General features: G+C 68.2%; 59 protein-coding genes and 1 pseudogene (1 of these 60 cut by a window edge). 25 read left to right on the top strand and 35 right to left on the bottom strand.

Going from position 1 to position 55,237, the window contains the following annotated elements:
- On the bottom strand, positions 1-1,730 hold the beginning of the coding sequence (locus NGB36_RS26410; RefSeq protein WP_255923031.1) for an SGNH/GDSL hydrolase family protein. It extends 1,954 nt beyond the left edge of the window; only the first 1,730 of its 3,684 coding nucleotides appear in the window; it begins with the start codon at positions 1,728-1,730; its stop codon lies off the left edge, out of view.
- On the opposite strand from NGB36_RS26410, the gene NGB36_RS26405 reads away from it, so the two are divergent.
- From NGB36_RS26405 to NGB36_RS26385, 5 genes are all read left to right on the top strand, one after another.
- On the top strand, positions 1,702-2,046 hold the full coding sequence (locus NGB36_RS26405; protein ID WP_255923030.1) for a hypothetical protein: 345 nt from the start codon (positions 1,702-1,704) through the stop codon (positions 2,044-2,046). The genes NGB36_RS26410 and NGB36_RS26405 overlap by 29 nt on opposite strands.
- 491 nt (positions 2,047-2,537) lie before the next feature.
- Complete coding sequence (locus NGB36_RS26400; protein WP_255923029.1) at positions 2,538-2,996, top strand: hypothetical protein; 459 nt, start codon at positions 2,538-2,540, stop codon at positions 2,994-2,996.
- A 159-nt stretch (positions 2,997-3,155) separates the two neighbouring features.
- On the top strand, positions 3,156-3,551 hold the full coding sequence (locus NGB36_RS26395) for a hypothetical protein (RefSeq protein ID WP_255923028.1): 396 nt from the start codon (positions 3,156-3,158) through the stop codon (positions 3,549-3,551).
- Between the two features lie 359 nt (positions 3,552-3,910).
- Positions 3,911-4,996: an aspartate--tRNA(Asn) ligase gene (gene aspS / locus NGB36_RS26390; protein ID WP_255923027.1), complete on the top strand. Its 1,086-nt coding sequence runs from the start codon at positions 3,911-3,913 to the stop codon at positions 4,994-4,996.
- Between the two features lie 46 nt (positions 4,997-5,042).
- Positions 5,043-5,183 (top strand): amino acid--tRNA ligase-related protein, encoded by a 141-nt coding sequence (locus NGB36_RS26385; protein WP_255923026.1) that lies wholly within the window; start codon positions 5,043-5,045, stop codon positions 5,181-5,183.
- A 52-nt stretch (positions 5,184-5,235) separates the two neighbouring features.
- Here NGB36_RS26385 and NGB36_RS26380 read toward each other — a convergent pair whose 3' ends face one another.
- The 3 genes from NGB36_RS26380 to NGB36_RS26370 all read right to left on the bottom strand — a co-directional run bounded on the left by NGB36_RS26380 (position 5,236) and on the right by NGB36_RS26370 (position 7,519).
- Positions 5,236-6,417 (bottom strand): damage-control phosphatase ARMT1 family protein, encoded by a 1,182-nt coding sequence (locus NGB36_RS26380; protein WP_255923025.1) that lies wholly within the window; start codon positions 6,415-6,417, stop codon positions 5,236-5,238.
- A gap of 3 nt (positions 6,418-6,420) precedes the next feature.
- Positions 6,421-6,714 carry a hypothetical protein gene (locus tag NGB36_RS26375; RefSeq protein WP_255923024.1) on the bottom strand — a complete coding sequence of 98 codons (294 nt, stop codon included), beginning with the start codon at positions 6,712-6,714 and terminating at the stop codon, positions 6,421-6,423.
- Positions 6,715-7,120: 406 nt separating this feature from the next.
- Positions 7,121-7,519 (bottom strand): hypothetical protein, encoded by a 399-nt coding sequence (locus tag NGB36_RS26370; RefSeq protein WP_255923023.1) that lies wholly within the window; start codon positions 7,517-7,519, stop codon positions 7,121-7,123.
- Positions 7,520-7,865: 346 nt separating this feature from the next.
- Between NGB36_RS26370 and NGB36_RS26365 the strand changes: the two genes are divergently transcribed.
- Complete coding sequence (locus tag NGB36_RS26365) at positions 7,866-9,269, top strand: CBS domain-containing anti-phage protein (protein WP_255923022.1); 1,404 nt, start codon at positions 7,866-7,868, stop codon at positions 9,267-9,269.
- Positions 9,270-11,100: 1,831 nt separating this feature from the next.
- Complete coding sequence (locus tag NGB36_RS26360) at positions 11,101-11,526, top strand: hypothetical protein (protein WP_255923060.1); 426 nt, start codon at positions 11,101-11,103, stop codon at positions 11,524-11,526.
- Between the two features lie 256 nt (positions 11,527-11,782).
- On the opposite strand, the gene NGB36_RS26355 is transcribed toward NGB36_RS26360, so the two are convergent.
- From NGB36_RS26355 to NGB36_RS26335, 5 genes are all read right to left on the bottom strand, one after another.
- Positions 11,783-12,307, bottom strand: coding sequence for a GNAT family N-acetyltransferase (locus NGB36_RS26355; RefSeq protein WP_255923021.1), 525 nt, complete (start codon positions 12,305-12,307; stop codon positions 11,783-11,785).
- Between the two features lie 482 nt (positions 12,308-12,789).
- The gene (locus NGB36_RS26350; protein ID WP_255923020.1) at positions 12,790-14,001 is read right to left on the bottom strand and encodes a PP2C family protein-serine/threonine phosphatase; all 1,212 of its coding nucleotides are present in this window, start codon (positions 13,999-14,001) and stop codon (positions 12,790-12,792) included.
- Positions 14,002-14,006: 5 nt separating this feature from the next.
- The gene (locus NGB36_RS26345) at positions 14,007-14,162 is read right to left on the bottom strand and encodes a DUF6131 family protein (RefSeq protein ID WP_255923018.1); all 156 of its coding nucleotides are present in this window, start codon (positions 14,160-14,162) and stop codon (positions 14,007-14,009) included.
- Between the two features lie 120 nt (positions 14,163-14,282).
- Positions 14,283-14,744: a hypothetical protein gene (locus NGB36_RS26340; protein WP_255923017.1), complete on the bottom strand. Its 462-nt coding sequence runs from the start codon at positions 14,742-14,744 to the stop codon at positions 14,283-14,285.
- A 70-nt stretch (positions 14,745-14,814) separates the two neighbouring features.
- The gene (locus NGB36_RS26335) at positions 14,815-15,372 is read right to left on the bottom strand and encodes a hypothetical protein (protein WP_255923016.1); all 558 of its coding nucleotides are present in this window, start codon (positions 15,370-15,372) and stop codon (positions 14,815-14,817) included.
- A gap of 161 nt (positions 15,373-15,533) precedes the next feature.
- On the opposite strand from NGB36_RS26335, the gene NGB36_RS26330 reads away from it, so the two are divergent.
- The 3 genes from NGB36_RS26330 (at position 15,534) to NGB36_RS26315 (ending at position 18,188) form a co-directional block, all read left to right on the top strand.
- Positions 15,534-15,707 (top strand): CsbD family protein, encoded by a 174-nt coding sequence (locus tag NGB36_RS26330; protein ID WP_255923015.1) that lies wholly within the window; start codon positions 15,534-15,536, stop codon positions 15,705-15,707.
- A 357-nt stretch (positions 15,708-16,064) separates the two neighbouring features.
- Positions 16,065-17,174, top strand: coding sequence for an AI-2E family transporter (locus tag NGB36_RS26325; RefSeq protein WP_255923014.1), 1,110 nt, complete (start codon positions 16,065-16,067; stop codon positions 17,172-17,174).
- A gap of 864 nt (positions 17,175-18,038) precedes the next feature.
- Positions 18,039-18,188: a hypothetical protein gene (locus NGB36_RS26315; RefSeq protein ID WP_255923013.1), complete on the top strand. Its 150-nt coding sequence runs from the start codon at positions 18,039-18,041 to the stop codon at positions 18,186-18,188.
- Here NGB36_RS26315 and NGB36_RS26310 read toward each other — a convergent pair whose 3' ends face one another.
- Together NGB36_RS26310 and NGB36_RS26305 are read right to left on the bottom strand one after the other, a co-directional pair.
- The gene (locus NGB36_RS26310; RefSeq protein ID WP_255923012.1) at positions 18,189-18,422 is read right to left on the bottom strand and encodes a hypothetical protein; all 234 of its coding nucleotides are present in this window, start codon (positions 18,420-18,422) and stop codon (positions 18,189-18,191) included.
- A 31-nt stretch (positions 18,423-18,453) separates the two neighbouring features.
- On the bottom strand, positions 18,454-18,954 hold the full coding sequence (locus NGB36_RS26305; protein ID WP_255923011.1) for an ATP-binding cassette domain-containing protein: 501 nt from the start codon (positions 18,952-18,954) through the stop codon (positions 18,454-18,456).
- On the opposite strand from NGB36_RS26305, the gene NGB36_RS26300 reads away from it, so the two are divergent.
- Both NGB36_RS26300 and NGB36_RS26295 read left to right on the top strand, forming a co-directional pair.
- Positions 18,953-19,093 (top strand): hypothetical protein, encoded by a 141-nt coding sequence (locus NGB36_RS26300; RefSeq protein WP_255923010.1) that lies wholly within the window; start codon positions 18,953-18,955, stop codon positions 19,091-19,093. The two genes, NGB36_RS26305 and NGB36_RS26300, sit on opposite strands and share 2 nt — an antisense overlap.
- A 38-nt stretch (positions 19,094-19,131) precedes the next feature.
- Complete coding sequence (locus NGB36_RS26295; RefSeq protein WP_255923009.1) at positions 19,132-19,668, top strand: GNAT family N-acetyltransferase; 537 nt, start codon at positions 19,132-19,134, stop codon at positions 19,666-19,668.
- 76 nt (positions 19,669-19,744) lie between these two features.
- On the opposite strand, the gene NGB36_RS26290 is transcribed toward NGB36_RS26295, so the two are convergent.
- Entirely contained in the window at positions 19,745-20,491 is a 747-nt protein-coding gene (locus NGB36_RS26290; RefSeq protein WP_255923008.1) for a BPL-N domain-containing protein, read from the bottom strand.
- A gap of 363 nt (positions 20,492-20,854) precedes the next feature.
- On the opposite strand from NGB36_RS26290, the gene NGB36_RS26285 reads away from it, so the two are divergent.
- Together NGB36_RS26285 and NGB36_RS26280 are read left to right on the top strand one after the other, a co-directional pair.
- Positions 20,855-21,178: a hypothetical protein gene (locus NGB36_RS26285; RefSeq protein WP_255923007.1), complete on the top strand. Its 324-nt coding sequence runs from the start codon at positions 20,855-20,857 to the stop codon at positions 21,176-21,178.
- Between the two features lie 65 nt (positions 21,179-21,243).
- Positions 21,244-25,146 (top strand): Pls/PosA family non-ribosomal peptide synthetase, encoded by a 3,903-nt coding sequence (locus NGB36_RS26280; RefSeq protein WP_372509535.1) that lies wholly within the window; start codon positions 21,244-21,246, stop codon positions 25,144-25,146.
- A 119-nt stretch (positions 25,147-25,265) separates the two neighbouring features.
- Here the strand turns inward: NGB36_RS26280 and NGB36_RS26275 are convergent, their stop codons facing one another.
- Together NGB36_RS26275 and NGB36_RS33915 are read right to left on the bottom strand one after the other, a co-directional pair.
- Positions 25,266-27,596 carry an ArnT family glycosyltransferase gene (locus tag NGB36_RS26275; RefSeq protein WP_255923006.1) on the bottom strand — a complete coding sequence of 777 codons (2,331 nt, stop codon included), beginning with the start codon at positions 27,594-27,596 and terminating at the stop codon, positions 25,266-25,268.
- Positions 27,597-27,728: 132 nt separating this feature from the next.
- Entirely contained in the window at positions 27,729-27,938 is a 210-nt protein-coding gene (locus tag NGB36_RS33915) for a hypothetical protein (protein ID WP_372509536.1), read from the bottom strand.
- Between the two features lie 262 nt (positions 27,939-28,200).
- Here NGB36_RS33915 and NGB36_RS26270 point away from each other — a divergent pair, with 262 nt between their 5' ends.
- Positions 28,201-28,917 (top strand): polysaccharide deacetylase family protein, encoded by a 717-nt coding sequence (locus NGB36_RS26270; protein ID WP_255923005.1) that lies wholly within the window; start codon positions 28,201-28,203, stop codon positions 28,915-28,917.
- 402 nt (positions 28,918-29,319) lie between these two features.
- On the opposite strand, the gene NGB36_RS26265 is transcribed toward NGB36_RS26270, so the two are convergent.
- Both NGB36_RS26265 and NGB36_RS26260 read right to left on the bottom strand, forming a co-directional pair.
- Entirely contained in the window at positions 29,320-30,129 is an 810-nt protein-coding gene (locus NGB36_RS26265; RefSeq protein WP_255923004.1) for a rhomboid family intramembrane serine protease, read from the bottom strand.
- Between the two features lie 1,011 nt (positions 30,130-31,140).
- The gene (locus NGB36_RS26260) at positions 31,141-31,437 is read right to left on the bottom strand and encodes a GYD domain-containing protein (RefSeq protein WP_255923003.1); all 297 of its coding nucleotides are present in this window, start codon (positions 31,435-31,437) and stop codon (positions 31,141-31,143) included.
- A 557-nt stretch (positions 31,438-31,994) separates the two neighbouring features.
- On the opposite strand from NGB36_RS26260, the gene thrS reads away from it, so the two are divergent.
- Positions 31,995-33,224 (top strand): threonine--tRNA ligase, encoded by a 1,230-nt coding sequence (gene thrS / locus NGB36_RS26255; RefSeq protein WP_255923002.1) that lies wholly within the window; start codon positions 31,995-31,997, stop codon positions 33,222-33,224.
- 16 nt (positions 33,225-33,240) lie between these two features.
- Here the strand turns inward: thrS and NGB36_RS26250 are convergent, their stop codons facing one another.
- Complete coding sequence (locus tag NGB36_RS26250) at positions 33,241-33,693, bottom strand: DUF2267 domain-containing protein (RefSeq protein ID WP_255923001.1); 453 nt, start codon at positions 33,691-33,693, stop codon at positions 33,241-33,243.
- A gap of 333 nt (positions 33,694-34,026) precedes the next feature.
- On the opposite strand from NGB36_RS26250, the gene NGB36_RS26245 reads away from it, so the two are divergent.
- Positions 34,027-35,370 (top strand): alpha/beta hydrolase family protein, encoded by a 1,344-nt coding sequence (locus tag NGB36_RS26245; protein WP_255923000.1) that lies wholly within the window; start codon positions 34,027-34,029, stop codon positions 35,368-35,370.
- Positions 35,371-35,645: 275 nt separating this feature from the next.
- Here NGB36_RS26245 and NGB36_RS26240 read toward each other — a convergent pair whose 3' ends face one another.
- The 3 genes from NGB36_RS26240 to NGB36_RS26230 all read right to left on the bottom strand — a co-directional run bounded on the left by NGB36_RS26240 (position 35,646) and on the right by NGB36_RS26230 (position 37,234).
- Positions 35,646-36,086: a VOC family protein gene (locus NGB36_RS26240; protein WP_255922999.1), complete on the bottom strand. Its 441-nt coding sequence runs from the start codon at positions 36,084-36,086 to the stop codon at positions 35,646-35,648.
- An 81-nt stretch (positions 36,087-36,167) separates the two neighbouring features.
- A complete protein-coding gene (locus NGB36_RS26235; RefSeq protein ID WP_255922998.1) occupies positions 36,168-36,608 on the bottom strand; it encodes a hypothetical protein in 441 nt (146 codons plus the stop codon).
- A gap of 35 nt (positions 36,609-36,643) precedes the next feature.
- Complete coding sequence (locus NGB36_RS26230; RefSeq protein ID WP_255922997.1) at positions 36,644-37,234, bottom strand: hypothetical protein; 591 nt, start codon at positions 37,232-37,234, stop codon at positions 36,644-36,646.
- A gap of 375 nt (positions 37,235-37,609) precedes the next feature.
- Between NGB36_RS26230 and NGB36_RS26225 the strand changes: the two genes are divergently transcribed.
- Positions 37,610-38,368 carry a sulfite exporter TauE/SafE family protein gene (locus NGB36_RS26225; protein ID WP_255922996.1) on the top strand — a complete coding sequence of 253 codons (759 nt, stop codon included), beginning with the start codon at positions 37,610-37,612 and terminating at the stop codon, positions 38,366-38,368.
- A 649-nt stretch (positions 38,369-39,017) separates the two neighbouring features.
- Entirely contained in the window at positions 39,018-39,377 is a 360-nt protein-coding gene (locus NGB36_RS26220; protein ID WP_255922995.1) for a hypothetical protein, read from the top strand.
- Between the two features lie 90 nt (positions 39,378-39,467).
- On the opposite strand, the gene NGB36_RS26215 is transcribed toward NGB36_RS26220, so the two are convergent.
- The 8 genes from NGB36_RS26215 to NGB36_RS26180 all read right to left on the bottom strand — a co-directional run bounded on the left by NGB36_RS26215 (position 39,468) and on the right by NGB36_RS26180 (position 43,889).
- The gene (locus NGB36_RS26215; protein WP_255922994.1) at positions 39,468-39,818 is read right to left on the bottom strand and encodes a PLD nuclease N-terminal domain-containing protein; all 351 of its coding nucleotides are present in this window, start codon (positions 39,816-39,818) and stop codon (positions 39,468-39,470) included.
- A gap of 212 nt (positions 39,819-40,030) precedes the next feature.
- Positions 40,031-41,206 (bottom strand): acyltransferase family protein, encoded by a 1,176-nt coding sequence (locus NGB36_RS26210; RefSeq protein ID WP_255922993.1) that lies wholly within the window; start codon positions 41,204-41,206, stop codon positions 40,031-40,033.
- 220 nt (positions 41,207-41,426) lie between these two features.
- Entirely contained in the window at positions 41,427-41,963 is a 537-nt protein-coding gene (locus tag NGB36_RS33510; RefSeq protein ID WP_308288929.1) for a Clp protease N-terminal domain-containing protein, read from the bottom strand.
- 14 nt (positions 41,964-41,977) lie between these two features.
- A complete protein-coding gene (locus tag NGB36_RS26200; RefSeq protein WP_255922991.1) occupies positions 41,978-42,259 on the bottom strand; it encodes a SpoIIE family protein phosphatase in 282 nt (93 codons plus the stop codon).
- Positions 42,240-42,395: a SpoIIE family protein phosphatase gene (locus NGB36_RS33505; protein ID WP_255922990.1), complete on the bottom strand. Its 156-nt coding sequence runs from the start codon at positions 42,393-42,395 to the stop codon at positions 42,240-42,242. Before NGB36_RS33505 ends, NGB36_RS26200 begins: the two co-directional genes overlap by 20 nt.
- 320 nt (positions 42,396-42,715) lie before the next feature.
- Positions 42,716-43,066, bottom strand: coding sequence for a thioredoxin (gene trxA / locus NGB36_RS26190; protein ID WP_372509534.1), 351 nt, complete (start codon positions 43,064-43,066; stop codon positions 42,716-42,718).
- 34 nt (positions 43,067-43,100) lie between these two features.
- Entirely contained in the window at positions 43,101-43,514 is a 414-nt protein-coding gene (locus tag NGB36_RS26185) for a MerR family transcriptional regulator (RefSeq protein WP_255922989.1), read from the bottom strand.
- A gap of 90 nt (positions 43,515-43,604) precedes the next feature.
- Positions 43,605-43,889, bottom strand: a complete 285-nt coding sequence (locus tag NGB36_RS26180) for a hypothetical protein (protein WP_255922988.1) — start codon at positions 43,887-43,889, stop codon at positions 43,605-43,607.
- A 128-nt stretch (positions 43,890-44,017) separates the two neighbouring features.
- On the opposite strand from NGB36_RS26180, the pseudogene NGB36_RS26175 reads away from it, so the two are divergent.
- Positions 44,018-45,206: pseudogene (locus NGB36_RS26175) on the top strand (Tm-1-like ATP-binding domain-containing protein).
- Between the two features lie 241 nt (positions 45,207-45,447).
- Positions 45,448-46,239: a VOC family protein gene (locus NGB36_RS26170; protein WP_255922987.1), complete on the top strand. Its 792-nt coding sequence runs from the start codon at positions 45,448-45,450 to the stop codon at positions 46,237-46,239.
- A 50-nt stretch (positions 46,240-46,289) separates the two neighbouring features.
- On the opposite strand, the gene NGB36_RS26165 is transcribed toward NGB36_RS26170, so the two are convergent.
- The 4 genes from NGB36_RS26165 to NGB36_RS26150 form a co-directional block, all read right to left on the bottom strand.
- Complete coding sequence (locus NGB36_RS26165) at positions 46,290-46,535, bottom strand: hypothetical protein (protein WP_255923057.1); 246 nt, start codon at positions 46,533-46,535, stop codon at positions 46,290-46,292.
- A 165-nt stretch (positions 46,536-46,700) separates the two neighbouring features.
- Entirely contained in the window at positions 46,701-46,979 is a 279-nt protein-coding gene (locus tag NGB36_RS26160) for a galactose oxidase early set domain-containing protein (protein ID WP_255922986.1), read from the bottom strand.
- The gene (locus NGB36_RS26155; RefSeq protein WP_255922984.1) at positions 46,954-47,244 is read right to left on the bottom strand and encodes a hypothetical protein; all 291 of its coding nucleotides are present in this window, start codon (positions 47,242-47,244) and stop codon (positions 46,954-46,956) included. Before NGB36_RS26155 ends, NGB36_RS26160 begins: the two co-directional genes overlap by 26 nt.
- Before the next feature lie 402 nt (positions 47,245-47,646).
- Complete coding sequence (locus NGB36_RS26150) at positions 47,647-48,672, bottom strand: rod shape-determining protein (RefSeq protein WP_255922982.1); 1,026 nt, start codon at positions 48,670-48,672, stop codon at positions 47,647-47,649.
- Between the two features lie 187 nt (positions 48,673-48,859).
- Here NGB36_RS26150 and NGB36_RS26145 point away from each other — a divergent pair, with 187 nt between their 5' ends.
- The gene (locus tag NGB36_RS26145) at positions 48,860-49,852 is read left to right on the top strand and encodes an alpha/beta hydrolase (protein ID WP_255922981.1); all 993 of its coding nucleotides are present in this window, start codon (positions 48,860-48,862) and stop codon (positions 49,850-49,852) included.
- A gap of 22 nt (positions 49,853-49,874) precedes the next feature.
- On the opposite strand, the gene NGB36_RS26140 is transcribed toward NGB36_RS26145, so the two are convergent.
- Positions 49,875-50,435: a lytic transglycosylase domain-containing protein gene (locus NGB36_RS26140; protein ID WP_255922980.1), complete on the bottom strand. Its 561-nt coding sequence runs from the start codon at positions 50,433-50,435 to the stop codon at positions 49,875-49,877.
- A gap of 106 nt (positions 50,436-50,541) precedes the next feature.
- Positions 50,542-51,030 (bottom strand): hypothetical protein, encoded by a 489-nt coding sequence (locus NGB36_RS26135; RefSeq protein WP_255922979.1) that lies wholly within the window; start codon positions 51,028-51,030, stop codon positions 50,542-50,544.
- 87 nt (positions 51,031-51,117) lie between these two features.
- Here NGB36_RS26135 and arfB point away from each other — a divergent pair, with 87 nt between their 5' ends.
- Positions 51,118-51,555 carry an alternative ribosome rescue aminoacyl-tRNA hydrolase ArfB gene (arfB, locus tag NGB36_RS26130; RefSeq protein ID WP_255923056.1) on the top strand — a complete coding sequence of 146 codons (438 nt, stop codon included), beginning with the start codon at positions 51,118-51,120 and terminating at the stop codon, positions 51,553-51,555.
- 9 nt (positions 51,556-51,564) lie between these two features.
- Here arfB and NGB36_RS26125 read toward each other — a convergent pair whose 3' ends face one another.
- Positions 51,565-52,038, bottom strand: a complete 474-nt coding sequence (locus NGB36_RS26125) for a flavin reductase family protein (protein ID WP_255923055.1) — start codon at positions 52,036-52,038, stop codon at positions 51,565-51,567.
- A 444-nt stretch (positions 52,039-52,482) separates the two neighbouring features.
- Here NGB36_RS26125 and cdgB point away from each other — a divergent pair, with 444 nt between their 5' ends.
- Together cdgB and NGB36_RS26115 are read left to right on the top strand one after the other, a co-directional pair.
- Positions 52,483-54,126, top strand: coding sequence for a diguanylate cyclase CdgB (gene cdgB, locus NGB36_RS26120; RefSeq protein WP_255922978.1), 1,644 nt, complete (start codon positions 52,483-52,485; stop codon positions 54,124-54,126).
- A 123-nt stretch (positions 54,127-54,249) separates the two neighbouring features.
- Entirely contained in the window at positions 54,250-55,155 is a 906-nt protein-coding gene (locus NGB36_RS26115) for a CBM35 domain-containing protein (RefSeq protein WP_255922977.1), read from the top strand.
- Positions 55,156-55,237: the final 82 nt, after the last annotated feature.

Here is a 55,237-nt window from a genome sequence, read left to right as displayed (position 1 = left end):
TGGTTGGCGTTGGGATCCACCGAGGTGTCCATGAACGGGTTGCGGTTTGCCGGGTAGATCGGGTTGGCAGGGTTGCCGTACCAGCCCAATCCCCAGTTCCCGGACGGGTCGGAACCTGGAGCGTTGAAGCCCTCGTTGTAGTTCCACACCGCAGCGAACCAGTTCTCGATCTTCGACGGGTCATCGTTGTTGATCTTGATAGTCTGCCCGGAAGTGTGAATCTCGTTCCACTTGTCCGAGATCAGCTCGACCGCCTTGGCGATGTTGACCGTGTAGTCGAGCGCAATCGCGAGCTGTTGATTGTAGGGAAGCTCGGTCTCACCTGGCTTCGGGTGCGCGGGAACGCGCATGCCGTCGGTGATCTGCCCGATGCCGTACCCGCAGTCGGACTTCGTCCAGTCGATCTGCCAGTACGCGGTACCCGTGGCGCTCGGGTGGCCGTAGAAGCCGTTCTGGCTGGTCAACGGCGATGAGGTCTGTCCGGGGATCGCTCCGCCCTCGGCCTGCCACAGGTTCGACTCCTGCGCCAGGATCCCAAGGACGACCTGAGCGGGGACACGGCCGCCTCCGGTCAGCGCGGGCTGCGGGAACATGCCCTGCGGGTCGACCGCCCCCGACCCTTCCTGGCTACGCCAGTCGCCCTGGGTGAGGTAACCGGAGTGCAAGTCGCCGCGCACCGCCATGTCGACGGCCCACTCGACCTGGTTGGAGGTCGGCTGCAATGCCTGGATGTTCGGGTCGTTGCGGGCAACGGCGCACCAGCGGTCCGGGTCGGTGGTGTCGTGGGAGGTGCTGCCCGGAGAGTCGTTCGGATTCATCCGGCTGCTGCCGGCCGAGGCGAGGGAGGGTGAGGCAGCGTTCCCGATCCCCCTGCCAGCCGTGTCCGTCTGTTGGGCCGCGAACTGAGCGGTCTTCCCTGTGGCCGGGACGGTGGCGGTGATCTCCACCGGGGTGGTGGCGGTGTCCTCCGGGCGGAGGGTGCCGATGGGCTGCTTGACACGGGCAGCGACGCCGGGTGCGGTGACGGTGTTGACCGCGAGCATCCCGGTGCTGGACAGCACTGCGTCGGGCGAGACGCCCGCCTTGGCCATGCCCTTGGGCAGTGCCGTACTGCTCATCGGTGATCCGGTCAGGAAGACCGTGCCGTTTGCGCTCTGCTGAAGCGCGATCTTGTTCAGCGGCGAGGTGGCGAAGGCGGTGACCTTGCCTGCGGCGTAGCGCTTCGCGGCCTGCTGGTTGCGTCCCTGGTCCACGAAGTCGATGCCGCCGGAAAGGTCGGCGTGGATGTCGTACGGCGTCCACGTCCCCTTGGCCAGCGTCGACAGTTGTCCGTCGTCGCTAATCGACACGAGCTGATTGCCCGTCGCCCCGACCAGCTTTCCCCCAGCGGTGGTAGCGCTGGTGATCTCCGCGTTCACCGCGACCTTCGAGGTCTGCTTGCCGGAGTCATCAACGGTGGTAAGCCGCGTCTTGTCGCCGTCGAGCTGCGTGAACGTCGCGGAGTGCGCTGTGGTGTCGCAGGTTGGGTCGAAGTAGGCGAGGGATGCGTTCAACGGCAGTTTCTTCACGCTGCCGTCGTCGAGGTTGACGATGGCGGTGAACGCTCCGCGCTCCATGAGCTGTTCGGAGTTGGTGAAGTCCCGCGGCGCGTAAGCGACCGCAAGGTGGCCGGGGTCAGTCTGGCAGGAGTTCCCGATCCACATGTCCGTGCTGAAGCCGGGCTCCGACAAGGTTGTCAGAGTGTGCCAGGCGTACGCCTCCTTGGCGCTCGCCGTCATGACGTGGATGCCGTCACTGTCAGGTGCGAGGACCGCTACGCGGTCGCTAGATGACCTCCACCCCTTCGGCAAGGTGGCATCCGGGTTGCTGATGCGGGCGCTCGTGGCCGCCGGTTTCGCGGACTGCGGCGATGGAGATGGTTTGGCGGCAGCGAAGGCCGCCGGTGTTGCCAGCAGCGAGAGGAACGTCGCCGCAGTGGCCACGCCCGCTATCGCTTGTGTGGGCACTCTTCTCGGTCTTCCCACAGGTGTCCTTCCCGTTAACTGATCCCCGTGGCGGATGCCATGCGCATGACACCTCGTCAGGCGTTCAGCTTGGCAACGGTCGTTCGCCACAGGGATCTCAAGGTATGAGCGCGGTAAAGAGTCTCACAAGATGTTTTCTGGCGCTGCACTCGCCCCTAACCGGACGACGCAGGCAAGGTGGTGACGACCATCACATGTCAACTTTCCGTGACATGTGGAGGCTTATCCTCCGCCGAACATCGTGTAAAGCTGCGGGACCTGCAGGGAATTCCGTCACTGAGCGTTGCGAGTTGCGCGCATCCGGAATGCTAAATTCCAATTTTGATCAGATAATCTCTTTTGCTGATACGGACAGTCCTTTACTGTCCGTTGGCATCACCTCTCGCCGAACGCCCTTCCGCTCCACGGAAAGTTGGTCTACGCGGGAAGACATGTCTTTAAGGGGGAACCATGCACTCCGTACGCACTGGAGCGCGCATCGCTGTCGCCTGCGCCACTACCGCCATCTCTGCCATGGCTTTCGCAACTCCTCCGGCCCAGGCGGCCACCACCGCGTCTACGGCCGTCCACTCCGTGACCGTCCGGCCCAACGCCCAGCTGGAAGCCGCTGGATCGACCGTCTGCGGATCCGGCTACACCACCATCGAAGAAGCCAGGCGCTGGACCGACTCCAGGGGCAACCCGCTCGGCGACGTGTACACCTACACCAACGGCCAGACAACCGGCCCGAACTACCAGGACAAGCCCGTCTGCGCCGCCTTCTTCAACGACATCGGCGCCAGCCGCTACATGAAGATCACCCTCTGCGACAACTACACCGGCGACCCGTGCACCAGCGACGCCGGCAACTACTCCAGCTACGCCGGGCCGGTGTACCAGAGGCGGGGCTTCTGCGGAACTGTCACCGTTCTGATGAAGAACGGCGGTACAACCATCGTGAGCGGCACCATCGGTACGAGCCCCTGCGACTGACGCCCCGCTGAAGAAAGAGGAACCCTCATGGCACCCCGACACGCTCGACTGCCGCTGGCTATAGCCGTCGCCTCAATCGTGACGTTGTCGGGGTGCTCCGCACATCACACGCACCTCAACAAGACGGCTGCGCGTCCAAGCTTCACGACCTCCCCTTCGGTGTCGGCCGCGCAGCCGTCTCCAACCGCATCCCCCACCTCGAGCAACCCGAACGACGGGGAAGCCTTCGCCGAGGTAACCGCAACCCCCTACGTCACGCCGCCTCCCATAGCCACCTCCGGCGACGTGACCGTTCTGCAACCCACCTTCGATGCCCCCTCCGTGATCGTCCCGGTGCGCATCACCAACCACGGTCATGACGCTGGCGACTACCGCGTCACCGTCCGCGTCGCAGGGGACGTTCCCGGAACCGGCAAGACCCTCACCATCGACAGCGGACTCCTCCAGCCGGGAACCTCTGCCTTCTCCTCCGAGAGGCTGGACGATCCCAACGGACTGATCGGCAACGATCCCCACGTAACGATCACACAGGTAACCCGCACCCCCACGAACTGACCAAGGCCGGTCACGCGGAGGCAGCTCGATATCAGCCACCGCAAGGATTTCGTTGGCGGGGTGGTGAGGTGGCCTTTACCCTGGCACGTAACGCGTCGACGGAGACGAGTAGCCGCGGGCTCACGCGAGCCGAGAGAGCTGCCGGGAGCTGTGAAGGCAGCCTCGCGCCCCGAGGCGAAGACCCTCCCGAGCGCGGGGAGGAACGACCCGTACGGTCCAATGCCCCGCCGGCCAGCCCCCGTCATCAGGCCCGAACGAGGCCGTCGCCCAGCTGCGGCGGCGAAGGTGCGGTGGCACAGCGAGTTGCCCTTCTCGCCCGCACCCCCAAGGGATCACCACGACGCCCTTGGAGGGCCGCGATGATCCACCCTACGACCCGCGTGCTGGCCGCCCAGTTGCCAGAACACGTCGGCCAAACCGTTGAAGTCTCCGGTTGGCTGCACCGCCGCCGCGAGCTGAAATCCGTCACCTTCCTGATCCTGCGTGACCGCTCCGGACTCGCCCAGATCGTCCTGACCGAGCCGGGCGGCGACTTCCCTGAGGAGACCGTGCTGCGCGTGCGCGGCACCGTGACCGCCAACGCCCAAGCCCCGGGCGGCGTCGAGCTGACCTCGCCCGAGATCGAGCCGCTGTCGAGCCTGGCGGAGGCGCCGCCGTTCGACCTGTACCGGCCCACCGTGCCTGCGGTCTTGCCGACGATCCTGGACCACGCCCCGGTCACCCTGCGGCACCCGCAGCTGCGCGCCCCGTACCAGATCTCCGCCGCCTCCGTCGCGGGCTTCCGCGCAGCCCTCGACGCACTGGACTTCACCGAGATCCACACCCCGAAGGTCGTCTCCTCGGCCACCGAGTCCGGCGCCAACGTCTTCACCCTCGACTGGTTCGGCCGCACCGCGTACCTGGCCCAGTCGCCGCAGTTCTTCAAGCAGGCCATGGTCGGGGTCTTCGAGCGGGTGTACGAGACCGGGCCGGTCTTCCGCGCCGAGCCGCACGACACCGCCAGGCACCTGGCGCAGTACACCAGCCTCGACGCCGAACTCGGGTTCATCACAGACCACCGCGACGTCATGGCCGTGGTGCGGGAGGCCGTCGCCGGGCTGGTCGAAGCCGTCCCGTCGCGTGCCGCCGAGGCCGTCCAGCTGCTCGGCGTGAAGCTGCCGGAGGTGCCGGCCGAGATCCCGCAGATCCACTTCGGCGACGCCATGGCCATGCTCGGCGCGGACGAGCCGGACCTCGCCCCGGCGCACGAGCGGTACCTGAGCGAGTGGGCGCTACGCGAGCACGGCAGCGAGTTCCTGTTCGTCACCGGCTACCCGATGGCCAAGCGCCCCTTCTACACCCACCCCGAGCCGGGCCACCCGCAGTACTCCAACAGCTTCGACCTGCTCTTCCGCGGGCTGGAACTGGTCACCGGCGGCCAGCGGCTGCACCGGCACGAGGAGTAAGGCCCTCGCCGCACGCGGTGAATCCACCGGGCCGTACGAGAGCTACTTGTCCGCCTTCGCCCACGGCATGCCGCCGCACGGCGGGTTCGCCCTGAGCCTGGAGCGGTGGACTGCCCGCCTCACCGGGGCCGACAACATCCGCCGCACCACGCTGTTCCCGCGTGACCTGCACCGGCTGACACCCTGACAGCAGCACCATTGTCCGGGCGGCGCCATGCCGCCCGGACAACAAGCTCCGCCTACGGCCGACCCTGGATGACGGCATGCGTCCCGCTCGTGCGCCACGCCTCTCCTGTCGCTTCCAGCGCGGCGAGGGTCTGAGCGTCGAGGCCGACGATCACGTCGGACTTCAGCGTACGCAGCGCAATCACCGGGCCGGGGAAGTAGACGGTGCGGTCGGTGAATGAGGTGGTCGCGGGCCACAGCTGGTCCCCGACGAGGCGGCGGTAGTTCAGGTCGCCCTTGAAGATGGTGAGGGTGGCTTGTTCGAAGTCGGCCCGCAGATCCACGGGCATCTTGGCGTAGGGCAGCGGTGCGCAGGAGAATGAGTGCGCCCGCACATCCAGTCGGCCGCTGCCCATGGCGTCCCGCAATCGGCCGCCGATCTGACGTGCGCGGCCCGGCGCCTCGGCGATGCGGCGCAGGCAGTCGATCACGTCGGCCGTGGTGGCGTCGGAGACGTAGTACGGGTACGGCTTGATGTGCAGCACGGCGTGGGTGGCGCGGCCGGTCTGCAGGAGATGGTCGATGAGGATCAGGTCGGGGATCAGTTCGCTACCGGAGTTGTCCGCGACCAGGCACACCGTGGCAAGCGACGACGAGCCCAGGCGGTCCCAGAGCTGGGCGCTGTCGTCCACGACGAGGTTGCCGGCGTTCTCCTCGACCTCTCCGGAGGAGATGCGGAATCCGAGGTCGGCGCGGTTGCCCCACAATGCGCCGAGGAGCACGGCGCGGTCCTGGTCGTCCGGCGGCAGATCGGCCAGATCGTCGAGGGCGGCGAGTTCCTCTGCGACAGCCGAGCCGCGCAGCTCGGCGCGTTTGAACGGGGCGAAGGGATCGATGCCCTGCCATGGTCCCGGCTCGAAGTAGCCCACGGCCTGGAGGAGCTTGCGGTAGAAGTAGCTCTCCGCCCACAAGAACGGCACCTCGAACCAGGACCGGCCGAAGTACCCCTTCCCCCACTCGGCCCACTCCCTCTCGCCGTGCGCACCGACGGGCAGCGGCTCGATCACTCCGTCCGTGATCTCCTCAAGCAGGGCGTCAAGCGCCTGGTGCTGCTCCGGCGTGTACGGGAAGGCGTCGCGCACCTGCTGGATCAGGGCCGGGTGCCGCTTGTCGAGGACGCTCCAGGCGAAGGAGCCCGGCGTCTCGCTCGTGATCACGGGTGCGCCGTGTTCGGGCGCGTTCGCTGCTTCGGGCATCGTCTACCGAGTTCCTCCGTCTGGGGTTGCTTGGTCGTTGATGGTCAGAGCGACGACGCCGGCCGCGCTGCCGACGAGAACCTGCCCCGTCGCGCGCTCGAACCCGGCGCAATGGAGCGAGGCATCGACACGCACCTCCGCAGTCTGCCGCTGCTCGCTGAGCGACCACAGTCGTACCGTTCCATCGGCAGCCGCCGACACCAGTCCATCACCATCCTCAGCGAAACCGAGCATGAGGATGCGTCCGGTGTGCCCCGCCAGATGCGCAATGAACCTGTCGCTGCCGATGTCCCGCACGGAGATCTCCCCGGTACCGGAGCCGACCGCCGCCCGTGCACCTGCCGCGTCGACGGTGACTGCGCGAGCCCACCCGTTCGCGTTGCTGAACCTGCTGACGTGCTCGCCGCGCGCGCCCCGGCTCACCGCCGGGGCCGACGCTCATGTCTCCGCCCCGCTCCGGCCCCGGCCGCCGGCCGCGCGCGAGCGCAACAGCCGACTTACCTGAAAGGGTTGCACCGTGGCTGGGGCGGTCGACTCCGCGGCTTTACCCACCTCCCTGGTCAGGGACCCGCGTCGAGCAAGACCAGGGGGCCAATCGGCCGGATTCACCGGGCAGGGCTCCGCCCCGCCCGATTCGCTGAGCAAGCGTACGGCCCCCTGATCATGCCCGACCCCAGCCCAGGCAGGCCACCGGCCAAACCCGCTACGCCGCCCGCTCGGTCTCCGCACCCCGGTCGACCATGCTCCGGACTATCAGGCCAAGCGCGTCGGCCTGCTCTGGGGTGAGCTGATCAACTAGCGGCGCAAGGTTCATCACCCTCGGAGAAACGCCGCCGTGCGGCTCTTGCCCGTACCAATCGGCGGCGACCATCGCAGCAACCTGCTCCACTGTCGTTCCGAACAGCTTGGCGATGCCGGGAAACTCATCGGGCGTAGGAGGCCCCACGCGTGCGCCACTGGGAGTCACTCCCCAAGCTCCGCACTCCACCATGTTCTTCCACCACGAGTGCGAGCGGGCTCGATCGCACTCCACCGACATGGAGATGTAGTCCTTGTTGCGCGCACTGCTGCGCGCGGTGTCCCTGAACGGAGTACTAACCATGATGAGACTATGTCAGATGCGCGCGAGTCTCACACGGGTTTTCAACAAGGTTTGAGATGTGGCCACTTCGCCGAGCAGAGTTTGATCACAGCCCACGGCCGGGGCGAACAGGCAGCAAGGACGCCGCCAACTCACCGGGCATGGACTATCTGTGGACGAGCGGCACCACATGGACGATCCACAGCCGCCCTGACCTGCTGGAACAGGCAGGAGGCAAGCCCCCTCCGGAGCCGGGTGCGTAGTTTTGAATCCTGTCGGGGACCCTGAATGAGATGCTGCACTAGCACGAGTCCACCCGCCTGAGTGCCGGATTCCGGCCTCCAGTCACAGAGCGAAGGCAGGTTTCATGAGCGATTCGGCAGCCGAGCCGACCGAAAGACGTTCCCGGGCCCGGTACCTCCTGGACGGGCGGCGGGTGAGACTCGCCGACCTGCTGAGCAACGGGCTGCTCAAGGAAGGTGAGCGGCTGACGTTCGTACGGCCCCTCGTCGGAGATACCCATCATGCCACCGTCACCGCCAAGGGCTGGATTCGCCTGGACGACGGGGAAGAGTTCCGCTCGCCGTCCAAGGCCGCCGCTGTCGCCGTTGGCAGGGGATCGTTCGACGGGTGGACTGCATGGGCGGTGACCGACGGCAGACCTCTCGCCACCTTGCGCCAGCAACTGCTGGACCAGGCTGCCGAGGAAGCCGATCCGGACACGGCGGAAGAGCAGCAAACTTCGGTTGCGCCTAGTGAAAGGCACGCTCGGCTGAAGAGGGCCCGTGAGCTGGCCGAGGCTGGCCAGCCGCAGTCTCTTTCGGTAGAGGAACTCCTGACCTGGTGGGGCGCCACGGGGCGCGGTCTCGTCAATGAGCAGATCGAGGCCGAGCTCGCTAACCACAGCCTGGTTACCGCGCCGGGATTCGACAAGGTCCCGCTGGCCTCGACCATCCAGCTCGTCAAGGCTGCGGAAGGGAATTCGGCAGAAGGGCTCGTCGCCGGTGCACCGGCGTTCACGACCGCTTCAGACGAGGATGAATCTCGCGAGACTGGATTGACGGTGGGCACGCTGCCTTCCGCCCTTGGTGGAGTGATCAGTGTCAAGCCGACTGCGACCTTCGAGGAGGCAATCACGCTGATGGCGCTCCATGACTTCTCTCAACTCCCCGTCCTCGCTGGTCCGCACAACCTGCGGGGTGCCCTCTCCTGGAAGTCCATAGCCCGTGCCCGGCATGCCGATCCGGATGCTTCCCTCTCCCAGGCCATCGTGGATGCCCGCGACGTTCGTTACGATCATGATCTGATCGATATCCTGCCCGCGCTTGCGGAGTTGGACTTCGTACTTGTAAAGGACCATCACAACGCAATCGCCGGTATCGTCACCGCCGCCGACGTAGCGCAGGCGTACGGCGACCTGGCCAGCCACTTCCTTCTGATCGGAGAGATGGATCGCAGGCTGCGGCAGGTCATCGCAGGGACCTTCACCTTGTCCGAGGTGACCGGCCTGTGCGACCCAGCGGGCGAGCGCGTCACGTCTTTCGGTGACATGACCGTCGGAGACTATCTCCGGCTCCTTGAGAACCCTGACCGGTGGCAACAACTGGGGTGGCCGTTGGACCGTAAGGTGTTCATCGGGCGGCTCGAGGAGATCCGCAGGATCCGCAACAACGTCATGCATTTCAACAGCAGCGATCCCTTGCCGAGAGCGGACGTGGATAAGATTCGAAACCTCAACAAGTTGCTGAGGGAGTACGGCGGTAGCTCCTGAGCTTCCAGTGACCAGCCGTGCGACCTCCCGGGAGGAGGTGGTGGGGTCATCCCGGGATGGCGGGAACAGCAGAGGGGCCCTGGCGGACTCGTGCCACGGGCGTGCCTTGCCCCGGTCGCTTGGGGACCATCTGGGGACCACGCGCTATGCGGCGAGCACACAACGACAGCTCAAGAGAACGACAGCGCGTGCATCAGATGCGTTCTGACCTGCAAAAAACCCTTAACCCGCTGCTCTGGGGGTCAAGAGCGGCAACCGCCGTGACGGCGCTGCGCGGTTTCTGGTTCGATAACCAGCGGGGGAGTGTGTCGAGGCATGGGGTGGCCACGATGGTCTGAGGCGGCCGCCCGTAGTGCCTCCGAGAGAGACCTCATTCCTCCAGTTCGGCGGGATCCCTCGGTGCGCTAATCCAGCAATTCGCTCACCTGGAGGTCCAGTTCCTCGGCATGAGGTGATGCAGCCAATTCGTGCCAGACGAGGCGGGGAGCCACGGGGAATGGCGGGGAAACACGGGCACCCTGCGCCGTTCGCCCAGGCCAGGGTTGAGGCAGGTCAGCCCAATCCTCTCCACTGCGGACGGACTCAGTCTAATTGTTCTGACGACCGCCACCAGCGATCCACTGGTTGCCGTTGGCCATATTTCCGCTGTTGAACGTGTTTCCACTGCGAAAGGAATTAATAGTATTTGAGAAGTTGTAAGAGTTGGTTACACCATCTCGGTCTCGGGGCCACCATCCGGGGCCATGGTCAGCCGCCGTCTGAGCTGCCGAGGTACCAGCTGCCGCCAGGAGTAGACCGCAGGCTCCTATGACGACAGCGCCCATACGCATGGGTTTCATCACCGCATTCTCCCAATCTCGCTGCACCCTCCGTCTGGCGCATCCATCCTCGCCTGGCGCGTGGCATGCGGCATCAGCTCACGGCCAGAAAGGTGAGCGGCGGCGCCTGGCCGTTTTCCGCACCGCTCGTCCGGGGAACTAGGCACCTGTTGGCGTAAAAGGCCGGGAGACAACCGTGACGAGACGTGTCCGCAACGCGGCCGCCGCAGCGGGAACCTGCGGCTTGCTCGCGGTGACAGCGGGGGTCTCGCACGCTCAGGAGCCGGCCAGTGCCCACCTTCGGCCCACGGGGTGCATCAACGAACCCGTCGGCAGCGGTAACAGTGTCGACAGCGGAAACTTCGTCGTTTATGGAAATTCAGTGAACAGTGGAAATTTCACTATCGTAAACGACTCCGTAAACTCCGCGAATCTATTTAAGAGCGGCAACATCAGCGGTGGAATGCAACACATCGGCTAGCCCGGAAGCCATCTACAGCTGGAGCACTAGGTGACTGAGTCCGATGTCTTCAGTGGTCATACGCGATCGATTATCTTAGGGAGGGCTATGCCCGGTGCCTGGTCGGCCGAGGCACTGGGTCGGGCCGCTCGTCTGCTCAACCGGCAGACGTCAGCGACCGCCCGGCTCGTAGTTCGGGACGAGGCGGCTGGAGCCGACGGCCGTGGCGGCACCGCTGACGGCAACGAATCCGACACAGCCGGACGCCAGCGGCCATCGACGCAGGTGCTCGGGGCTAGAAACGCCCACTCCGGGACGCCGCCAATATCTTCTAAGCACCTGTTCCAGCGCACCGTTTTGACATCACCAGGTGACATCAACGTCGCCGGACGGCGGCGGACCGAAGCGGACATCGGCGGACCAGCCTTCCAGCGGAAGCATGGGTTCAAGCAGGTTGCTTGAACCCGGGACCGAACTTGTAATGCGAGGGTCCCGGCAGTCCCGCGTGGATCTTTGCTCGTCCCTGAGCCCTATGCTCCCCACCGTGACCGTGATGACCGTTGACGAGAGCCTTGACCGCTATGGCTTGCGCCCGGCGGGCGCGCTACTCGACGAGGTGCGCGAGCTGCTGGATGCGGAGACGCGCAAGGAACGGCGACAGCAAGGGCTCGGGGACACCGAACTGATGAGACTGAGTTGTTTCCAGTTGTTCAACACGGGTGCGCTCAGTGACGTTCTGACCATATGGCGCGCGAAGACGTCCAGCTGGGACGCCGATTGTTCGATCGACGTCCAGTTGCTATGCGGAGCTGGCCTTGCCGGGACGAAGGCGTTCCTGTGCAGGCACCCTGCTTCGGAGCAAGCCCAGGCGGCCCTACAGCGGCTGCTGGGCTGTGAAGCGGCTGGAGACTTCGAGGGCTTCTCCGTCGTGCGTCGGGCGGCGGAGTATGCCACTTACTACGTCGACGGCGACAGGTGACCGCGGGCCTAACTACCGCCCCGTGATTGCCCGGTGCGAAGGAGCCGCGGAGAGAGGCCGACTGCCGCGCCGTGGACTATCTGTGGACGAGCGGTACCACGTGGACGAGCCACAGGCGCCGTGACCTGCTGGAACAGTCGGGAGGCAAGCCCCCCGAGCCGTCTGCGTTGTTAGCGTCATCAAGGTGGTGTGTGGGCGTGGTCGATGGCTGGGGATGGGCCCATCCAGGCTGTCGCCACTCGATCACCGGGGGCGCCTACAACGTCCATTCGTGGGCGAGGAGGCCGAGGACAACCTCGTCGGCGAATGCGCCATACACCCAAGCTGAGCGCCGTATCGTGCCCTCGATGGTGAACCCGGCATTCGTTGCCGCCGCGATCATCGGAGCGTTGTCCGCCAGGGTCTCAACCTGTAGCCGTTGCAATCCGCGCACGGCAAACCCGTACTCGCACAGCACACGGACGACGTCCGAGCCGTACCCACGGCCGCGGTAATCCGGGAGCAAGGAAATCCCCAAGTGGGCTGTTCTGTTATGCGTGTCAATGCGCCAGAGCAAGGCTTCACCGGCGAGCGCCTGCGAGTCGAGTTCTACCACCGAGAAGCATGCAGCGTTATCTGATGGCTCAGCAACCGCATAGGGAGACTGGGCAGATGGAGGTATGGGTCGCCAAGGACGGGAGTCGGCGCGCGATCGGGTCGCCACGTCGTCGTACAGCCCAGCATGAAGAACCGGAACGTCAGCCTCGTGCCGGGCCCGCAGCCCGATCTTTGCACCGCGCATCCTGCGGCATTGCTACCAACGCGCGGCCAGTCCATCAACCGAATTACGGCCTCCCTTGCTTCGACCATGGAGCCGAGATCACGGACCTGCGCACGCTCACTCCCGCGCCAGATCCAGCGGGCAGCTACGGTCAACACCGGACAACCACGGTCAAGACCGTAGCCGTCGGCCCAGCTCACAGACCCGCAGGTCAAGGCCCAGGGCCCATCCCTCTCTTGTAAAGCGGGGGTCGTCGGTTCGAACCCGACAGGGGGCTCCATGCCTGACCAGGGAAAACGACTGCCAAAGACCCTGGATCGATCAAGGTCCGGGGCCTTTGACCGCTATGGTTGACGGCAACCGCTGATGTCAGCGCTGCTGACGGCGCCTTTTGAGCAGGCGGTCCATGTGGTTGATCGCTTCCCGCTGTCGGTCCTGCACAACGTGTGTGTAGGGCCCACGTGGCGACCGACCGGAGCGGCGGTGAATCTTCCTTACCGGGTTCAAGTCGTTCCGACCCCCGTGTTCGGCTGGGGATGCCATTCGAAGAGCAGAATGGTGGTGTCGTCGTCGAGCCGTCCGTGCTGGTGGACGAGTATCGCGCGGAGCAGGCGGCGTAGGGCTTCGGGGGCTGGCTCGCCGGCGGCGGTGGCACGGATGATGAAGTCGGTGAAGCGCTCCTCCCCGAATACCTCCCCGGTGCCGGAGCGGGCATCGGTGACACCATCGGTGTGGAGCAGGACGCGGTCGCCGGGTTCCAGCTGGGTTTGGTGAATGTGGCGGGGCACGTCGGGGTAGCCGGGGCCAAGACCCAGCGGCAGCTCGGCGTGGTGCTCCAAGGCGCCGGTGATGACGTGCTGGCCACGGATGAGCAACGGCGGTGGGTGCCCGCAGTTGGCCCAGCTCAGTCGTCCGGAGATCAAGTCGAGGTGGGCAAAGATCGCGGTGATGAAGCGACGCGGGAGCCACCGAGCCAGGGCCTGGTCGATGGTCTCCACGATCTCGGACAGGCCACTCCCGGCGCGACGGGCGACTCGGCAGCCCGCCAGGGCGAGGGCCGCGGCCATGCCCGAGGCCACATCGTGGCCCATCGCGTCGATAATCGTGGCGTGCAGTACCTTGTCGGACAGCGAGTGGTCGAAGGCATCGCCCCCGATATCGTAGGCCGGCTCCATCACGGCGCTGGAGGTGACCTGTTGGGTGCCCACCGTCCGTGGCGGTAGAAAGGCCCACACCATCTCCGCTGGTAGCTGCATCTGTCGGGCGCGCTGGACCTGCAGATAGGTGTCGCTGTACAGGCTCCTGGACACCACCAGCAAGGTGGCGAGCGACGCCAACGCGCGGCAGCGGCCCAGCATTGTGGTGTCCAGCGATCGGGCGCGCACCCCCAGCACACCGACGCGTTCGATGCCGTCCATCAGCGGAAGCCACGCCGTCAGACCGTCCTGGTCGTTCTCGGCCACCTGCAACGAGAGCGTGCGGTACGTCCAGCCCGGAAGCGTGGCATCGACCAGCAGCCCAGCGCCGTGATCGTCTGCCGACGTGCCCAACGGCATCAGCCGCTCCTGTTGCACGTCGGCCAGGTAGAGGTTGGCCTCGTCCAGCCCGAGTTGCTGGGCCGCCCGTGACAGCAGGGCAGGCACTCCCTCCACGGGCAGATGATGCGACTCCTCCAGCAGTGCACCGAGCAACGCGCCGAATTCCGCGTCTTCCATGCCTTTTACCAGTAGTGTCGCCGGCCGAAGACCGCGTGCCCCATGGATCCAAGGAGCCACAGTGCGGCTCCGATGACGACCAGTATGATGCCGATGGTCCACAAAATGGCGATGTTGGCCACGAATCCGACGATCAATAGAATGATGCCGAGGGCGATCATTGCATCCTCCATATCGGTGGTTCTTGTTCCCCGCCTGGAACAGTGATCACCTTGCGTCGAGAACTCCTGCCACAATTTGGCGGTGCGGTAGGTTCGAATCTTGCTCCGCACCGTCTCGACTCAGGTGCTGAGCAGGCGGTTGAAGAACGAGCGGTACTGTTGCAGTGCGGTCCGTAGATCTTCAGTGCTCACCTGTTCGCCTCGATTCCACTGTCCTTCGAGTTCCTGCTTGTACTCGGCGAAGGTAGTGGCAAGCGATTGCATGACGGTGGCGACGAGAGCGTCAGCCGAGTGCACCGCGTCGCGCGGGTCGTCGACGAACTTGTTCTGGATTTCCTTCCACTGGGATCGGAAGGTCTCCTGGTCATGCTCGTTGAGGAGTTGCGGCATCTCCTCTTCCGCCGCTGCGGGCCCGCCCTCCTGGGGTTTCGGCGCGGCCGGTTCCGCCTCGACGGCCGTGCCTTCACCTGGGTAGGTGGGTTGTTCGGCCGGCGGCGCTGTCGTGTCTTCGGTGTTTCCCTGGGTGCTGGCGAGGTCCTCGGTTGAGAGGCCGACTTCAGCGGTGTCTGGTTTGCGTTGCATGAGTCTGTGCTCTTTCCGTTTCGATCCGGCCCTTGTGTTCGTTCAGTTCATGGCGGCCGGGGTTCCTCGGCTAGGCCCGGACGGGGCGTTGCTGGCCGCCGTCGCTGAGGAGTTCTTCGAACAGTGCGCGATAGTGCACCATGGCGCTTCGCAACTCTTCTGTGGTCGCATAGTGACGGGTACTGCGTTCGTCGATCTCGTGGGCGGTCCGGTAGTGCTCGAGGGTGCGGCCGTGTTCGACGGAGAGGTCCTTGAGTCGCTGCTCGTAGCCCTCGGTCGGGTAACCGCGTTCCTGCATCAGGGTCGTCACCAGTCGGTCCGCATCGTGTACCGCTTCCCCAGGGCTGTCGACGAACTCCTCCTGCACTCGCGTCCAGTCATGGCTGTACCGGTCTCGGACTGCCGGGGGGAGGGGCTTGATATTCAGCGAGTCGTGCCGCTTCTCGCGTGCACTCAATTCCCGCTCGGCGGCCAAACGGCTGTCAGTGGTCTGGACCGCCCGCTCGTACTCCGGTCCGAAGCGCTTCCGCAGCTGACGGCGGCGCATGAGGAGCGATGTGGCCAACGCGAGGAGGACGACCACAACCGCTATGGGGACGATGATGGTGATGAGTGTCCCTGTGGACATCGGGCTCACCCCCTGTGGTGCGGGTAATCACCGACAGACCGCGTTCCCCACCCAGAACACTCCAAACCCACTAAATATGGTTTAAGTGATGCTGTAAGGGCATGGATGGCCCTGAAGGCCCCCACGGGGTGGTGTTTGAAGCCCGTTGAAAGGAGTTGGCCATGAGTACGGGCAAGAAGGCTGAGCACGCTGTCAAGAGGATCAAAGGCAAGATCAAGAAGGACACCGGCAAGGCCATGGATGACCCCTACCTCGAGGCCGAGGGCAAGGGCGAGCAAGCAGAGGGTGGCGTCAAACAGGCCGGACAGAACATCAAGGACGCTTTCAAGCGCTGATCGAATCCGCCGCTCCGCAGGCCGGCCGGGGTGAATCCTGGCCGCTCGTGCGCTCGACCCAGGCCGCGCGGACGGCCAGGCGGCGGCCCGGAACTGAAGCCGGGAGCCGGCCAGTCAAGCGGGAAGGGACGGCACCGGAAAGAGCCGTGCCATGGAGAAGCCGTCGTCGCTGAGCGACGTTCTGGAACTGACTGGCGCCGGCGTACTCTGCCGTCCCTCCTGTCAGAAGGCGGGAGGCGGTGGCACGAGGTGAGTGACGGGTCATTCGGCCCTCGACGGAGGTCGCGCGGACACCAATCGCGGCCCCGGACCCGCTCCGTGGTGCTAGGCAGCCGCCCCGCGCACTCCGGGAAAGCCGTGGACCGGGCCCGCTCGGCCGCAGCCGTCCAGGCCACGCCGCGTGGCGACGATGAGTCGGTCTCCCGGGGCCTGCGCAAAGCGGCCGGTTACGCCTGGCGCCTCCTGGTTGTCGGGGTGCTCGTCTACGAGACGTTCACCATCCTTGGACGATTCCAGCTGGTCGCGGTCGCCGTATTCCTCGCCCTGGTGGTGACGTCCGCGCTGCGGCCGCTGACCGATCTGATGGGGCGCCATCTCCCCCGGTCTCTCGCGGTGGTGTTGGCCCTACTGGGCAGCCTGTTGTTGCTTTTCGCCCTCCTATCCCTGGCGGGCTACCTGGTGGCGGGCGAGTCGGCCAAGTTGGCTACCGAGTTCCGCGGCGGTATCGGACAGATCGAACGATGGCTGGAGCGTCCCCCCTTCCGGATCAGCCCTCGCACGCTGTCGGATCTGCAGGGCAAGATCGGCTCGTTCATCTCCTCGCACCGCTCCCTCCTGGTCAGCAGCGCACTCACCGGTGCCAGCCGAGTGGTGGAGGCGGCCACCGGAGCGGCTCTGGCGCTGTTCTGCTCCATCTTCTTCATCTACTCGGGAGAGCGGCTGTGGCACTGGTTCCACCTCCAGCTCCCCAGGACCTCCCGATCGGCTTGGGACCGCGCGGGCCGGGCAGCCTGGACTACCTTCGCCGGCTACACCCGCGGCATCATCATCGTGGCAGTCACCAACGCTGTCCTGGTCGGTGTCGCCCTGTCCCTGCTCCGGGTGCCGCTCGCCCTGCCGCTGGCAGTCCTGGAGTTCTTCGCCTCCTTCGTCCCGCTCGTCGGATCGCCCATCGCGCTGGCTGTAGCGAGCGTGGTCGCCCTGGCCGGACGAGGCCCGATCATCGCGGTGGTCGTTCTGCTGCTCATCGTCATCATCGGGCAGATCGAAGGACATGTCCTGCACCCGCTCGTGATGGCTTGGGCCGTCCGGCTCCACCCGGTGGTGATCGCAGTCTCAGTGGTCGCGGGTGGCATCGTCGCTGGTGTTATCGGCGCGGTCGTGGCCGTCCCCATGCTGTCGGTCGCCTGGGCTGTGGTGTGTGCGCTACGCGACCGATCGCCCAATCCGCGAAGCGGCCACCATTAGACGTCCAGGGCTGGGCGGCTCGGGGCCCTTCTTTGCGGACGCCGCGTAGAGGCTGCGTAGGTCGAACACCGGACGGGTCACTCCGGCGGCCTGGTCCACAACCGCAGGACTGTCTCCGCGAGGAGGTATTCGTCCTGCACGAAGATGCCGAGGCGGCTCAGGTCATATGCCCGTGGGACGCGCGCAGAGCAGCCGCCGTGACATCACCGAAGGCCGTGTCCTGACGGCGAAGACTGACAGCAACGTCGGCGTACATCAGAAAACCTCGATGGCACTCTACGGACCAGGCAGCACGCGGCAAGGATCGATCGACTGAGATACATCGTGCCTGCGGAAGATCTTGTAAAGCGGGGGTCGTCGGTTCGAACCCGACAGGGGGCTCACGGCTTCACCTAAAATGACCTGCAGTTTTGGGTCTCCGGAGGCTTGATCGGCGGCCTCGGACGATGGGTCCGGGGCCGTTTGCGTGAGCGGACGGCGCATCCGTCGCGGTCTCGACCCAGGCGGTGCCCCATTCGGCGCGGTCCTTCTCCTGCTGCTCGCGGTGAGCTTTGAGCACGGTGACGGTGGCGGAGTCGAGCGCGATGGTACGGGCGCCGGAGTCGGTCTTGGGGTCGTCCTCGTAGACCTCCACCCATCGACGACGAGTTGCTTGGCTACGGTGAGCAGGCTGGCATCGATGCGTGGGCAGCACCACCCGGCATGAGTTGACCCCCGATCAAGATCTCGATCCCACTTCCAGACCTCGACGCCCGAGAAGTACACCAAACCCTGTGGTGGCGCCGAGGCAGATGACCCTGGAAGGACAAGATCCCCGACGGAGCCAGTACTCCCACCGGTTCGTGACGAGTACTCCGGATCGACATGTGGGACACGGCGTCGGGCACCGAGTTGCCGGAGAAGTTCCAGGCCGTCCCGAGCAACCACAACCCGCACGTCGCGTGCGACCCGTTCACCGTCGCGCCGGACGTACGGACCCTCGTCTCTGAAACCCTCGCGTACCTCGCGGGCTGATCACGGGCCGGTAACGGCGACGGTCGCAGTGGCATGGTGCTCGTCCGACTGGGACGGGGCGAAGAAGTACAGCAGCCCCAGGATCACCGCGATGTTGAGCAACGTGCCGATAATGTAGGCACGGTTGGCGACCCGGGCGGCTGTCTCCCGCTTCATGACGAGCCATACGTCCGCCGTCGCGGAACCACCCGCCCTGGCCCTGGTCGTGGTGGTCCCCTCGTTCATACGGCTCATGCTGCAGTCTCCGTAGACTCGTCGGCGTCAGTCACGTACGCACGGAACAGCTCGGAGAGCGTGGCCTGTTGTCGCCGGAAGATGCGCAGTCGGCCCAAAGAAGCGACGTGCCGTATGAGCTCGCCCTCGTCGCAGCCGTCGTGACACGTACCAGGGTGCCCCGCCCCTGACTGCGGAACGAGTCGATGCCGCGTAGGGCTTGGGCCCAATCCCGTGGTGCACCGTCGATCTCGATGTACAGGCCCTCGCCTCCGCGGGCCCGCAGCTCCTCGACCGAACCGCGGGCCACCATCGAGCCGGAGCGGACAATGCCGATCCGGTCGCACAGCCGCTCCACCAGGTCGAGTTGGTGGCTGGAGAAGAGCACCGGAGCTCCCTGCTCGGCGCGCTCCCGCAGTACGGCGCTCATGGTGTCCACGGCCAGTGGGTCCAGGCCGGAGGACGGCTCGTCGAGCAGCAGCACCTGCGGGTCGTGAACGAGTGCGGCGGCCCGGCTGCACGGCCTGTCCCGCGTGGACGCCGTCGGAGCCATGCGGATGTGGACCGAGCGGCTGGACGTGGCCCAGTACCGCGACCGCCAGGTGGACTCCCTCAGCCTCGGTAACCAGCAGCGCGCGTACGTCCCTCGCGGTATCCCGAGGAGGCTGCAGAACATCGAAAGTGCCTGGTGAGGATGGCGGAGAGCCCATTTGTGATCCAGAATGATTGGATGGTCACGCTTGAGACTCCCCGTTTGATCCTGCGTCGCTGGCGCGAGGAAGACGTCGCGCCCATGGCTGCCGTCAATGCCGACCCCGAGGTCATGCGGTGGATCCGTGACGGCAGCGTCCGTGACGAACAGCAGACTCGCGGCGGGGTCCAGGCATGGGAGAGCGAGTGGGAGTCACAGGGCTTCGGCCTGTTCGCCGTGGAGATCCGGTCCACTGGCGAGCTGGCCGGGTTCACCGGCCTTTCGGTGCCCGACTTCTTGCCGGAGGTACTGCCGGCGGTTGAGGTCGGCTGGCGGCTGGGACGTTCCCACTGGGGGCAGGGCTTGGCCACCGAGGCCGCGAGAGCTGCTGTGCGGTTCGGGTTCGAAGAGCGAGGGCTGGAGCGGATCGTCAGCATCACTCAAGTGGGCAACGACGGCTCCGAACGGATCATGACCAAACTGGGGATGCATCCAGTCCGTGAGACTGTCAATCCCACCTGCGGTCGACGAGTACGGGTGTTCGAGTTGTCATCCGACCAGTACGTGGCGTTGTAGGTGCGTCGGTCAACGCGTCCCTCATCGGGCCGGTGCTGCCGGGGCGCGCGAAGAATCAGGAAACGTACGTTATGGGTCAACTCATGACCGTTTTCACAAGATCGTAGCCGAGATCGAAATGAATACCGTCCGGGTTCTTCAAGTTGTACTCGGCGTACCAGGATGCGTCGGCCTCCGGATGTGGTCCTACCACGCCGACCTGTCCCGCTCCGTAAGGGGCGACAACGGCAGCGGGCACGCCGTTGTCGTAGGTTGCGAGCACCGTCGCTTTAGCGCCCTTGTTCAGGACGAAGTAGGGGCCGTCCTGGAAATACATGTGGCGGGGCTTTCCGCGCCAGCGCACCGATACGACGGTATCCGACGGACTGCTGACCGTCGCGCCCTGGGAACCGACGTACTCGGCGGTGTCGCCGGGCAGCAGTCCCCAACCCGGCTCACGTCCGGCCAGATAGGCGCCCATGCAGATCCCGAGGTAGCGACCGCCGTTGTGCAGCCACTCGCGGAGCGGATCGCCGAACTTCCTGACCGATCTCCAGGCCTTGTGCAGATCGTTTCCGCCACCGGGCTGCACGTAAAGGTGTGCTGTTGCCAACGTGTCGGCAGACAACGGAAGTTTCTCCTGGGGTCCGCAGTACTTGACCTGGAATCGCGACGGTGAACTGGTCAGCAACGCCGCCGCGGATTCCGCGCAGCCGTCGCAGGCGGCCGGACCTCGGTAGACCAGCGCGAGCGGTCCGGGCCTCTGGTTGTCTGAGCAGGCCGCCTGCACGAGAGCAGCGGCTGTGAGCGGAAGTACACGGGTCAGAAGATGCCGACGTTCCATGCGCTCAACTTCATGGAGGGGCACGGCCGCTGTCAATCTGCGCCGCAGATTCACAGGAAGGGGCCCTCCCGGCCGAGCGGAAGGTTTTGCCGCCGGGCCTGGTCTTGGTCACGCCCTCCGCGAGCGGCTTACTGCGGCCCCGCCCATACTCACAGGTTTCTCACGGAACGCAGAGTCGCACTCTCCCCTCTTGGCCAACGCTGACCATGCTGCCCAGCAGTGGCCGTCGCGCCGTCCAAGCGGTACACGCCAGTGAGGACTCGACCGGCCCCCCGCGAAGGCGGGACGACCGGCAACACCAGCCGTCGAGGCCTTACAAGCGCTGCGGTGCACCACAACGTTTTCACAGGTTCGGCTCATATCATGCGCGCCGCAGAGACGACGGCGTCTCTTTGGGGAGGGGTCAACCTCGTGCTGAAGATGTTGTTGCTGTGGGCAGTTCGGGCCGCTGTGGCCGGAACTGCGCTGGGCTGGGTGCCGGTCGCGGGTGGGATATCCGCCGCCGTGGGCAGCTTCGAACCCTCACCCGTGGTCTTCCGTAGTGGCAGGAAGATCAGGGGCTTCGTCATCGGCGGCGCACAGGCTGTCCCGTTCGCGGCTGGGGGCAGCGGCACTGCCCATGAGGTCGGGCGCACCATCGCAACGTCCGGGGCACAGTGCGCTGAACGGACGGGCTCGGCCGCGTGAGCGACGCGCGTGCGACTGATCAAGGATTGACGGTCAGTCAGAGTTTGATCGGTGCTCAGAAAAACGTGCACTTCGGAACCGGCCACGCAGGCGGTGACGTCCCCGCGGTCCACCGACCCGCGGACGCCCTCAAGGGTTCCGGTGCGGTCTGGCCGGTGCGACCGGCCGCCGCGCCACGGACGCTGCTGGACGTGCTGGACGCTACCGCCGAGCGCCTGCCGCAGGCCGCGGCGCTCGATGCAGGCGGAACTGTCCTGAACTACCGGAGGCTGCGCGCGATGGCCGGAGATCTGGCCGGCCGACTCGGGTCGGACGGTGTCGGCCCCGGCGATCGGGTGGGCGTGCGGGTGCCCTCCGGCACCGTGGACTTGTACGTGGCGATCCTTGGCATTTTGTGCGCGGGCGCCGCTTACGTGCCGGTCGACGTTGACGACCCCGACGAGCGAGCCGAGATGATCTGGGAGGACGCCGGGGTCTGCGCCATCATCGGCGAGGGCTGCTCCGTGGCCGAGGGGCCGAAGCCGCCCGGCGGGCGGCCGGGGACTCCAACGGTCACCGATGACGCCTGGATCATCTTCACCTCCGGAACCACCGGGCGGCCCAAGGGCGTCGCGGTCAGTCACCGTTCCGCGGCCGCCTTCGTGGACGCCGAGGCCCGGCTCTTCCTGCAGGATGCCCCGCTGGGGCCCGGCGACCGGGTGCTGGCCGGACTCTCGGTGGCGTTCGACGCTTCCTGTGAGGAGATGTGGCTTGCCTGGCGGCACGGCGCCTGTTTGGTGCCGGCGCCGCGGTCGCTGGTCAAGGCCGGCACCGATCTCGGCCCTTGGCTGGTGGAGCGCCGCATCACCGTCGTCTCGACCGTGCCCACCCTGGTCGCGCTGTGGCCCGCCGAGGCCCTCGACCGGGTCCGGCTGCTGATCGTCGGCGGTGAGGCGTGCCCCGCCGAATTGGTCGAGCGGCTCGACACTCCCGGCCGCGAGTTCTGGAACACCTATGGTCCCACCGAGACCACCGTCGTCGCCTGCGCCTCGCTGATGCGCGCCGGCCAACCCGTGCGCATCGGTGAACCGTTGGACGGCTGGGAGCTGGCCGTCGTCGACAAGGAGGGCAAGGCGGTCGCCTGGGGGGAGACGGGCGAGCTGCTGATCGGCGGTGTGGGCGCGGCCCGTTACCTCGACCCGGCCAAGGACGCCGAGAAGTACCGTCCGCACCCCGCCCTGGGCAGCGAGCGGATCTACCGCAGCGGCGACCTGGTGCGGGCCGAGCCCGAGGGCCTGGTCTTCGTCGGCCGCGCCGACGAGCAGGTCAAGCTGGGCGGGCGGCGCATCGAACTCGGCGAGGTCGATGCGGCCCTCCAGGCGCTGCCCGGCGTGCGTGCCGCTGCTTCCGCCGTGCAGAAGACCGCGGCGGGCGGTCAGGTGCTCGTCGGCTACCTGGTGCTGGAGCGGGCTGACGTCCCGTTCGACGAGGCCGCGGCCCGGGAGTTGCTGCTTGAGCGGCTGCCGCGGGCATTGGTGCCGGTCCTCGCGGTGGTCGGCGATCTGCCCACCCGGACCTCGGGCAAGGTGGACCGCAAGGCGCTGCCCTGGCCGCTGACCGGACGTGACGATCCAGCAGGCGGCGGTGCCGCGCTGGAGGGTACGGCCGGGTGGCTGGCCGAGCTGTGGCAGAACCTGCTGGGCGTCCCCGCAGGCGCCGAAAGCGACTTCTTCGCCCTCGGCGGCACCAGCCTCGCCGCGGCCCGGCTGGTCTCGATGCTCCGTGAACGGTTCCCCGGCGCCTCCGTGGCCGACCTCTATCACCAGCCTCGGCTGGCGGACCTCGCCGCCCACCTGGACAACGGCGCAGGTCAGGAAAACGAGAACCGCCAGGTCCGTCCGACCCCGCTGTGGGTCGGTCCGTACCAGGCGATCGTCATCACGGTCTTGTACTGCGTCACCGGAGTCCGTTGGGTGCTCGGCCTCGCGGCCGTCGACAACGTCATCGGTCCGCTGGCCTGGACGCCGCACACATCCTGGTGGCTGATCGCCGGCGGCTGGCTCGTCCTGTCCAGTCCCTTCGGCCGCTGTGTCATCGGCGCCCTGGGCGCCCGGCTGCTCACCGGCGGCCTGCGCCTGGGCTCCTACCCGCGCGGCGGTCTGGCGCACCTGCGGCTGTGGACCGCGGAGCGGCTGGTGGAGACCTTCAACGTGGCTGGTGTGCTAGGCACTCCGCTGGCCCGGCGTTACGCCCGCATGCTGGGCTGCAGGGTCGGCAAGGACGTGGAGCTGCACGCGATGCCGCCGGTCACCGGCTACGCGGTGTTCGGCGACGGGTGTGTGCTGGAGCCGGAGGTGGACGCGGCCGGATGGTGGCTGGACGGCGACGTCCTGCACCTGGGCAGCGTGCGCGTCGGCCCCGGGGCCAGGGCGGGCACCCGCAGCATGCTGATGCCGGGCACGGAGATCGGGGTGGGCGCTGAGATCATGCCGGGCAGCTGTGTGATGGGCCGTGTCCCGGCCCACGAGCGCTGGCACGGCACGCCCGCCCGGCGGGACGAGGGCGTACAGCCGGACGTCTGGCCCGCGCCGCGCTACCGGCGGTCCTGGTTCTGGGACTTGGCCTACACCGTCTCGCTGCCGTTATTGCAGGCGCTGCCCATCGCGACGGCTGTTCCCGCACTGCTGCTGGTGTACAAGCTGGTCGGGCACGACCCCACATACACCTACGTCGTCGAGCTGATACTGGCACTCACCGCGCCGCTGGCCCTGGGCACGATGGCCGTGTACGCGCTGATGGTCGCCGCTTTGGTGCGGCTGTTCTCCCGGTCGCTCAAGCCGGGGACGTACCCGGCGCACGGCCGGGTGGCGCTGTGCGTGTGGTTCGTCCACCAGCTGATGGACACCGTCAGGACCGACCTGTTCCCGCTGTACGCGAGCCTGCTCACGCCCACCTGGCTGCGCATGCTCGGGGCGAAGGTCGGCACGGGAGTGGAGGCCTCCACGGTCCTGGCGCTGCCGGGCCTGATGGAGATCGGCGACCACGCCTTCCTCGCCGACGACACGCTGGTCGCACCCTTCGAGGTGCGCGGAGGCTGGCTGCGGCTGGGACGCGCGAGCGTGGGACAGCGCTCGTTCGTGGGCAACTCCGGCATCGTCGGCCCCGAGCGGCAACTGGCGGCCGACACGCTGGTGGGCGTGCTGTCCGACGCACCCTCGAACACCGAGCCGGGCACCTCCTGGCTGGGCCGCCCCGGCTTCACCATCCAGCGTGTGTCGGAGGGCACGGACGACGCGGGCCGCACCTACGCGCCGCCGGCCCGGCTGAAGTGGGCACGAGGAATGGTGGAGTTCTGCCGCTTCCTGCCCGTGATCCTCGCCGTGACGCTGGGCGACGTGGTGATGATGGGGCTCCAGGCGGTGCTCAACTACTACGGCCTGGATGACTGTGCCCTCTGCGCCGGCCCGCTGCTGCTCGCCTGCGGTGTGACGGCCTGCCTGACCACCACGTTCGCCAAGTGGTTCCTGGTGGGGCGGTTCCGAGTGGGACAGCGCCCTCTGTGGAGTTCGTTCGTGTGGCGCAACGAGCTCTACGACATCTTCGTCGAGGAGCTGGCGATGCCGTGGCTCGGGCAGTCGCTGCTGGGCACTCCGTTCCTCAACATGTGGCTGCGCAGCCTGGGCGCGAAGATCGGCCGGGGCGTGTGGTGCGAAAGCCACTGGCTCCCGGAGACCGACCTGGTCAGGCTCAACGCCGGTGTCTCGGTCAACCGCGGAGTCGTGGTGCAGACCCACCTCTTCCACGACCGGCTGATGCGGATGGACGCCATCGACGTGGCCGCCGGAGCGACGCTCGGCCCCCACTCGATCGTCCTGCTCGGCTCGACCCTCGGCGAAGGCTCGGTGATCGGCCCCTCATCCCTGGTCATGCGCGGTGAATCCGTCCCGGCCGGAACGCGTTGGGTGGGCAACCCGGTGGCCCGCTGGTAGCACATGCTCCGTCCTCCTGCCGAACCCGGGCTTCACCCGACATGGCGAAGGGCCCGGACCGAACCTGAGGCGACCGGTCCGGGCTTTTCACTGGCTGGTTCTCGGGCGGGCCGGGGATTTCAGTGCTCGGCCGTGCATTGGTAGAGCGTCTGTCCCTGCGATCCGCCGGCCATTGTGGTCTGGCCTGATACCGCGGTGGTTGTGCCTGCGTAGTCCTTGGCCGGGACCTGAGAGCAGTTCGATTTCACCCAGTTGGTGATCTTCGCCGCCGGAGTGCTCGCATCGGAGGTGCCGCCGCCGAAGAACGCACCCATGCCGCTCTCACCGCCCACCAGCACGAAGTTGAGCTTGCCGGAGTTCACCAATTGCTGGAATGCCGGCAGGCTCGGGAACGGGACCTGTCCGGTGAAGCCGCCCATCGCCAGGACGTTGGCGCCGGTGTCGACGATGTAGGGGGAGGCCGTGCTCCAGCTGTTGGTCGCGAAGTCGTACTCGGAAGACCCCTTGTGCGCCGCGGTGTAGTCGAGCAACTGCTGCTGCTGGGCGTCGAGTTGAGTGGAGCTGCCACCGAACCCGCCGAAGCTTCTGCCGCCGCGCGAGGCGCCGTGGTCCGTCATCGCCGCGAACCGGCCGCCGCCGCTCCCGCCCCCGAAACCCGAAGACGGGCCGACGCTGCCCATCATCGACGTCATCGAACTGCTCGAGGCGAAGACCTGCGAGGCCCACGCGGCCGGGGCGACCAGCATCGAGACCAGGCCGACCAACAAGCCCACGATGGCCACGCGGCCCCTGCCCACCGGGCGCCGTCCGGGGCGGCCGACAGCGAGGGCGATGACCGAGCCCAGGCCCAGAACGATCGAGGCGGGCGCGAGCCAGGACTGGAAGGAGGGGAACTGCGACGAGATGTAGGCGCTCCAGACCGCAGTGGCACCCACCGCGACCGGCAGCGCCCAGGCACGCGGGCCGCCGGCCCGGTACGCCCGCCACATCAGGGCGACGCCGCCGCCCGCCAGCGCGGCGCACGGCACTGCGATCACGCCCATGTAGTACGTGTGGCCGCTTACGGCGCCCGCGCTGAACACCAGGAAGTACGTGACGAGCCAGACGCCCCAGAGCAGGAAACCCGCACGGATCTTGTCTGTACGTGGCGCGCGGCGGCGCCATACCAGGCCGCAGACGGTGGCGAGGGCTGCGAGCGGGTAGAGCCAGCCGGTCTGCGAGGCGAGCGCGGAGCCGAACATCTTGCCCCAGCCATTCTCGCCAGCACCGAAGCCGCCACCGGAGTGCGCCGCAGCGTTCATGTCGCCGTGTGCGCCGTCCGCCTGGCCGCCGCCGTACATCCCGCGGTGGTAACCGCCGAACGCGCCGCCCGCACCCGTCGTCCAGGAACCGCCGTAGCCGGAGCCGCTGTTGCCGGTGCGGTACTGGCCGCTTCCACCGCCAAGACCACCGCCAAGACCACCGCCAACGTGGCCGCCGCCGTACTGACCTGCGCCGAGCTGGCCGAAGTGGCCCTCACCACCGGCCGCCCCGAAGCCGCCGCGGTGGCCGCCGCCCTGAGTCGCACTGATACTGCCCGTGTCGCTGGCGTTCAGGCCGACCGAGGAGAAGCGGTTGAGGAAGTTGTAGCCGACGACCATGCTGAACGCGGAGTTGTTGGTCGTGCCGTCGATATAGGGACGGTCCTTGGCCGGGGTGAGGGCGACCGCGACCACCCAGACCGAAGACACCGCGACCGTCACCACTGCGGCGAGCAGGACGTGGACGATCCGCTTACGCAACGCAGCGGGCGCCGTGACCAGGTAGACCACCGCGAGCGCGGGCAGGACGGCCCAAGCCTCCAGCATCTTGGCCTGAAAACCAATGCCGACCCAGACTCCGGCCATGATCAGCGAACGTAGCCGGCCGCTGTGCGCCGCGCGCTGGGTGGCACCAGCCGCCAGCAGCACGCACAGCGTGAACATGGGATCTTCGGTCTGGGTACGGAACAGGCCGTCCGCGGCCGGGATGCACAGGAAAGCGCCGCTGGCGAGCAGTGCCGCGTTGACACCCATCCAGCGCCGCACGACACGGTAGAGGACAACAACGCTGGCGACACCCTCAAGGACCTGGGGGAGAGTCAGCGCCCATGAGTGGAATCCGAAGAGGCGCGCCGACAGCGCCTGCGGCCACAGGAATCCGGGCAGCTTGTCGATCGTGATCGAGTTAGCCGGGTCGAACGATCCGAAGAAGAAGGCCTTCCAACTCTCCGACATGCTCCGCACAGCGTCGGCGTAGAACGAGTGGAAAGGGCTGGTGGATATGCCCCATGCGTACAGCAACGCCGCAAGCATGACGATGACCAGCAATACGGGACGTACGTATGCAGGTTGGTCGTCCGGCGATTGCCACGGCGCACGGCGGGGCGGCCAGCCGGCGGGGGCTGTCGGGGTCAGCACAGTCGTCACCATGTCCAGCAGTCTCCATGACGCCAGGCAGCGGGCACGCCACAGGAGCCGGAACACAGAAATTTCTCACACAATCGTGCAGAAGTTCTTAGTCGGCATGACTGATCCTTTGGGATGTGTTTGCCGACTGAATGACTAACCGGCCCCGGCCGACCGCCCCTCCGCGAGTCCGCCCCAGGGACGTTTCAAAGCCTTTTGATCACGGTGTTGTCCGGTCCGGAAGCGGGCGATGACGGCGTGGCCGGGAGCCGTATTCGCCGTGCTCATGCGATAGGCCGCGTCCTCGCGGCACCGGCGGTCGATCTGGCGGGAGGAGCGTTCGCCCTGGCAGGGGGCGTAGAGCAGCAGAGCAAGAACCGCAAGCCTGCATCAGCATGGGATGCGGTGGGAGCGGCCGGCCAGCCTCCGTGCGCGTCAGGCTGGGCAAGGGGCGGGTGTCCCCCTCGCGCGCTGATCGTCTGTGCACCCGGCGCCCGCCGGGATCGGCCGCGCCGCCGCCCAGGCGCGCGCGGATCACGTGCTGTGCCCCGGTTTCCATGTGTGTCCCGCGGGCAGAGGGCTGGCAGGGGGATACAGAGCGCGCTGGTGATGCCTTATGCCGAACCGGATGAACTGGCGGCGGGTGCTGATCACGGGGGCCGCTGCCGCGGTCGCGATGACGCCCGCGGGTGCGGTGGGCGCGCACGCCGCGGCCCCAAGGCCCGCGCCCAACTGCCTCGTGACCAAGTGCGTCGCGCTGAGCTTCGACGACGGCCCTTCTCGGTACACCCCGCAGCTGCTCGGCACCCTTGAGGCACGGCACGCGGTGGCCACATTCTTCCTCATCGGGCCGCACGCCCTTGCCTACCGGCAGGACGTGCTGCGCGAGTACCGGGACGGCGATGCGATCGGGGATCACACCGTCCACCACCCGGACCTCACCAAGATCTCCTCGGCGCGGGTCAGCTACGAGATCAACACCGCCGCCCAGCAGATCGCGTCGATCACCGGGCACCGGCCGACGATGCTCAGGCCTCCGTACGGCGCATGGAACGCCAGGGTGCGGTCGCTGGCCGGGAAGGCGGGGCTGTCGGTGATCATGTGGAACGTCGACCCGCAGGACTGGAAGTACCACAACACCCCGCTCATCGAGCGGCGCGTGCTCGCCGCAGTGCGGCCGGGCGCGATCATCGAGATGCACGACACGTACGCGACCACCCCTCCGGCCATTCCGCAGATCCTCACCACCCTCAAGGCCCGCGGCTACAGCCTGGTCACCCTGCCACAGCTGTTCGCGAAGACCGGCGGCATGAAGCCGGGCGTGGTGTACCACCACGGACCCTGATCAACTCCCGCATCACCGCGTGCGCCTCGGGGTGCGGCCCGAGCAGCTGGCACCAGCAGGCGGCGCGACCGATCGAGCAGGACGAGGGCGATCACGGCTGCTGGCTGAGCCGGCGCGCGACGGCCGCGCCACCCACGCAGCCCTGGCCGCGCCCACCGGCCGGCATGAGGCAACGTCCGTTCGACCGGGGGTCTACCCACGGTCGCCCCCGCCGAGCAGCATCACCTGCTACCTGACGGACGCCGAGTGGGAACTGGACCAGCTCGATCGCTCTGGTGAGTTCATCGGATCCAGCACATGGCGCCGGTCTCGCGCCGTCAGAGCAGGCCGCACACCGGAGGCCGCGAGGCAATCCCAAGCCGTTCGGATGCTGTGTGAGGAGATCGGTTGGGTGGCCAGCGCTCATGTGTGGTGGGCTTGGCTGCGGCGCCGCGGGACGGGTGGGGGTGGGGTGCCGGGACGCAGCGGCAGGGCGATGAGGAGCCCGACGATGAAGCCGATTACGTGGGCGATGTAGGCCACTGCTTCTGCCCCTGTCGCGACGCCGTTGCCGGTGGAGTAGAGCGCCTGCAGGACGAACCACATGCCCAAGATCAGCCAGGCGGGCAGCCGCAGCGGGATGAAGAACAGGAACGGCACCAGGCTCCACACCCGGGCCCTGGGGTAGAGCACCAGGTAGGCGCCGAGGACGCCGGCGATCGCTCCGGATGCCCCGACCAGGGGTTGTGTGGAGGCGGGGTCGGTCAGGGCGAAGCCGTATCCGGCGGCGTATCCGCAGACGAGGTAGAACAGCAGGTAGCGCAGTCGTCCCATGCGGTCTTCGATGTTGTTGCCGAAGATCCACAAGAAGAGCATGTTGCCGAGCAGGTGCAGCCAGCTGCCGTGGACGAACATCGCGGTCAGCACCGACAGGGCGGGAGGCTTGCCGTAAGGGCGTGGCCCGAGCAGGCAGCCTACGCCGTGCGGGCCGATGCCGACCTGGCCGACGGGGACGAGGCCGGGTGGCCGGTTGAGGATCAGTTCGCGGGGCACGGCACCCCAGTGCTCGACGAATGCCTGCAGCTGGCACAGTTGGCTGGCCGTGACGTTGCCCGCCAGGGTGTGTGCGGCGGCGGGCATGCGCAGGAAAACCACGACGTTCGCCGCGATCAGCCCGTACGTGATCCACGGTGTGCGGCGCACCGGATTGACGTCATGGACGGGTATGACCACACAGGGACACTGCCCGCGGACGGGCAGACCATCCCAGCAAGCGGATGTGTCAGAGCCGAAAAGGTTGTGTGCGCCTGATTCGAACGCGTGATCACCGTGCGACCCGCGCCAACCGGAGCCCCTTGGGCCGCCCTGTCTCCTACTCGCAGCACACGCCTCTGCGGTTGCGCAGTTTCACCGGACGGCGCAGTGTGGTGGGGGGTGCCGTACTCACCGGTAAGTCAACCAGCTTGGGGCCGCTTCCGTGGTGGAGAGCGTGGTGGAGAGGGAGTGCAGGCTCAGGGGCGTGATCCCGGGAAGCTTTGTGGCGCCGGGCAATGAGGCGGGGCATTCGAGCGTCAAGCGTGCGGCATATCAACTGTTCGAGAAAGCAGGAGGCTTGGCCATGGGTATGCCCATCCCTACGCCCGCGTTGTTGATCGTTTCTGACAGAAATGACGGCAGCATGGCGCGCTATGCAACTCGGGATGGCGACGTAGTACAGGAAGACTTCACTAAAGGCACCTATCAGGGGTGGTATTTCGCGCCGTCTGACAACGGCGATAATGTTTTTAGGATTCAGCAGCCTTCAGCGGAAACCACCAATGCGATGACCCTGAGCCTGGACCTGGGCGCTGGCGGCTTGGCTCCCCATACCCCACTCGTTGTCAGTGTGGACGACCCTAATTCCGCCAGTCAGCTGTGGGCCCTGACGGAGAATCCAGGGCGGCCCGGGGTTTTTCGCATCGGACCCAACGAGGCGGTCCCCGGGACGCTCGCGATGGACGTGAGGGGAGGAGGGAATCATCCGGGCACCCAGGTTCAACTCTTCCCACCGCAGCCCCATTCGCGTCAACTAATCAGGAATGGCAGCTCAGGGTCATCCTCTGAAGGCGGCGATCCACGCCATCATCTGGTCGAACTTCGCCCACCAGCGGGCAGGGCTTGCGCTGTGACCTGCTGCGGCCACCGCCTGTCCGGTTTGGTGGGCGTCATGCCCGGTGATTCCCAAGCTCCTGAGGCTGGACTCACTCATCCGGCGGCTTTGGCAATGACCCGGTCCATCTCTTCTCGGCTGAAAGCCCTCAGGGTCGTGGTGCGGACGTTGCCTATCCCGCCGATCTGCAGGAGAGCCGCAGTGGCGGCTTCATCGTCGGGTGCCTCAACGATGATCACTATGTCGTATGGTCCGACAGTCCAGTAAATATTCACGAGCTTCGCCCCGAACTTCCCCAGCGCTGCGGCGAACGCGTCGGCACGCTTTGCGGTGTCCCTATACGTCCGGATCCCCTGATCAGTCCAGTTCGTCAGCGCAACGTAGGTCGGCATGCTCTTCCACCTCCAAGAAGCGAGACGTAGTGAAACCACCCTAGATTCGGTCACAGCATCTCGCACCTGCACAACTTGGAACCGGTTGGCTGCACCACGGCCGCGGCTGAGGAGCAACCGCGCCTGACGGTCCAACCGCGACCGCACTCGACCGCCGGCAACTCCAGCCAGCCGACCGACCAGCTGAGCAGACCTGGAGAACCGTTCCGCCGTTAGCCCGCCTCGAGATGGTCACTCATCGAGTCACGTACGCTGCGGGCGCTTCGAGTATCCGGCGTGTGTCGGGGTCGGGCCATGAATAGGCGTATTCAGACTCAGATAGCCGCTTCGCGCACTCGATGGGTCTGCCTGTCAGACAGTGGAGTACCACCGAGAAAACGACGGCGTGGAGATCGGGCGAATCTGCTACGGTCGCCTCCATGAAGCGCGCTGGTATGACGACGACGCCGGAGAGTGTCCCGGCGCGCTGACAGCTGTTGTGAGTCCGAAGCCCCGGGGCGAGCGCCCCGGGGCTTCGGCTTGCGGTCACTCGTCCCAGCACCCGCGAGGAGACCGCCATGCATGACCACCGCAAGCTCGGCCGTGAGCTGGGCCTGTTCGACACCGACCCGCTGATCGGCGCCGGGCTGCCCTACTGGCTGCCTGACGGCGCGGCCGTGCGGCACAGCCTGGAGGAGTACATCCGCGACCAAGAGCGGCGGGCTGGCTACTGGCATGTGTACTCGCCGGTGCTCGGCAAGCGGGACCTGTACGAGATCTCCGGGCACTGGTCGCACTACAGCGACGACATGTTCCCGCCCATGGATCTGGGCGGTGAGCAGGTCGTGCTGCGGCCGAGCCTGTGCCCCCATCACGCGGTGATCTACCGCTCCCGCTCCCACAGTTATCGAGAGCTGCCCCTGCGGATGGCCGAGCTGGGCGGCATGTACCGCTCGGAGCCGTCCGGCGTGCTGGGCGGGCTGACCCGCGTGCGGGCCATCCAGCTCAACGATGCTCACATCTTCTGCACCCTGGACCAGGTCGCCGGCGAGGCGCAGGCCGCCCTGGAGATGATCCGCAGGGCGTACCAGGCGCTGGGCATCACCCCGGCCCGCTACCGGCTCTCGCTGCCCGGACCGGGCGGCAAGTACGTGGCCGCCCCCGAGATGTGGCGGCGGTCCGTCGCCCTGCTGACCCAGATCCTGGACCGCTGCGGCTTGCCGTACGAGGCGGCCGAGGGCGAGGCAGCGTTCTACGGGCCCAAGATCGACGTCCAGATCAGTGACAGCGTCGGCCGGGAGTCGACCCTGTCCACCGTCCAGGTCGACTTCCACCAACCCGAGCGGTTCGGCCTGCACTACATCGGTGCCGACGGCGCCAAGCACCGCCCGGTCATGGTCCACCGCAGCATCATCGGCAGCGTGGAGCGGGCCGTCGCCCACCTGATCGAGCAGCACGGCGGCGCCTTCCCCGCCTGGCTGGCGCCCACCCAGCTCGTGATCCTCCCGGTGTCCGACGCCGAGGTGGACCAAGCCGCACGGCTCGCCGAGCGATGCGCCGACCAAGGGCTGCGGACCGATCTCGCCGGGCCGGAGCACGGCACTTTGGGCGCCCGCATCCGGGCCGCCCGGCTCGTGCCCTACCAGGCGGTGATCGGTGCCAAGGAGGCCGCCGACGACCAGGTCGCCCTGCGACTGCGCGACGGACGTCGCCTGAACGCCCTCGCCGCCTCCGAGGTGTTGAACCGCATCAGCGCTCTCGTCGACGCTCACCGTATCGAACTGTGGGACACCGATACCGGGGCATGAAACATACGACGGCCACCTAGGCAGGGTCGGCCTGGGCGGAGAGGTGCTCGGCCGGGACGGTCGTCGACAGCTGGGCTCGGCCGAACAACAGCGCGTATCCCGGGGGAAGTCGGCGCACCATGCGGTCGACGAGCTCGTCCCCGGCGAGTTCGGCGACGACGCTCAGCACCGAGCCGGCGTCCCAACGCGCAATGGCCGGGGTCGTGTTCTCGATTCCGTCGATTCCGTCGACCCCGGCGGCGACGCTGTCGACGAACTGCGCCGCGGTCAACGGCCTGACCGCGGCCTTCTGCCCCAGCAACAGGCCCGCCGCCTCGGTCGGCAGGCGTCGGGACAGCATGATGCGTTCCGTCCCCGTCAGCTGTCCGCCGAGGGCGGACAGCACGATCCGGATGATGCGCTCGGCCTTGCGGGTGGTGGTGTACTGCCCGCGCTCGCGCACCTGGCCGACGAGATCGCTCCACCGCATGGCTTGTTTCTCTCCCTCCCTGACGTGGGGTCCAGCGATGCCCATGCGCAGATCTATATAGATCACTTTAAGGAAAGTTGACAACCCCCGGCTCAGGGGTGTCGGCCAGGCGTCCCGCGCAGTCGTCAGTCGCCAGCCGACGCGGTGCCCGACCCGGTCATCGCCGCTTCCGGACCGCCTTCGCGGGCACGGCTCATCTGGCATGAGATGTAAAGGAGTTGGCTGGAGAGTCGTTACCGATGGATGTGGAGGAGGGGCGCGGGCGGAGTGGGGGTACGGTGTGCGGCAGCCGATCGCCATTCGCTCGATCGCGGACCATCAAGGGGGTTGTCCATGTCACACCGTCGAACGCGCCGCCGTCGCAGACTGCTTGCCAAAGCCGTCGGTACGGCGGGCGCGCTGGCCGTCGCCCTGAGTGCGGGGATAACGCCTGCGACGGCCGCCGGGAAGGCGCCCGGCAAGCCCACGCCCACGGCCACTGGATTCTCGCCCGACGAGGACGCGCCCTGGGCACCCACCGCCGACGAGCCGCGGTTGCCGAACGCGCCCGCCCACTCGGCCGCCACGCCCGGCCGCGTGGGGGACGATTCCCTCCAGCTCAACCTGCCCGCGCTGACCGGGCGTTACCCGGTGGGGACGATCAACCTCCACCTCGTCGACAAATCCCGCACGGACCCGTACGTGCCCGGCAACAAGCCGCGTGAGCTGATGGTCTCGGTCTGGTATCCGGCCGCCTCCGCCTCCGGCCACGCGCAGGCACCGTGGATGCAGTCGATCGCAGGGGACCACTTCCTCGCCTCCCGCGGCCTGTCCCCGTGGCAGGTCTCCCTGCCGCAGACCGCGGGGCGCACCGGCGCCCCGGTGGACACCGAGCTCGGAAGGCTGCCCGTCCTGCTGTACTCGACCGGGCTGCACTCGGACCGCGCGATGGGCACAGCCCTCGTCGAGGACCTCGCCAGCCGCGGCTACCTCGTCATAGCCGTCGACCACACCCACGACGCCAACGAGGTGCAGTTTCCCGGCGGGCGACTCGAGGTCGACACCATGCCGTCCGGTGCCCACTCCGCCGACACGCTCAACGTGCGGGCGGCGGACATCCACTTCGTCATCAACCAACTCGCCACGATAGCCAAGGGCGGCAACCCTGACGTGGACCACGCCACGCTCCCTGCCGGACTCTCGGGCGCCGTGGACATGTCCCGCATCGGGATGTTCGGCTGGTCGCTGGGCGGCGCGGCGGTGGCGACCTCCATGCAGCTCGACCCCCGCATCGCCGCCGGCGCCAACCTGGACGGCCAGTTCTTCGGGTCGGCGACCAGCAAGAACCTGGGCCGCCCCTTCATGTTGTTCAGCTCGGGCAGCCACAACCGCAACGACGACTCGTCGTGGCGCACGTTCTGGTCGCACCTGACGGGCTACCGACTCGACATCCAGCTCAAGGGCTCGGCGCACCTGTCGTTCAGCGACAACGAGGCGATGGTGCCCCAGGAGGCGGGCGTGCTGGGGCTCTCCCGGGCCCAGCTTCGGCAGGAGTTCGGCACGATCGACCCGAACCGGGCGATCTACATCGAGCGCGTGTACCTGGCGGCCTTCTTCGACCAGGAGCTGCGCCACCAGCACAGCACCCTGCTCGACGGGCCGGCCAAGCAGTACCCGGAGATCTCGTTCGTCCGCTGACGGGATGGAACGCCAAGCGCGCGCCCGGCCGGACGTACGCGAACGGGTCGGCCCCGCACCCGGGGCCGGCCCAGCGCAGGGATTCCATGATCCTTAGCAGTCCGTAGTAATCCGTAGTAATCCGTAGGCGCAGGGCATGAACGCCGGCTCGCCCATGCGCGGACCCGTCTCCCGACCGGCTGATCCGTTGGTGGCCGTTTTGAGGTCGGATTGGGATCGGTTGACCTTCGCTGAGACAGCACCCATCCGGGTGCGGCACCGATCGGGGTCTCTCCTCAGACGACCGGTTCGCCGATGCCCAGCATGTTTCCCTCGCTGTCACGGAACCAGGCACCGCGTTCGCCCCGTGCGCCCTTGCTCGGGTAGTTCCCTTCGATCTCGGCGATCCCGTTCCTCGTTCGAAACCCAGGTACGTCGACCTCTTCGAACACGACGCCCCGCCGTTTGAGTTCCGACACAACTGCCTTGAGGTCGTCGACCTCCCAGGCCATCTGAGTGAAAGTGCCGGGAGAGACTCCCGTCGACCGGAACAGTACGAACTCCGCGCCTCCGCACCGGTACAGCAGCCCGCCGGGCCGTTCATCGACGGGTTCCAGAGCGAGCTGCTCGGAGTAGAAGCGCCGCGCCCGGTCCAGGTCCTGGGCCGGAAGCCTGGTCGCCACGCGTGCCAGGGCCAGAGCGTTCCCGTCGTCTGCGTTCCTGTCGTCTGCGTTCATGTCTCCACTGTGCGGTGAGTCGTGGCCGCAGGAGTGGAGGCGACGAGCGTGTGCACGGCGGCTTCACTGAAAGAGTGAGTTTCACAGTTGCCGACGCTGCCTGCCCACGAGCGCGCCACCCGCCCAAGTCCGGGCACCGACCGCGGTGAAGCCGCGCAAGAAGGCCTCGACGAGCCCGCGGCGCGGCGCCAGACGCTTCAGCATCACCTCGCCCCGCACCGGCATCAACTCCGCCGCGGTGCCGACAATCCGGTTCGGGATCGCCGGCGTGTGCACCACCAGCGCAAGGTGATCCGGTGCGACCGAGACGAAGGCCAGGCAGACCCCGCCTGGCTCGTCGCCCCACAGCACCGCCCGTAGGCGCGTCTCGGGCTCCGGGCGGGCGAGCGCCGCGACGGCCTGAGCCAGGCGCCTCGAGGCGTCGTTGATCCCGGCCGCCCGGTAAGCGCGCCGCTGCGGACCCTCGCCCAAGGCGAGCTCGCACCAGCCCGCCGTGAAGTGGAACGCCGCCGCTTCACTCATGTCCCGGATCTCTCCCTGGCCACGAGTGCGGGAGCTCAGCGGCGGGGGCGCGGTTCCTCGGCGGGCACGTCAGGACTCAGTGAGAATTCACCTCCAAGCGCTCGACGTGCTGCGGCAACGAACTCCCCGGTAGTGGCACCTCGAACACGGAGCGCTTGCGCCCGGGCCGATGGGTCGAGGTCAACTACGCAGTCCTCGGTGTCCGGATGAGAGTTCACGACGCGCGCGTGCTGGTGGAACTCGTTCCCTATGCCGCGCACTACCGCAGCTCCCCGCTCTGCGACGTCTTCCGGTCCCACCAACCGCACCCGGATGTAAGCCTCATCCAACGCCCGGCGCGCAGCGAACCCCGATCCGCCGTGCTGTGACTCAGCCGGCAGCCGGGCCAACCACCTCTCGTCCAGCACCCGGTAGGCAGCATCAGCATGAGACAGGAACCGCTCATACGCCTCGCGGCGCATCTGCCTGTGGTCGGTCGCACGCTGCTCGGCGCGTTCCTCACGAGCGAGCAATGCCTGATGTCGTAGTTGCTTATTGGCCGTCCAGGCCGAGACCGAACCCGCCAGCCCTGCAGCGGTCAGCGTTGACAGGGAGGTGATCAGGGCAACCGCGACCGTGTCATTCACGGCGGTCATTGTCTCGCAAGGGTGGTTCGCCTCGCCGCGGATGCCGGACGGCACGGCACGGTTGCGACGCCACTCGCGCCACTCGCGCCACCCACGTTGCCCAGGCACGGGCGGCGGGCAGGCTGCTGGTGAGAGTGGTCAGCCGCGTCAGGGCGAGCCGCCCGCGCGGCGGTAACCGCGCTTGTCTGCCTTCGCCGTTGGCGGTCTCGGTGTGCGCGCCCGACTCTCCCTGACCGGTCTCGCGTTCATCGGCATAGCCGCAGCACTGATCCGCCATGGCCGACGCATCCCTCGCAGGCCCAGCGTCTACGGTTCTTCAGCCTTACACCAGCGACCGGTACCAGCCGGACCGGAGCACGATGGTGGGATGAACACATGACGATATGGGACACGTGTGCCGTCTTCGTGGCGGGCACAGGGGCTGGAACGATCAATGCTGTCGTCGGCTCCGGGACGCTCCTCACCTTTCCGGTACTGCTTGCCGTGGGCGTGCCGCCCGTTGCCGCCAATGTCTCCAACACCCTCGGCCTGGTGCCGGGGTCGGTCAGCGCCGTCGTCGGCTATCGCCGTGAACTTGCGGGCCTGCGCACGCTGCTGCTCCGGCTGGGTGTGGCCGCCTTGACCGGTGGCGTCGTCGGCGCGGCCCTGCTGCTGACCCTGCCCGCGGGGATCTTCGCAACGGTCGTTCCGGTGTTCATCGCGATGGCGCTGGTCCTGGTGATGCTTCAGCCGCGCCTCGCACGCAGAGTCGCCGCGCGGCCCGGTGGTGCGGCAGGGGCGCGCACGAGCGCGATCCTCAGCGCCGGGGTGTTCACCACCGGAGTGTACGGGGGGTACTTCGGCGCCGCGCAGGGTGTGCTGCTGCTCGGACTGCTCGGTGCGGTCCTGCACGAGGATCTCCAGCGGATCAACGCTGTCAAGAACGTCCTGGCCCTGCTGGTCAACGCTGTTGCGGCCGTGGTCTTCCTCTTCGTGGCCCACTTCGACTGGTCGGCGGTGCTTCTGATCGCCGCCGGTTCTGTCATCGGTGGCCAGGCGGGGGCTCGTCTGGGCCGCAGGCTGTCGTCCACCGTGCTGCGGGCAGTGATCGTCGTGGTGGGCCTGGTGGCGATCGGCCAGCTGCTGGCCGGTTGAGCGATCATTCGCCTGACGCTGGTGATGCTCCTGCGAGGTCCGCGGGCGGGGCCAGATCGGCCAGGGTGAACAGCAGATCAGGCCCTGGCCACCCGCAGCGTCCCGCTCCCCGGCCCGGCTCGGCCCGGCAGGCGATCATGTCCGACGTGCGGTCGTGCTCGGTCATGGCGTCGATGCCGCGGTGGCGCAGTGCGGGGTGGCGGGTGAGTTCGACGGCGACATGGGCGAGCAGGACGCGGGCGCGGGTCTCGGCGATACCGGCAACGGGGTGGGCGTGGCTGGAGGTCGGTCGTGGTCACCCGGAGGATGTCGTCGACCTCGCCGCGCAGCCGGGGGTAGTCCGGCCGGGTCGTCCGCCGGGCGGCTGACCGCCAAGCGGACGCCGGCTGCGCACACGGACCTGTGACTTCGGCCGTCGCCCGGATCCTACTGGCGGCGGCTCCACGTGACCGTCATCCTCTGACAGGCCCCCGCGGTCGGGCGGGTCGCTCTGCCTATGGTACTGCTATGTGCTTGTCAAGCAGGCTGGCCTATTGTTCGCCTGATCGTGTGGCGTGGCGCGGATATCGACATGGGCAGACTCTTCACAGCAATACAGACAAACCATCAAATCCCATCGCATGTATCTGTATTGCGGGAAGAAGGCGTCATGATGAATCGTCACTCCATCGGTAGGGCGGCCGCCGCGGTCCTGCTCACCGGCGGTGTCGCCGCCGGTGTGGTAGCGGGGGCCGTCGGCGCGCAGGCTGACTCCGCCCAGCCCTATGCGGCGGTGCAGGGGAGCGTGGTGACCCCCGCTCCGCTGAACGTCCGCTATGGCCCCGGGACCGACCACTGGATCAGCAGCTCGCTCGGCAACGGCACAAGCATCTGGATCGCGTGCAAGTCGGAGGGCACCAACATCGGAGGAAACAACCGCTGGTATCAGCTGACCAACAACCAGGGTTGGGTCTCCGCCCACTATGTCAATACCAACGGCTACGTCCCGTGGTGCGACAGCCAGGGCTGACACAGGCCAGGGCTGACGCAAGCCAGCGCAGAAACGTTCGCCCCGCCCGGGTCGGCTCCGGGCGGGGCGCGCCTGTCGCGTTGCCCGGCGCTACACGGCGGAGGGGGCGTCGTCGGTGCCGCCGCTCTGCCGACGGCGCAGCCGCTCCTCCAGCGAGTGCAGGAATGCGAGGTTGTCGTCCGGCGGAATCCAGTGGGCCGGTTCGTCGATGGGATCTTCCCGAACGTGCAGGCCCGCGCCCCCGCCTGCCGCATCAGCGCGCGGGCGGCCGGCGGCGAACCAGGCGAGCGGACCGGCCAGCACCATTCCGAAGGCCGCGATGAACACGAGCCACACGGCCTTGGGTAGCTGCCGTACCTGGTGCCGAGGCGTGGCAAGGCAGTCGACGAGCGCGCACGCCCAGACCGCCATGCTCGCCACGACCAGTAGATACCGAGCCATCAGCGGACGTCCCCCGGCCGTATCCGTGCGCGAGAGGGCGGTCTGGCAGGGCGTTTCACTGGAGGACTCCTTCTGCCGGAGGCATGAGGGTGGCCCTGAACTGGATCATAGGATGCTCAATACGTCGAAGACGGGGTGAGGTGCCGATGGGTTCCCGACTTTAGAAGACTTCTTGGCCAATCCCAAGATGCGGGACCAGACCCGCTGCCGGGTCAGCCTCGGGACCGGTCCGCCCGGGCAGCGGTTGCCGGGGAGTCAGCGGGGCTGCGTCGCCCGCGGAGCAGTAGCAGCCTCCGTCCCGGGCGTTCCACTCCCGCGTACAGCAGCCAGGACAAGGCGAGGGATGCGGCCAGCGCGGCAGCGGTGGCGCCGAGCGCGGACAGGACCGGCAGGCGCGGGGAGTACGCGTGGAACAGGCGCTCGCCGAAGCGGATCGCCAGCAGGTGGATCATGTAGAAGGCGAAGGACAGCTCGCCGAGCCGCACGAGCACGGGGCGTCGCCACAGCGACGCGGCGCCGGTGAGGTCGGCGCGGGCGGCAGCCGGGATCAGCAGGGCGAAGCCGAGCAGCGGGCCGACGGCATGGTGGTCGCCGCCGAGCTCGGGTGCGAGGAAGTATCCGACGACTGTGATCGCCAGCGACGTCTTCAGGCCCGGACCGCGCCAGCGGTCGAGGAGCATCAGGCGGGCGAGAGCAACGCCCAGGACGAATTCGGGCAGTCGGGCCGGCGGATAGTAGTAGTCGTTCCAGCCGAGGCCGAACTGCGTGTTGACGAAGGGCATGAACACGGCGGCCAGCGCGCTGAGGCCGGCGATCGCCGCGGCGGCTCGTGCGGAGCTGTGGCGCAGCAGAAAGGCAATGAGCGGGAAGAGCGCGTAGAAGAAGGCCTCGCACGCCAGTGACCAGCTGACCGGGTTGAGCGTCTCGCGCCAGGAGTACGTCCAGGAGTGGACCAGCAGCAGGTTGGCGACCGTCTCCTGCCCGGTCGGTTTCATGTACGGCATGACGGTGTACGCCATCAGCAGCGCGAGACCGGCAGTGACCAGGTGGACCGGGTAGATGCGGGCGATCCGCCGCCTCCAGAAGCGGGTGGCCCGGTCCTGTGGTCTGGCCGACCACATCAGGATGAAGCCGGACAGGATGAAGAAGAACGACACTCCGGTGTCGCCCGAAGCGAAAGCCCACGACGCCACCTTGCCGCCCCTGCCGCCGAAATAACCGGCAAGGTCGATGTGCAGGCCGAAGACGAGCAGCGCCGCCAGCCATCGCAACCCGGTCAGCGACGGCAGCGGCGGCCGCGATCCACCGTGACCACCCGGCTCCGTCCGCTCGGCACGCACCGGCCCCGTGGCGTGGCCTGGCGCCCCGGCTGCCGCGGGCGCGCTCATGAAGACATCCGCCGAGCGGAGCCACACAACGCCGTCAAGGCCATCGCCGTGCGTGCAATGGGCGGTATGTCGGTATCTGCACTCATAAGCGGTGATCTCGGTAGGCGATATGGACTTGGGTGGCCCCATGGCGAGGCCGGCCCCGCCCCCGCGGCGTGCGGAGGGGCGCCTGGCAACGGTGCACGAGTTCACTCCTCAGGGCAAACCCGCAGCATCCCGCTCAGGGGATTCTCCCGTGCGGTGGCTCAAGCGGGACGACCACCCGGCGGGCGGAGCGAAGGGCGCGAGCGCGGCGCCGATGGTGTGGATGCCATGGGTGTGCGCCATTCGGGTGAACTCGCGGAGTCCGGCGATCAGCGGCCCCGACCCGCCGAGGGGAGGGGCGTTCGGCTCCCACGACGAGCTCGGCGAGGATGTCGCCCGCCGAGGCGGCGCCGGTGATGAGGTCAAGTGCCTCGCCCGTCCACCGGGTGGCGCGACGCACGTTCACGACGGGGGTTACGAGGCTTGCGCTCGCGCGGTCGAGGATCGCCTGGCGCAGCGACTCCGTGTCCACATCGAGCTCCGACAGGACCTGGATCGCGACGCCTTCGCCCTCCGCGAGCAGGCCGAGCAGAATGTGCTCGATGTCGATGCGCGGCTCCCGAGCGCGGCAGCATGACGTAGCGTCAGTTCCAGTGCCTTCTTGGCACGGCCCGGGCGCGTCGGCCGCTTCCCGAGGCCGACCTACACGCCGCGCTCGGGCTGCCTGCGTCACCGCGCTCGCCCTGGTCAGTGTGGCGCCGTTGCCTGTTCCGCCCAGATCGTCTTGCGGGTGGGGGTGTAGCGGGTGCTGCCGTCGGGCAGGTCCGTCTCGGTCGCCTCGAAGGACAGGCCGCCCAGGCCGAGCGGTGGACCGATCGGAACATCGAGGAGCCGGGCCGGGTGACCCGGGCGGGAACCGGCGGGATGGCCCGCGCAGGCGACGCGGATCGGGGCGGAGACCGGGTCGTACCCCGCATACAGGCAGCTGGTGCCCACCTCGGTGACCGGCTCACCGGCCGCCTGCTGCACTTCGGCCGCCCGGCCGACGATGGAGGTCGATGTGCGCCAGCACCTCGTCCGGGGGCAGGTCCATGCCGGCCAAGGTGCGAATCACCGTACGCAGCCGTCCCACACGGGCGATGGCGTCGATGCCGCGTTCGGTCACGTCGCCGACCACCAGGGCCAGACGGGCGCTGGACAGGGTATGACGTCGAACCAGTCGCCGCCGATCCCGGCCGGGCCGCGCGCCGCAAGGTAGCGGGAGGCGCACTCCTCCACCCATCGTGCACACCGCCTCCCGGCTGCGCACGACAGGCGCACCCCCGCCGTCGGAGCGGCTCGCCGGTATCGCGCGCACGTGCGGCGACCACGACCCGGAGGTGCTGGTGAACCGCCTGCTCGCCGACGTACGAGAGTACGCCGGACCCCGGGCGCGCGACGATGCGGCCGTGCTTGCGGTGCGCAGGGAGGACGGCCTCGCAGACGTCAGATCACATCGGCGAGCTCCTTGAGCAGCCGGCGCTTGGGGCGGGCACCGACGACGGACATCACCGGCTCGCCGCCACGGAAGACCATCAGCGTCGGCATCGACAGGACTCCGTATGCGGCCTGAGTGCCGGGATTGGTGTCCACATCGAGTCGGACCACCTTCAGGCGGCCGGCCTCCTCCTGCGCGATCTCCGCGAGCACGGGCGTGATCATCCGGCACGGGCCGCACCACGCGGCGGTGAAGTCCACGAGCACCGGAAGCTCCGCCTCCAGGACTTCTGTGGTGAAGGTCGCGTCCGTGACCCGGGGAAGCTGGTTTTGGCGTGTTCCTGCCAACATCTGGCGCATGATGATGCTCCTCTGCTTGTCCTCTGCGCAAGTCTCAGGGTTCGTGCGGCACAAGCTCGCACCGCGGCTCGGGGCCGCCCGGCACGCCGGCCTCGGCTTCGAGCTCCGCCTGGGCCAGCCGGGCGCCGATGCGCTCCCGCACCTGTTGAAGCTGCGCGATGCAGTCGTCGAGTTCGGCCAGCTTGCGCCGGTAGACGTCGAGCGAGGCGGGGCACGAGTCGCCCTCGGGGTGGCCGGTGCGCAGGCACTCCACGAAGGGCCTGGTCTCCTCCAGCTCGAAGCCGAAGTCCTGCAGCGTCTTGATCTGCCGCAGCAGACGCAGATCGTCCTCGTCGTAGGAGCGGTAGCCGTTTCCAGTGCGGCGGGAGGTCAGCAGGCCGCGGGCCTCGTAGTACCGCAGCGCGCGGGTGGTCGTACCCGCCCGTTCGGCAAGCTCGCCGATCCGCATGTCCCACCCCTTCCGTGCCGCTCCGCTTCGACACCCATGACGGTAGACCTTGACCTGGGCGTCAAGGCCAGCGGCTATCGGCGGAAGGACTCAGCGGTCGGTGAGGCGGCGGCTCAGTACGTCCACGTAGTCGCTGTAGGCGGCCGCGACGTCTTCGAGGTCGACCATCTGCGGGAGGTCGATGAGCGGCTGCCGCTCGGCGAGGAAGGCGGCGGTCTCGTTCACCACCCGCTGCTCCTCGGCCTCGGGGACGTGCAGCTCCTCGAGGACCGACGGGTTGGCCTGGAAGCGCGACACGACCGTTCCGCGCGTCTCGCGGGCGCGCAGCAGATATTCGTGATCGCCCAGTGGTTCGATGTGAAGCTGCTCGGACATAACGGATTCCTACCCGCCACGAGCGGGTGCATATCACTCGATCTGCCGAATGCCCGGTTTCGTCGCACGCGGCCTTGTCGGCCCTCGGCGCCTGCCCAACACTACGAGCCATGCCGATACCGATACCGATACCGACAGTCGTGCTGGTGGGAACGCTTGACACCAAAGGGGAGGAGTACGGCTGGCTGCAGGAGCGCCTGCGGCATCTGGGGGTGGGGGTCCTGCTCGTCGACGCCGGGGTGGTTGCGGGCGGACGGCGACCGGGGTGCGGCGGTCACGGCGATGGCACGCGGCGCGGCCGAGACGATCGTCCGGCTGCACGCGCAGGGGCGGCTGCACGGCGTGCTGGCCATCGGCGGCAGCGGCGGCACCTCGATCGCGACGCGGGCGATGCGGGCGCTGCCGCTGGGCGTGCCCAAGCTGATGGTCTCGTCGATGGCTGCCGGTGACGTCTCACCGTACGTGGGCTCCGCCGACCTCGCGATGATGTACAGCATTGTCGACATCGCGGGCGTCAACAGGGTGTCGGCGCCCATACTCGCCAATGCCGCCGACGCGATCGCCGGGATGGCGAAGGGGTACGCGGCCGCGCCCCGTGCCGAGCGGTCGGTGGATCTCGTGGGGGGCGGCAAGCCCCTGGTGGCGACGACGATGGCGGGCGTGACGACGCCGGGGGTCGACGCGGCGCGCGAGCGGCTGACCGAACTCGGCTACGAGGTGCTCGTCTTCCATGTCTCCGGTTCCGGCGGTAGGTCGTTGGAGATGCTGGCCGGCCAGGGCCTCTTCGCCGGCGTGCTCGATCTGACGCTGAGTGAGCTCGCCGACGACCTGGTGGGCGGCATCCTCACCGCAGGGCCGGACCGGCTGCGAGCCGCCGGGCGCAAGGGGGTTCCGCAGGTGGTGAGCCTGGGTGCGCTGGACATGGTCAAGTTCGGGCCGCTCGACTCGCTCCCCGAGCGCTTCCGTGACCGCCGTGTACGGGTGCACAACCCTTCGATCACGGTCATCCGCACCACGGTGGAGGAATGCGAGGAGCTGGGGCGGCGGGTCGCGGCGAAGCTGCGGGAGGCGACCGGGCCGACCGCCGTGTACATACCCCGCCGCGGCCTGTCGACCCTGGGCGGACCGGGCGGCCCGTACCGCGAGCCGGCGACCGACGAGGCGCTGTTCGCGGCGCTCCGGGGCAGCCTGCGCGGCAGCGGGGTGGACGTCGTCGAACTCGACACGCACATCAATGACCCGGCGTTCGGCCGGGTCACGGCCGAGCGCCTGCACTCGATGATCACACAGGACGCCGCCGGGCCCGCTGCGGGGTGACGGCCGGCCTTCGGCCCGCGCCCGTGCTCGACTGGCTCGAACAGCACCTTCCCGGCTCACGGTTGCAGCCGCTGGAGGCCGCACTGCGCCGGGCACCGACGACGAGCGGGCAGCCGTCCTGACCGGGCTGGCCACTCTGGAACGGCTGCTCGACGGCTGACGGCCCGGCGGCTGACGGCGCGTGACCCGAGCGGTCCATGTGCGGTTGCCGCCCGGACCAGGCGTGAGAAAGCTGGTGGCCATGCCCAAGAAGACCTCTTACAGCAACGGCACGCCGTGTTGGATCGACGTGACGGCACCGGACCTCGGCGAAGCCAAGCAGTTCTACGCGGCGCTGTTCGGCTGGGAGTACGAAGACACCGGCGAGCAGACCGGCCATTACACCCTCGCCAAGCTGAAGGGGGAGATGGTCGCCGGGCTCGCGCCGGCGATGGCCGACCAGCCGTCGCCGCCTGCGTGGACGACGTATCTGTGGGCCGATGACGCCGACGAGACCGTGCGGAAGATCGGCGCAGCGGGCGGCACCGTGATGATGGGGCCGATGGACGTCATGGAGCAGGGCCGGATGGCCATCGCCACCGACGCGGCCGGGGCCGTCTTCGGGATCTGGCAGGGAAACGCGCACCGCGGCGCGGGCCTGGTCAACGAGCCGGGCACCATCGTCTGGAACGAGAACCTCTCCACTGACCCGGCCCGCACTCGCGACTTCTACCAGCAGGTCTTCGGCTACGAGTACGAGGAGCCGCAGGGGATGACCCTGCCCGACTACGTCGTCTGCAAGGCCGGAGGGGACATGGTGGGCGGGATCGGCGCGCAGCCGGAGATGATCCCGCAGGGCACGCCCTCGTTCTGGAACACCTACTTCGTCGTCGCCGACACCGACGCGGCCGTGGCGAAGATCGGGGAGCTGGGCGGGCAGATCCTGGTGCAGCCGCAGGACGCGCCCTTCGGCCGCTTCGCCGTCGCGCGCGACAAGGGCGGCGCGAGCTTCTGCGTCATGACGCCTCCGCCAGGCGCCGGACAGGCGGGCTGACCGGCACACGGAGCCACGGCACCGACGGCACCGAGGGCACGGGCGTTCGGCTATTCGAGTGGTGGCGTGGCCTCGCTCTGGTACTCGTAGTTCCAGGGCTCGTCGGAGACGTGTTCGGTGCGTTTGTAGTATGCGGCGCTTTCGGGCCACGCCTGGTGGGCGTCGGCGTCCTGCACGGTGATCGCCTCGGGGTCGTAGAGGATGCCCTCGGGCGGCTGGGCGCCGGTGACGACAATGCCCAGCGTGAGCCCGTCGCCCGGGCCCCCGTGGAGTCGGATTCTGGTGACCACGTCCATCGCCTCCCTCAACCAATGATCGCTCGCCGGGGCCACGAACGCAGTCAAGCCACCCCCTGTTACACCACTTGTGTCACAGGAGATGCGCCAGGGCCATACCCTGGGCGGCATCCACAGCGCGCTGCCGCGCCGCCGCCCAGGGGATGGCGAACGGTTGTTCGCGTGTCAGGTCGTCATGCGCACGATGCGGCCCCTGGAGGGCACGCCCTCACCGCCGACGACCACCAGCTGGTAGTCGCCGGGAGGCGCCGCCGCCGCGTTCTGCGGAATCTGCGCGCGCAGGGTGCGCAGGCCGCGCTCGATGTCCTCGCGGCGGTGGCCGAGCACCCTGAGCCACACGAAGCGCTGGTCCATGTCATTGCCGTGCGTCGTGCACCCGAAGCGGATGAGCGCCGCGCGGGCATCGCGGTAGAGGCTCTCACCCGAGACGTCCAGCGTGATCACGCTGCCGTACGTCAGCGTCGGGCGCTCCGGCGAGCCCGTATCCGTCCACCCCCACGGATTCGATGACCGGGCGGGGGCCGCGCCACAGGTACGACGGGAAGTACCGCTCCGCGTCGGTATGGACGGTCATCCACGGGACGCCGGTCTTCGGATCCCGCAGGATGCTCCCCTTGCGGTTGTCTCCGAAGCCGCCGGTGCTGCCGGCCTTGAGCACGGTGCCGTCGGCGAGCAGCGTGGTGTCGCAGAGCACGCGCGGGTGGCGCATCCTGCGCACCGGCCCGTGCGGCGGGCGCCACCCCTTCTGATCCTCCAGGGGGTTGGCGGTACTGATCTCGAAGATCTCGGCGGTTGCCGTGGCCGGGTGTTCGGGCTGCAGGTCACGCGGGTATCGTGCGAAGCAAAATCTTTGGATGACGCAGCGACGGGCCGTCCAGCAAGCCGTTCTCGTCGCGCCCGCGCAGCCATCGGTCGAAGAACGCGGAAATATACGCCTCTTCGGCGGCGACCGCGCGCCGAGGGTCGACGGGCCGATGTTCTCGGTCACCGTGGATGCCGGGTGTCTGCGCCGCCCGTCAAGGCCTTCGCGCGTCACGCCCGCCGTGCCATCCGGCCCGCGCGACGTCCGGGGTGGGGCTGTCCCGCCCTCCCGCGCACCCTGCGCCGTCGGTCAGCCGATCGCCTCCAGTGGCATCGGCCGCACCTTGCCCTCCACCATCGCGCCGAGGCCCTGTACGGCGCAGATGTCCGGGCGTTCAGGGATGCTCACCGGCACCCCCGTCGACGTGCGCAGCATCGTGTCGAGCCCCGGCAGCAGTGCGCTGCCGCCCGCGAGCATGATGCCGCGGTCGGTCAGGTCGGCGACGAGGTCGGGCGGGCAGCGGCGCAGCACCGCGCGGATGCCGTCGAGCACCGAGTTGAGCTGGGGACGGATGGCAAGCCGTACGCCTTCCGGGTCGACCTGTACCGAGCGGGCCAGGCCGCTCGCCGCGTCCATGCCGTGCACGACGGCGCTTGACGACTCGTCGTCCAGCGTGCTGAGCATCGTGTGCAGCGGCCGTACGGACTGGCTCGGCAGCATCAGCGCGTGCTGGTTGCGCAGGTAGTGCACGACGGCGCGGTCGATCGCCTCACCGCCCACCGGGATCGTCTCCGCGGCGACGATCGACCCCAGCGACAGGACCGCGATCTGTGTCGTCGCGGCCCCGCACACCACGATCATCGTCGCCTCCGGGTACTCGACCGGGAGCCCGCACCCCACGGCGGCGGCGATGAGCGTGTCGACGAGCTCCACATGCCGGGCGCCGAGCCCGGTGAGCGTCTCGATCGCGGCGCGGTGGGCGAGCGGCTCGCTGCCGTGCGGGGTGCAGACCGCGGCGCGCAGCACCGGCTTGCGGCGCCAGGTGTTGCGCAACTTGTCGCCCATCAGATGGCGCAGCATGCGTTGCGCCATCCCGATGTCGACGACAGTGCCGCCGGACACCGGACGGACCACCTGGATGTGCTCGGGCGTGCGGCCTGCCATACGTTCGGCTCGGGTGCCGACGGCGACGAGGGACCCGCTGCGGCAGTCGACCGCGGCGACGCTGGGCTCGTCGACGACGATCCCCGTCCCCTTCAGATAGACCCGTGTCCTGGCGGCGCCGAGGTCCACGGCGACTGAGCAGCGGCGCAACTGGTCGAGGCTGGCTGTCACGGGAGTTCCTCCCCTGTCGGGCGGCGGACGACGTACGGCGTACCGCCATCGTCAGCCCATCTGCCGTCAGCCGCCTGTTGAAATGCACTGTTTGGGCGTTTATCAGGATATAGCCACATGATCCCGAATGGCGGGCACGGATGCGGGCAGGTTATGAGGAAGCCGGAAACCGGTGGAGGGATCCGCGATGAAATGTTTGCTGGCCGCGGCCGCTGCCTTGGTCTGTCCGGTGCTGGTCGCGGGGTGCAGCGACGAGGGGGATCCGGTCACCTTCAACGCCCCGGCCAACACCGCGCGGCCCGGCCCGATGGGCGGCAGGTCGTCGCCGGCGCAGATGCCGACCGGGCCCGACGCGTCGTTCACGGTGCAGCGCACGGTCGACGACGCGGACAGCACCAAGATCGGCGTGACCACCTATCACGGCAGGAAGTCCGGCTTCACCGGGAGGGTATGGGTGTGGGCGCCGCCTCAGTACTTCGACCCGAAGTACGCCACCATGGGCTTTCCGGTGCTCATCGCCCTCCCAGGCGGCCTCGGCTATCCCAGCAACTACTGGTTCGGTGCCGATCTGCGACTCCAGGAGAAGATCTACAACTGGTCCCGGGACGGGACGTCCCTGCCGTTCATCGTCGTCATGCCGGTGCTCAACCCGGACAGGCATTACCACGACTGCAGCGACATCCCCGGCCAGCAGAAGATGGGCACCTGGCTCACCCAGGACGTGCCCGACCTGGTGAGGCAGAACTTCCGCACGCTCAGGGCACGCGACGGCTGGGGGTTCATGGGGTCCTCGTCCGGCGGCTTCTGCGCGCTCAAGAGTGTGCTTCGGTACCCGCAGACCTTCAAGGCCGCGGTCGCGAGCGGTCCCGACATCGCGCCGGACTCGCCGCTGTGGCACGGGAACGAGGCGGCGATGCAGGCCGACGACCCGCGCCACCTCGCCGACCAGCTGATCCGCAACGGAGGGCCCGACGTCTATCTGGGGTTCCAGGTCGGCTCGACGGAGCGCTATGACATGGCGAAGGTGAAGAGGTTCATCGCGCAGTACGGCGTAGGGCCGGTCCACACCCGGCTGCAGGTGATCGATGGTGGCCGGCACACCGCGCGCAGCTACACCAAGGGCATGGCCGAGGGCACCATGCAGTGGATCAGCGAGCACATGCGCGGGCCCTCCGGCTGACGCGCCTCCGGCTGACCCGTGGTCACCCGCTCGACGGTGAGGGGCTCGTCGTCGCGCCGATCTGCTGGGCGTAGGTCGTGGTGTACTGCGGTATCAGCTGCTCGATCTTGTTGACGTAGTTCTGCGTCTCGTTGATCTGCGGGATGCCCTGCGCCTGCAGCACGGCGTTGGGGCCCGCGTTGTACGCCGCGAGAGCGAGCTGCGTGGGGTTGCCCGGCACGTTCTTGACGACCTGGAACAGGTGGCACATGTACGCGCCCTGCGTCGGGATCGCGTCCTTCGGGTCCCAGACGTCGGCCTTGCCGTCGCCTGCGTAGTCCTTGCCCCACTCGGCCCACGTCGTAGGGTCGAACTGGGCGATGCCCTGCGCCTTGCCGGAGTCCGCCTGCGGATTCCACTTGCTCTCCGCCTCGATCTGCGCCGCGAGCAGCGGGACGCTCAGCTCGGGACAGGACTTGGCGGCCTGCTGCACCGTCGGCAGGTAGGCGATAGGGATGCGCGGCAGCGCCGGCGGCCTGGTCAGCCACCAGAAGACACCGAGCCCGGCAGCGACAAGGAGCACGACCCCGAGGGCCAGGCTCACCAGGCACCCGCGGCCGCTCCTTCTACCCGAGCGCCTGGATTCGTTCTGCATCTACGTCTACGTCCACCGTGTCTGAGTTTGCTGGGGGTTCTGCTTCCCCCGGGAGCTATACACGCGGAAAGCGGGCCAGCAGGTTCCACACGACCGGGTTACCGGCCAGTTCGTCGTGCATGTCTACCAGGTCGGCGACGAGGTCGTGCAAGAAGTCTCGGGCCTCACGCCTGAGCTCACCGTGGTTGACGGAGAGCGGCGGCAGCCGCGGCGCCCAGTCGGCGGTGATCTCCACCCAGCCGAAACGGCGCTCGAAGCGCAGCATTTCCGTCGACTGGGTGAAGTCGAGCTCCGCTCGCTGCGGACGCGACGCCCGGCTGCCGAGCGGGTCCTGGTCGAGCCGCTCGGTGATGTCGCACAGCGCCCAGGCGAAGTCGAGGACGGGCACCCATCCCCAGGGTGTGGACAGCTCGTGCTCGCCCTCCGCAATGTAGACGTCGCCGCAGAACAGGTCATGCCGCAGCGCCTGGACGTCCGCGGTGCGGTAGTCGGTCTGCGGCGGGTCGGGGAAGCGGCGGGAGAGGGCGTAGCCGAGGTCGATCACCCCGGAATCGTAGGCCGCGGACCTCCGGCCGGAAGAAGCCGGAAGGCGGCGGAAAACCCCGTGACGGAACCGCCGCCGGCCGGGATCATGGAACGCATGTCCGGGCCCGTCGTCATCCGCGGCTCGGTCTCCGTCCCGGAGGCCGAGCTCATGTGGCGTTTCTCACGCTCGTCCGGGCCCGGCGGCCAGCACGTCAACACCAGCGACAGCCAGGTGGAACTCCGCTTCGACCTGGCAGGCACGGAGTCGCTGCCGCCGCTGTGGAAGCAGCGTGCGCTGGAACGGCTCGCGGGGCGGCTGGTGGGCGGCGTGCTCGTCGTACGGGCGAGCGAGCACCGCTCGCAGTGGCGCAACCGGGAGACGGCCGCGGTGCGGCTCGGTGCGCTGCTGGCGGAGGCGACGGCTCCGCCGCCGAAGCAGCGACGCCCGACGAGAATCCCGCGCGGGGTCAACGAGCGGCGGCTGAGGGAGAAGAAGCGGCGCGCCGAGACCAAGCGCGGCCGCGGAGCGCGCGGCTGGGAGTAGGAGCCTGAATCAGCCCAGTTGGTGGTAGCGGCCGCGGAAGTACGTCAGCGGGCGGCCTGCCGTGCTGGGGGTGCGGGCGGTCAGGGCGTGGGCGACGACCAGGGTGTGGTCGCCGGCCTGGAGGCGCTGGGCCGTATGGCATTCGAGGACGGCGAGCGCGCCGCCGAGCAGCGGGGCGCCGGAGACGTCACCGCGGTAGTACGGGACGTCCTCGAACAGAAGGCGGTCGCTGATGCGGCCGCGCATGGCGAAGCGGCCCGCGATGTGACGCTGGCTCTCGCTGAGCACCGATGCCGCCCACAGCGGCTGTCGTTCGAGCAGCTCGTCCATGCGGGAGCCCTCGCGCACGCTGATCAGGACCATCGGCGGTTCCAGAGAGACCGAGAGGAACGCGGTCGCGGTCATCCCGACGTCCTCGCCGCTCACGCCCTCCTCGGGGTCGTGCGCGGTCACCAGGGTCACACCGGACGCAAGGCGTGACATGGCCGCGCGGAACTCGTCCTCGGTCGGCGCGCTCTTGGGCTGAAACACGTTCTGAACGCTAACCGGCCCGGCGGGCCCCGCGCATCGGGCCGCCGTCCTAGTCCCTCGGAACACCGGCCCTCGGGGCACCGGTCAGGTCCGGACCTAGGTCGTGCCGCACAGCGATCTGTCGTACGCTCCGGGCCAGCTTCACCAAGCGTCTTCAAGAGGTGTACGGAAAGCGAGGAAAGTTCTCCGCAAGAGACGTACCGAGCGTGCGCGGACCTCGACGTACTGCTGTGACTTGAGTCACAAGAGGAGTGGAAATGTTGACCCTGTGTACCCGTCGGGCTGCTCGCTGTGATTCAGTTGCCGTGGCAGTCGGACGATAAGAAATCTCGAAGGACCCAAGGAATCGCCCGGACGAATCTCAGGAGTCGAAACGTCGAGGCTCGGGGGAGAGACATGGACACCGAGTCGGAGCCATACGTCCGCCTCGCGACCCTGCGCCAGCTGCACCAGGTGGTGGCGGACCTCAACACCGCCCGCTCCCTGGCCGACACGCTGCAGGCGGTCGCCGACGGCGCCGTCAATGGCCTCGGCTATGAGCTGGCGGCCGTCAACCTCGTGCGGCCGGACGGCGATCTCATCGTGGCCGCGGTCGGAGGCAACGTGGGCGCCGAGGCGCTGATGGCCGGACGCGTCGGCTCACGCGCCTCCTGGGAGCGGAGGCTGGCCATGGGTCACCGCTGGGGCTCGCTGCGGTTCATCCCGCACGACGAGGGGTGGGTGCTCGACGGCGACGACATCCCCACCTGGCGCAACGAGGGGCCCGCCCCGAGCAGGCCCGACGCGTGGCACCCCGACGACCGGCTCCTCGCCCCCATGTACGCGACCCCGGCCGGCGGCGGCGAACTCATCGGCGTCATCTCCGTCGACCGGCCGCGCAACGGGCGGCGCCCCGGCGCCTGGGCCCGCGAGGCGCTGCAGATGTACTCCTTCCAGGCCGCCATCGCGATCAGCAACGCCCGGCTGCGCGCCAACATGCAGCGCGCCCTGGTGCGTCTGGAACGGGAGCAGCAGGCGCTGCGGGCGAGCGAGGAGAGCTTCCGGCAGGCGTTCGAGTACGCGCCGAGCGGCATGGCCATCGCGGAGATGGGCGGCGACCAGCACGGCAGGCTGCTGCGCGCCAACGACGCGCTGTGCCGGATGCTCGGCCGCCCGGCGGCAGTGATGCGGCGCTACTCCTTCTCCGACCTCGTCCACCCCGAGGACATCGGGCTGCTGCTGCGCACCGCGGCCGAGGGCGGCCGCGCCGAGCTGCGCCTCGCGCGCCGCGACGGCTCGTACCTGTGGGTGAGCCTGCGCAACTCGGTGGTCGCCGACACCACCGACGGGCCGCGCTTCCTGCTCACCCACGTCGAGGACATCGAGGAGCGCAAGCGGCACGAGCTGGCGCTCGCCCACCGTGCCAGCCACGACTCGCTCACCGGGCTGCCCAACAGCGCCGAGCTGCGCGCCCGGCTGAGCGCCCGCCTCTGCTCGCGGCCGAAGGCGCTCGACGGGCGCGGCGGCGTCGCGAACGAGGACCTGGAGGACGTGGAGGCGCTCGAGGAGTTCGGCTACAGCTTCCCGATGGCGCCGGGCAAGCCGTACGACCACCACGTCCACGCGGTCGACCCGAACCTCGTCCCCGGCGAGGACAGCGGCGGCAAGGGGCTCGCCGTGCTCTTCTGCGACCTCGACGGCTTCAAGTCGATCAACGACAGATTCGGTCACCACACCGGCGACGCGGTCCTGATCGAGGTCGCCCGGCGGCTGACCAGCGTCGTGCGGGACGGGGACACCGTCGCCCGGCTCGGCGGCGACGAGTTCGTGGTGCTCGCCGACGGGCTCGACAGCGACGGGGCGCAGGAGCTCGCCGTGCGGCTGAGGAACGCGATCATTCCGCCGATCAGGGTCGACGGCCGGGCGGTCCGCGTCGGCGCGAGCTTCGGCATCGGCTGGGCGGGTTGCGGGATGACCGTCGAAGAGGTGCTGCACTCTGCCGACCAGCGCATGTACGTCGAAAAGCGCTCCCGCTCCAAGGCGAACCGCAGGGCGGGCTGAGCCGTCTTACCGTGGCGAGGACCGCGGCGGCCCACGCGTTGCCGCCGCGGATCGGGGTAGGCTCGCGCGGGTCAAGACATGTCCGGTCCGCGGTGGCCGGACACAGTGGGGAGTGAGCAGCGGATGACGGCCGGCAACAACGGCACGCCAGAGCCCGAGAACGACGACCCGTTCGCGTACCTGTACCGCGGGGAAGGCGACGAGGCCGCGCAGAGCGCCCGTCCCGGCCTCTCGCGTACCTCGTACCACCAGGTCGGCCGGGTGGGCGAACGGCGCGCCTCGCCGCAGCAGACGCAGCCGTACCCGCAGCAGCAGCCACCGCAGGCGCCGCAGGCGCCGGACCAGTACGGCGGTCGGCAGTTGCCGCCGCAGCGCGGCGGCGCGCACGGCGGCGGGGGCGTCCTCGGAGGCAACCGCCGCGGCCTGATGATCGGCGCGATCGCGGTGGTCGTGGTGGTCGTGGCCGGCATCGCCGTCGCGGCGCTCACCGACAGCAACGGCGGCAAGACCAATCAGGCCGCCGGACAGAGCCCGTCGCCCAACGCCTCGGACTCCCAGCCCTCCCCGTCGGCGAGCACCGACCCCAACGCGGGCCTGCCGCAGCAGTACGCGGCGAGCCTGACGCTTTCCGGCGGCGCGGAGACCAACACCAACCACAAGGGCGCGCAGGGCCCCAACGGCGCCTTCGTCGACGGCATGGACGCCCAGGGCGCGACCGCCACCTGGACCACCCAGGTCCAGCAGGCCGGCTCGTACATCCTCTGGGTGCGCTACGCCAACGCCGACGGCAACAAGGCGACCTCCGAGGTCCTGGTCAACGGCAAGCCGCTGGGCTGGAAGATAAACCTCGCGGACTACGGTCAGCAGGGGAACTGGGACCAGTGGTTCACGTCGTACGTCACCGTCAACCTGAATCAGGGCTCCAACACGATTGCGCTGAGCTGCGGGTCGGGCGACACGTGCAATTTCAATCTGGACCGCGTCGGCTTGACGAAGGATCAGAGCGCCAAGCCTGACGGGTGGTCCTGACGTAGGTGTTTTTCCCGCCGCCCGCCCGTTGCGGTGACGCTGCGCTGGGCGCTGGGCCTTTGGGGGTCGGTTTGCCCGTTCC

It is taken from the genome of Streptomyces humicola (assembly GCF_024436035.1).
In the GTDB taxonomy this organism is placed as follows: domain Bacteria; phylum Actinomycetota; class Actinomycetes; order Streptomycetales; family Streptomycetaceae; genus Streptantibioticus_B; species Streptantibioticus_B humicola.
The sequence above is the reverse complement of the archived record's forward strand: the minus strand, read 5'-3'. Positions and strand labels throughout refer to the sequence as shown.

Coding starts and splice junctions, on each gene's coding strand:
- NGB36_RS26220 (WP_255922995.1), top strand. CDS start 39,018: ATGATGAATCGTCACTCCATCGGTAGGGCGGCCGCCGCGGTCCTGCTC.
- NGB36_RS26355 (WP_255923021.1), bottom strand. CDS start 12,307: ATGCGCGGTGCAAAGATCGGGCTGCGGGCCCGGCACGAGGCTGACGTT.
- NGB36_RS26125 (WP_255923055.1), bottom strand. CDS start 52,038: ATGTCACGCCTTGCGTCCGGTGTGACCCTGGTGACCGCGCACGACCCC.
- aspS (WP_255923027.1), top strand. CDS start 3,911: ATGATCCACCCTACGACCCGCGTGCTGGCCGCCCAGTTGCCAGAACAC.
- NGB36_RS26330 (WP_255923015.1), top strand. CDS start 15,534: ATGAGTACGGGCAAGAAGGCTGAGCACGCTGTCAAGAGGATCAAAGGC.
- NGB36_RS26235 (WP_255922998.1), bottom strand. CDS start 36,608: ATGAGTGAAGCGGCGGCGTTCCACTTCACGGCGGGCTGGTGCGAGCTC.
- NGB36_RS26275 (WP_255923006.1), bottom strand. CDS start 27,596: ATGGTGACGACTGTGCTGACCCCGACAGCCCCCGCCGGCTGGCCGCCC.
- NGB36_RS26270 (WP_255923005.1), top strand. CDS start 28,201: ATGAACTGGCGGCGGGTGCTGATCACGGGGGCCGCTGCCGCGGTCGCG.
- NGB36_RS26365 (WP_255923022.1), top strand. CDS start 7,866: ATGAGCGATTCGGCAGCCGAGCCGACCGAAAGACGTTCCCGGGCCCGG.
- NGB36_RS26210 (WP_255922993.1), bottom strand. CDS start 41,206: ATGAGCGCGCCCGCGGCAGCCGGGGCGCCAGGCCACGCCACGGGGCCG.
- NGB36_RS26180 (WP_255922988.1), bottom strand. CDS start 43,889: ATGTCCGAGCAGCTTCACATCGAACCACTGGGCGATCACGAATATCTG.
- NGB36_RS26345 (WP_255923018.1), bottom strand. CDS start 14,162: ATGATCGCCCTCGGCATCATTCTATTGATCGTCGGATTCGTGGCCAAC.
- cdgB (WP_255922978.1), top strand. CDS start 52,483: ATGGACACCGAGTCGGAGCCATACGTCCGCCTCGCGACCCTGCGCCAG.
- NGB36_RS26165 (WP_255923057.1), bottom strand. CDS start 46,535: ATGGACGTGGTCACCAGAATCCGACTCCACGGGGGCCCGGGCGACGGG.
- trxA (WP_372509534.1), bottom strand. CDS start 43,066: ATGCGCCAGATGTTGGCAGGAACACGCCAAAACCAGCTTCCCCGGGTC.
- NGB36_RS26370 (WP_255923023.1), bottom strand. CDS start 7,519: ATGGTTAGTACTCCGTTCAGGGACACCGCGCGCAGCAGTGCGCGCAAC.
- NGB36_RS26215 (WP_255922994.1), bottom strand. CDS start 39,818: ATGGCTCGGTATCTACTGGTCGTGGCGAGCATGGCGGTCTGGGCGTGC.
- NGB36_RS26250 (WP_255923001.1), bottom strand. CDS start 33,693: ATGCGGTGGAGCGATCTCGTCGGCCAGGTGCGCGAGCGCGGGCAGTAC.
- NGB36_RS26340 (WP_255923017.1), bottom strand. CDS start 14,744: ATGCAACGCAAACCAGACACCGCTGAAGTCGGCCTCTCAACCGAGGAC.
- NGB36_RS26335 (WP_255923016.1), bottom strand. CDS start 15,372: ATGTCCACAGGGACACTCATCACCATCATCGTCCCCATAGCGGTTGTG.
- arfB (WP_255923056.1), top strand. CDS start 51,118: ATGGAACGCATGTCCGGGCCCGTCGTCATCCGCGGCTCGGTCTCCGTC.
- NGB36_RS26380 (WP_255923025.1), bottom strand. CDS start 6,417: ATGCCCGAAGCAGCGAACGCGCCCGAACACGGCGCACCCGTGATCACG.
- NGB36_RS26400 (WP_255923029.1), top strand. CDS start 2,538: ATGGCTTTCGCAACTCCTCCGGCCCAGGCGGCCACCACCGCGTCTACG.
- NGB36_RS26305 (WP_255923011.1), bottom strand. CDS start 18,954: ATGGCTCCGACGGCGTCCACGCGGGACAGGCCGTGCAGCCGGGCCGCC.
- NGB36_RS26285 (WP_255923007.1), top strand. CDS start 20,855: ATGCGCGCCGCAGAGACGACGGCGTCTCTTTGGGGAGGGGTCAACCTC.
- NGB36_RS26185 (WP_255922989.1), bottom strand. CDS start 43,514: ATGCGGATCGGCGAGCTTGCCGAACGGGCGGGTACGACCACCCGCGCG.
- NGB36_RS26290 (WP_255923008.1), bottom strand. CDS start 20,491: ATGGAACGTCGGCATCTTCTGACCCGTGTACTTCCGCTCACAGCCGCT.
- NGB36_RS26225 (WP_255922996.1), top strand. CDS start 37,610: ATGACGATATGGGACACGTGTGCCGTCTTCGTGGCGGGCACAGGGGCT.
- NGB36_RS26405 (WP_255923030.1), top strand. CDS start 1,702: ATGTCCGTGCTGAAGCCGGGCTCCGACAAGGTTGTCAGAGTGTGCCAG.
- NGB36_RS26115 (WP_255922977.1), top strand. CDS start 54,250: ATGACGGCCGGCAACAACGGCACGCCAGAGCCCGAGAACGACGACCCG.
- NGB36_RS26260 (WP_255923003.1), bottom strand. CDS start 31,437: ATGCCGACCTACGTTGCGCTGACGAACTGGACTGATCAGGGGATCCGG.
- NGB36_RS26145 (WP_255922981.1), top strand. CDS start 48,860: ATGAAATGTTTGCTGGCCGCGGCCGCTGCCTTGGTCTGTCCGGTGCTG.
- NGB36_RS26245 (WP_255923000.1), top strand. CDS start 34,027: ATGTCACACCGTCGAACGCGCCGCCGTCGCAGACTGCTTGCCAAAGCC.
- NGB36_RS26170 (WP_255922987.1), top strand. CDS start 45,448: ATGCCCAAGAAGACCTCTTACAGCAACGGCACGCCGTGTTGGATCGAC.
- thrS (WP_255923002.1), top strand. CDS start 31,995: ATGCATGACCACCGCAAGCTCGGCCGTGAGCTGGGCCTGTTCGACACC.
- NGB36_RS26360 (WP_255923060.1), top strand. CDS start 11,101: ATGACCGTTGACGAGAGCCTTGACCGCTATGGCTTGCGCCCGGCGGGC.
- NGB36_RS26240 (WP_255922999.1), bottom strand. CDS start 36,086: ATGAACGCAGACGACAGGAACGCAGACGACGGGAACGCTCTGGCCCTG.
- NGB36_RS26315 (WP_255923013.1), top strand. CDS start 18,039: ATGTGGGACACGGCGTCGGGCACCGAGTTGCCGGAGAAGTTCCAGGCC.
- NGB36_RS26295 (WP_255923009.1), top strand. CDS start 19,132: ATGGTCACGCTTGAGACTCCCCGTTTGATCCTGCGTCGCTGGCGCGAG.
- NGB36_RS26350 (WP_255923020.1), bottom strand. CDS start 14,001: ATGGAAGACGCGGAATTCGGCGCGTTGCTCGGTGCACTGCTGGAGGAG.
- NGB36_RS26310 (WP_255923012.1), bottom strand. CDS start 18,422: ATGAGCCGTATGAACGAGGGGACCACCACGACCAGGGCCAGGGCGGGT.
- NGB36_RS26300 (WP_255923010.1), top strand. CDS start 18,953: ATGCGGATGTGGACCGAGCGGCTGGACGTGGCCCAGTACCGCGACCGC.
- NGB36_RS26155 (WP_255922984.1), bottom strand. CDS start 47,244: ATGCGCCACCCGCGCGTGCTCTGCGACACCACGCTGCTCGCCGACGGC.